38 protein-coding genes and 2 pseudogenes (1 of these 40 only partly in view) are annotated in these 50,657 nt (G+C 73.3%); 29 read left to right on the top strand and 11 right to left on the bottom strand.

The genetic code is table 11. From position 1 onward, the window contains the following. The coding region (gene cas1, locus GCL84_RS02055; protein ID WP_156753591.1) for a CRISPR-associated endonuclease Cas1 at nt 1-547 on the bottom strand (547 nt) is incomplete at its 3' end. 114 nt (nt 548-661) lie between these two features. Between cas1 and GCL84_RS02050 the strand changes: the two genes are divergently transcribed. The 7 genes from GCL84_RS02050 to GCL84_RS02030 all read left to right on the top strand — a co-directional run bounded on the left by GCL84_RS02050 (nt 662) and on the right by GCL84_RS02030 (nt 5,209). Then, nucleotides 662-1,033 (top strand): PLD nuclease N-terminal domain-containing protein, encoded by a 372-nt coding sequence (locus tag GCL84_RS02050; protein WP_156753590.1) that lies wholly within the window; start codon nt 662-664, stop codon nt 1,031-1,033. 669 nt (nt 1,034-1,702) lie between these two features. Next, the gene (locus tag GCL84_RS29750) at nt 1,703-2,332 is read left to right on the top strand and encodes an acyl-CoA dehydrogenase family protein (protein ID WP_235925933.1); all 630 of its coding nucleotides are present in this window, start codon (nt 1,703-1,705) and stop codon (nt 2,330-2,332) included. Further along, nucleotides 2,292-2,708: an acyl-CoA dehydrogenase family protein gene (locus tag GCL84_RS29745; RefSeq protein WP_235925932.1), complete on the top strand. Its 417-nt coding sequence runs from the start codon at nt 2,292-2,294 to the stop codon at nt 2,706-2,708. The genes GCL84_RS29750 and GCL84_RS29745 overlap by 41 nt, the downstream gene beginning before the upstream one ends. 41 nt (nt 2,709-2,749) lie before the next feature. After that, nucleotides 2,750-3,319 (top strand): HAD-IIIC family phosphatase, encoded by a 570-nt coding sequence (locus GCL84_RS29740; RefSeq protein ID WP_235925931.1) that lies wholly within the window; start codon nt 2,750-2,752, stop codon nt 3,317-3,319. Between the two features lie 2 nt (nt 3,320-3,321). Continuing rightward, nucleotides 3,322-3,780: a hypothetical protein gene (locus GCL84_RS29735; RefSeq protein WP_235925930.1), complete on the top strand. Its 459-nt coding sequence runs from the start codon at nt 3,322-3,324 to the stop codon at nt 3,778-3,780. Nucleotides 3,781-3,888: 108 nt separating this feature from the next. After that, on the top strand, nt 3,889-4,050 hold the full coding sequence (locus tag GCL84_RS30915; protein ID WP_407924350.1) for an IS3 family transposase: 162 nt from the start codon (nt 3,889-3,891) through the stop codon (nt 4,048-4,050). 316 nt (nt 4,051-4,366) lie between these two features. After that, the gene (locus tag GCL84_RS02030; protein WP_197522955.1) at nt 4,367-5,209 is read left to right on the top strand and encodes an alpha/beta hydrolase; all 843 of its coding nucleotides are present in this window, start codon (nt 4,367-4,369) and stop codon (nt 5,207-5,209) included. A gap of 132 nt (nt 5,210-5,341) precedes the next feature. Here the strand turns inward: GCL84_RS02030 and GCL84_RS02025 are convergent, their stop codons facing one another. Next, nucleotides 5,342-5,674: a hypothetical protein gene (locus tag GCL84_RS02025; RefSeq protein ID WP_156753587.1), complete on the bottom strand. Its 333-nt coding sequence runs from the start codon at nt 5,672-5,674 to the stop codon at nt 5,342-5,344. A 67-nt stretch (nt 5,675-5,741) separates the two neighbouring features. After that, complete coding sequence (locus tag GCL84_RS02020; protein WP_156753586.1) at nt 5,742-6,002, bottom strand: hypothetical protein; 261 nt, start codon at nt 6,000-6,002, stop codon at nt 5,742-5,744. Between the two features lie 218 nt (nt 6,003-6,220). Between GCL84_RS02020 and GCL84_RS02015 the strand changes: the two genes are divergently transcribed. The 13 genes from GCL84_RS02015 (at nt 6,221) to GCL84_RS01955 (ending at nt 25,837) form a co-directional block, all read left to right on the top strand. Continuing rightward, the gene (locus GCL84_RS02015; protein WP_156753585.1) at nt 6,221-7,210 is read left to right on the top strand and encodes an alpha/beta fold hydrolase; all 990 of its coding nucleotides are present in this window, start codon (nt 6,221-6,223) and stop codon (nt 7,208-7,210) included. Next, nucleotides 7,207-14,481 carry a type I polyketide synthase gene (locus tag GCL84_RS02010; protein WP_197522954.1) on the top strand — a complete coding sequence of 2,425 codons (7,275 nt, stop codon included), beginning with the start codon at nt 7,207-7,209 and terminating at the stop codon, nt 14,479-14,481. Before GCL84_RS02015 ends, GCL84_RS02010 begins: the two co-directional genes overlap by 4 nt. A 294-nt stretch (nt 14,482-14,775) precedes the next feature. Continuing rightward, a complete protein-coding gene (locus GCL84_RS02005; RefSeq protein ID WP_156753583.1) occupies nt 14,776-16,959 on the top strand; it encodes a helix-turn-helix domain-containing protein in 2,184 nt (727 codons plus the stop codon). Nucleotides 16,960-17,040: 81 nt separating this feature from the next. Next, entirely contained in the window at nt 17,041-19,110 is a 2,070-nt protein-coding gene (locus GCL84_RS02000; protein WP_156753582.1) for a helix-turn-helix domain-containing protein, read from the top strand. Nucleotides 19,111-19,222: 112 nt separating this feature from the next. Next, nucleotides 19,223-20,257 carry a WXG100 family type VII secretion target gene (locus GCL84_RS01995; protein WP_156753581.1) on the top strand — a complete coding sequence of 345 codons (1,035 nt, stop codon included), beginning with the start codon at nt 19,223-19,225 and terminating at the stop codon, nt 20,255-20,257. Then, nucleotides 20,254-20,598 carry a hypothetical protein gene (locus GCL84_RS01990; protein WP_156753580.1) on the top strand — a complete coding sequence of 115 codons (345 nt, stop codon included), beginning with the start codon at nt 20,254-20,256 and terminating at the stop codon, nt 20,596-20,598. Before GCL84_RS01995 ends, GCL84_RS01990 begins: the two co-directional genes overlap by 4 nt. Next, nucleotides 20,595-21,368 (top strand): ESX secretion-associated protein EspG, encoded by a 774-nt coding sequence (locus tag GCL84_RS01985; protein WP_235925929.1) that lies wholly within the window; start codon nt 20,595-20,597, stop codon nt 21,366-21,368. The genes GCL84_RS01990 and GCL84_RS01985 overlap by 4 nt, the downstream gene beginning before the upstream one ends. Before the next feature lie 26 nt (nt 21,369-21,394). Continuing rightward, the gene (locus GCL84_RS01980) at nt 21,395-21,736 is read left to right on the top strand and encodes a YbaB/EbfC family nucleoid-associated protein (protein ID WP_156753579.1); all 342 of its coding nucleotides are present in this window, start codon (nt 21,395-21,397) and stop codon (nt 21,734-21,736) included. Further along, nucleotides 21,733-22,032, top strand: coding sequence for a WXG100 family type VII secretion target (locus tag GCL84_RS01975; protein WP_156753578.1), 300 nt, complete (start codon nt 21,733-21,735; stop codon nt 22,030-22,032). Before GCL84_RS01980 ends, GCL84_RS01975 begins: the two co-directional genes overlap by 4 nt. Then, nucleotides 22,029-22,802 carry a WXG100 family type VII secretion target gene (locus GCL84_RS01970; protein WP_156753577.1) on the top strand — a complete coding sequence of 258 codons (774 nt, stop codon included), beginning with the start codon at nt 22,029-22,031 and terminating at the stop codon, nt 22,800-22,802. Before GCL84_RS01975 ends, GCL84_RS01970 begins: the two co-directional genes overlap by 4 nt. Continuing rightward, complete coding sequence (locus GCL84_RS01965) at nt 22,799-23,911, top strand: serine hydrolase domain-containing protein (RefSeq protein ID WP_156753576.1); 1,113 nt, start codon at nt 22,799-22,801, stop codon at nt 23,909-23,911. Before GCL84_RS01970 ends, GCL84_RS01965 begins: the two co-directional genes overlap by 4 nt. Next, entirely contained in the window at nt 23,911-24,966 is a 1,056-nt protein-coding gene (locus GCL84_RS01960; protein ID WP_156753575.1) for an alpha/beta hydrolase, read from the top strand. The genes GCL84_RS01965 and GCL84_RS01960 overlap by 1 nt, the downstream gene beginning before the upstream one ends. Before the next feature lie 400 nt (nt 24,967-25,366). Further along, nucleotides 25,367-25,837, top strand: coding sequence for a DUF4383 domain-containing protein (locus GCL84_RS01955; RefSeq protein ID WP_156753574.1), 471 nt, complete (start codon nt 25,367-25,369; stop codon nt 25,835-25,837). A gap of 195 nt (nt 25,838-26,032) precedes the next feature. Here the strand turns inward: GCL84_RS01955 and GCL84_RS01950 are convergent, their stop codons facing one another. Both GCL84_RS01950 and GCL84_RS01945 read right to left on the bottom strand, forming a co-directional pair. Next, a complete protein-coding gene (locus GCL84_RS01950; RefSeq protein ID WP_156753600.1) occupies nt 26,033-27,397 on the bottom strand; it encodes an aldehyde dehydrogenase family protein in 1,365 nt (454 codons plus the stop codon). A gap of 346 nt (nt 27,398-27,743) precedes the next feature. Further along, nucleotides 27,744-28,196, bottom strand: coding sequence for a DUF4383 domain-containing protein (locus tag GCL84_RS01945; RefSeq protein WP_156753573.1), 453 nt, complete (start codon nt 28,194-28,196; stop codon nt 27,744-27,746). Nucleotides 28,197-28,499: 303 nt separating this feature from the next. Between GCL84_RS01945 and GCL84_RS01940 the strand changes: the two genes are divergently transcribed. Beyond that, nucleotides 28,500-29,387, top strand: a complete 888-nt coding sequence (locus tag GCL84_RS01940; protein ID WP_156753572.1) for an SDR family NAD(P)-dependent oxidoreductase — start codon at nt 28,500-28,502, stop codon at nt 29,385-29,387. Nucleotides 29,388-29,525: 138 nt separating this feature from the next. Further along, nucleotides 29,526-30,194 carry a hypothetical protein gene (locus tag GCL84_RS01935; RefSeq protein WP_156753571.1) on the top strand — a complete coding sequence of 223 codons (669 nt, stop codon included), beginning with the start codon at nt 29,526-29,528 and terminating at the stop codon, nt 30,192-30,194. 3 nt (nt 30,195-30,197) lie between these two features. On the opposite strand, the gene GCL84_RS01930 is transcribed toward GCL84_RS01935, so the two are convergent. Next, nucleotides 30,198-31,796: an aldehyde dehydrogenase family protein gene (locus GCL84_RS01930; RefSeq protein ID WP_156753570.1), complete on the bottom strand. Its 1,599-nt coding sequence runs from the start codon at nt 31,794-31,796 to the stop codon at nt 30,198-30,200. Further along, nucleotides 31,793-39,046 (bottom strand): type I polyketide synthase, encoded by a 7,254-nt coding sequence (locus GCL84_RS01925; RefSeq protein WP_197522953.1) that lies wholly within the window; start codon nt 39,044-39,046, stop codon nt 31,793-31,795. Before GCL84_RS01925 ends, GCL84_RS01930 begins: the two co-directional genes overlap by 4 nt. Before the next feature lie 340 nt (nt 39,047-39,386). Here GCL84_RS01925 and GCL84_RS01920 point away from each other — a divergent pair, with 340 nt between their 5' ends. Further along, complete coding sequence (locus tag GCL84_RS01920; RefSeq protein ID WP_197522952.1) at nt 39,387-40,307, top strand: esterase/lipase family protein; 921 nt, start codon at nt 39,387-39,389, stop codon at nt 40,305-40,307. 480 nt (nt 40,308-40,787) lie between these two features. Here the strand turns inward: GCL84_RS01920 and GCL84_RS01915 are convergent, their stop codons facing one another. From GCL84_RS01915 to GCL84_RS01905, 3 genes and pseudogenes are all read right to left on the bottom strand, one after another. Further along, entirely contained in the window at nt 40,788-42,431 is a 1,644-nt protein-coding gene (locus GCL84_RS01915; protein WP_235925928.1) for a hypothetical protein, read from the bottom strand. Between the two features lie 106 nt (nt 42,432-42,537). Beyond that, nucleotides 42,538-43,203, bottom strand: a complete 666-nt coding sequence (locus GCL84_RS01910; RefSeq protein ID WP_156753567.1) for a cutinase family protein — start codon at nt 43,201-43,203, stop codon at nt 42,538-42,540. A gap of 243 nt (nt 43,204-43,446) precedes the next feature. Continuing rightward, nucleotides 43,447-44,417 (bottom strand): annotated as a pseudogene (locus tag GCL84_RS01905) (helix-turn-helix transcriptional regulator). Between the two features lie 14 nt (nt 44,418-44,431). Here GCL84_RS01905 and GCL84_RS01900 point away from each other — a divergent pair. Continuing rightward, nucleotides 44,432-44,728: pseudogene (locus tag GCL84_RS01900) on the top strand (RidA family protein); the annotation flags it as partial. Between the two features lie 5 nt (nt 44,729-44,733). On the opposite strand, the gene GCL84_RS01895 reads toward GCL84_RS01900, so the two are convergent. Beyond that, nucleotides 44,734-45,585 carry an adenylate/guanylate cyclase domain-containing protein gene (locus GCL84_RS01895; protein WP_156753566.1) on the bottom strand — a complete coding sequence of 284 codons (852 nt, stop codon included), beginning with the start codon at nt 45,583-45,585 and terminating at the stop codon, nt 44,734-44,736. 220 nt (nt 45,586-45,805) lie between these two features. Between GCL84_RS01895 and GCL84_RS01890 the strand changes: the two genes are divergently transcribed. The 5 genes from GCL84_RS01890 to GCL84_RS01870 all read left to right on the top strand — a co-directional run. Continuing rightward, complete coding sequence (locus tag GCL84_RS01890) at nt 45,806-47,365, top strand: anchored repeat ABC transporter, substrate-binding protein (RefSeq protein ID WP_235925927.1); 1,560 nt, start codon at nt 45,806-45,808, stop codon at nt 47,363-47,365. Between the two features lie 17 nt (nt 47,366-47,382). Further along, the gene (locus GCL84_RS01885; protein WP_156753564.1) at nt 47,383-48,264 is read left to right on the top strand and encodes a choice-of-anchor M domain-containing protein; all 882 of its coding nucleotides are present in this window, start codon (nt 47,383-47,385) and stop codon (nt 48,262-48,264) included. Next, complete coding sequence (locus tag GCL84_RS01880; protein WP_156753563.1) at nt 48,261-49,004, top strand: anchored repeat-type ABC transporter ATP-binding subunit; 744 nt, start codon at nt 48,261-48,263, stop codon at nt 49,002-49,004. The genes GCL84_RS01885 and GCL84_RS01880 overlap by 4 nt, the downstream gene beginning before the upstream one ends. Next, nucleotides 49,004-49,876, top strand: coding sequence for an anchored repeat-type ABC transporter permease subunit (locus GCL84_RS01875; RefSeq protein WP_156753562.1), 873 nt, complete (start codon nt 49,004-49,006; stop codon nt 49,874-49,876). The genes GCL84_RS01880 and GCL84_RS01875 overlap by 1 nt, the downstream gene beginning before the upstream one ends. Nucleotides 49,877-49,966: 90 nt before the next feature. Beyond that, nucleotides 49,967-50,657, top strand: partial view of a TIGR03773 family transporter-associated surface protein gene (locus tag GCL84_RS01870; RefSeq protein WP_156753561.1) — the 5' end (the start) only. 1,484 nt of this gene lie beyond the right edge of the window; 691 of the gene's 2,175 nt are visible here — the first part of the coding sequence; the start codon lies at nt 49,967-49,969; the stop codon falls past the right edge of the window.

The following is a 50,657-nucleotide window of genomic DNA, read 5'->3' as shown; positions in this document are numbered from 1 at the left end:
GGAGGTAGTCGAGGTAGGGGTCGAGGCCGACGTGTTCGAGGGCGCCGTGGACGGCGACGCGGAGCATGCCGTATCCGAAGGACAGCAGGCAGTTGACTGGGTCGGTGGGTGGTCGTCGGGAGCGGCCGGGTGCGGTGCCGGGGGCGAGGTGGTCGAGGGCTTGGAAGTACTCGCGGGTGGCGTTTCCTTCGATGCCGAGGAATTCGTCGAGGCCGCGGGTGTGTTCGAGTCGGGTGAGGGCGGTGGCGTGGTGTTCGGTGGTGTCGCGCAGGCGGGTTTGGCGTGTTCTGGTGTTGTCGCGGGCGGCGCGCAGGAGTCGTTGTCGGTAGTTGTGGAGTTTGCCCGCGACGAACGCCCGGGAGAGGCGGAGTCGATGTTCCGGGTTGTTGTTGGCGCGGTACTGGGCGAGGCGGAGGTGGGGGTTCGTTGGTGAGGGTGACGCCGTTCCAGGCGACGACGTGGTCGAGGCGGGCCAGGGGCAGCAGGTGGGGCGGCCGGGGTGCACGACGCGGATGGTGTCGCCGTCGCCGAGCAGGTAGTCGTACACGGGCGCCGGGTGTGGCCGGTGGGTGTCCGGGTTCACAACGCGGCCGATGCTGCACGTTCCGGTGTCCGCGGCGTTGCGCTATTCTGCGCTCACGAACCATGGGGGTTTTCAGCGATGCTCTACTTCGGCGGTCTCTTCGGCCTTCTCACCCTGGGCCTGTGGCTGTTCTGTCTTGTCGACGTGATTACCACCGACGACGGCGACACCCGGCACCTGCCCAAGATGGCCTGGATCCTGATTGTCCTGTTCTTCCCGCTCGCGGGCTCGATCGTCTGGTTGGTGGCGGGCAAGCCCCACCGCGGGCCCGTCCGCCCGCGCGCCTACGAGCGGACGATGCCGCACTTCCCGGAGTACGACCGACCCGGCCGCTTCGCCGCCGGTGACGCCGAGTCCGACGCGGAGTTCCTGCGCCGCTGCCGCGAGCGCGCCGAGGAGCAGCGGCTCAAGGCCCGAGAGGCGGAGGGCAGGGACGGCGAGGTGCGGTAGCGGCCCCCGGTGAACCGCTTCACGTCCTTGTTCCGGCCATGCCGCGCCGTCCGAGTACACGACTGCCGCTGAACTCTCCCGGACACAAACCCGGGGCCACGCTGACCGCGTGGAGTGTCTCGAAGTTTCCGGACAGCGCCTAGATGTACTTGGCCATCAGGTTGGTTTCAGTCGGCGGTGGCCTGCGAGTGCGTGATGGCGGTCGATGTGCGGGGGTCGGCGTCCCTCGGGTGCGGGGATGGTCCTGGGGCGACGCGTCGGCACGGGGTGGTCGCCTGGTCGGGGGTGGTTGTCGCTGATCTGGTGGATTAGGTGGGCGCTGGCGGTCGTGTCGCGCGCCGCGGCGACGAGGACATGTTCACCGGCGGCTACGTCAACTCCCTTTTCGTCATGCAGCTCGTGCTCTTGTCGAGCAGGACCTCGGCGCGCCGGTCGAGGACGACGACCTGGACCTCGCCAACTTCCGCAGCATCGACGCCATCGCGGAGTTCGTCGCCCGCAGGACCGGCGTGCCCACGGGCGCATGAGCGCCCCGACCGGGCGGAGGTAGCGGTGGAGCTCTCCGATGCCCAGCGGCAGCGGCGCGCGGCGTTCCGGCTGTTCGTCGAGAAGCGGGTCGAGCCGCATGCCGAGTAGTGGGACGCGGCCGAAGCGATCCCACGCGACTTCGTGGACTCGTTCGCCGCAGAGGGTTTCTTCGGTGCCCTCGTGCCCGACGCCCACGGCGGGCAGGGCTACGATGCGGTGAGCTTCGGGCTGCTCAACGAGGCGCTCGGGGCGGCCTGTTCGTCGGTGCGCAGCATGCTGACCGTGCACAGCATGGTGGCCCACGCGGTCACCCGTTGGGGCAGTGTCGCCGTGCGCGAGCGGTGGCTGCCCGCATTGGCGTCGGGGAAGCGGGTCGGGGCGTTCGCGCTGACCGAGGAGGGATCGGGCAGCGACGCGGGCAACCTGGACACCAGGGCCGAGCGGGTCGAGGGCGGCTACCTGCTCACCGGCGAGAAGAAGTGGATCACCTATGGGCAGCGGGCGGACGTGTTCCTCGTCTTTGCCCGCAGCGAGGGCGAAGCCGCGGCGTTCCTCGTCGAGCGCGACGCCCCCGGCCTCGAGGTCGTCCCGATCAACGGGGTGCTGGGCACCCGGGCGTCGATGCTCGCCGAGCTGCGGTTGACCGCCTGCCGGGTGCCCGATTCGGCGCTGATCGCGGCATGTCCGCAGTGGCGACGAGCGCACTGGACATCGGCCGCTACAGCGTGGCGTGGGGCTGTGTGGGCATTCTCGCCGCTGCGTTGCGACTGAGCCTCGACCACGCCAGGATCGGGTCCGGTTCGTGGCGCCGCTGGCCGACCACCAGTTGGTGCAGCGGATGATCGCCGACATCGACACGAGCCTGTCCGCGGCGCGGCTGCTGTGCCTGCGGGCGGGGCTGCTCAAGGACAAGGGCGATCCCGGCACCGTCAACGCGACCTGGGCAGCCAAGTACTTCGCGTCCTGCAAGGCGTTCTCCGCCACGGCCGACGCCGTGCAGATCCTCGGCGCGCGCGGCTGCGCGCCCGGGCACCCCGCAGGCAGGCTGCTGCGCGACGCGAAGGTCATGGAGATCATCGAGGGCAGCATCCAGCTGCAGCAAACCTACCTCGCCCAGGCCGCGTACCAACACTCCCCGCTCGACTGAAACCGCTATGGGCTCTTACTGGAAGATCGAAAGGCAGTGCCATGACCGGTGACCCCACCGCGACCAGGACGATCAAGTGCGTCGTGTGGGATCTGGACGACACCGTGTGGGAGGGGGTCCTGCTCGAGAACGGCGGCGCGGCGCTGCGCCCCGGGGTGCGCCAGACCCTCGCCGCCCTCGACGAGCGGGGCATCCTGCACTCGGTGGCCAGCCGCAACGATCCCGAGGCCGCGATGGCCAGGCTGGCCGAGCTCGGGATCGCCGAGTACCTCCTCTACCCGCAGGTCGGGCGGGGCGTGAGGTCCGCGTCGGTCACCGAGATCGCCCGCGCCCTCAACATCGGCGTCGACGCCCTGGCTTTCGTCAACGACCAGCCCTTCGAGCGCGACGAGGTCGCCCACGAGCACCCCGGCGTGCTGTGTGTGGACGCGAGCGAGGTCACGGACTTGTTGGTGCGCACCGAGTTCGTGCCACGGTTCGTCACCGAGGACTCCCATCGGCGGCGGGAGATGTACCGCTCGGACCAGGAGCGCACCATCGCGGAGGAGTCCTTCGCCGGGCCGCAGGAGGACTTCCTCGCCGCACTGGACATGCGCGTCGAGATCGCCTGACCGTGCGCACCAACCAGCTCAACACGACCGGGCGCACCTATTCCTACGACGAACTGGACGCCTACCGCACCTCACCCGACCACCTGCTGCTCGTCGCCCGGCTCACCGACCGGTACGGGCCCTACGGCAACATCGGCCTCGCCTTGGTGGAGACCGGCGAGCAGTGGCGCGTCAAGGTGCTGCTCATGTCGTGCAGGGTCATGTCGCGCGGGGTGGGGACGGTCCTGATCAACCACCTCAAGCGGCGGGCACGGGACGCGGGCGCGCCGCTGCACGCGGACTTCGTACCCACCAGCCGCAACCGGATGATGCTGGTCTCGTTCAAGTTCAACGGCTTCAAGGAAGTCGGCAGGGACGGTGACCTTCGGCGCCGATCTGGACCAGATCCCCGACGACCCCGCGCACCTGCGGGCCGTCGTCGTGCCGTGATCATCCCTTGCCTGCGCGTTGGCCGCCTCTGACAGCCGGGGTGGGGTGAGGTGCCTCGGGTCTTCCGGACAGCGGACCGGCTGGAGTCCGGGTTCCACGAATGGCGCGGACGCCCGGTATCGGCCACCACGCGCGGGGACATGCTCTCCGCCCGGATCGCGGAGGTGTTCGCCGACTCCGACGTCACTTGCGGGTACCGGCGCCTCCACGCCGGCCTGGCCGCCCACGGCGTGGTGTGCGGCCCAGAACCGGTCCGCCAGATCATGCGCGAACAGGCATCAAGTACATGTGTCAGTCGGTGAGCTGGGATGGTGCGGCTTGGCCGGTTTCCGTGCTGGGGATGGTCGCATCGCAGAGCGGTTGGTGAGGAGTCCACGGTGACCCTGTCGGCAGGTGGCGGCAACTCGGCGGACCCCGCCAAGGAGGCGGATCGCGTGCGCCGGGATGCCGGAGCCACGTGGTCCAAGCGGGTGCTGGCCGTTCTGGCGGGTGTGGTGTTCCTCGCGGTCGCCGACACGTTCCTGCCACGCCCGTCGATGTGGTCAGCGCCGTCCTGTCGTCGGTGTGGGTGTACTCCCTGCTGGTCTCGGTGGTGTTGACGGCGGGGGCGCTGTGGGCGTGGCGGTGGTCGGTGGCCAGCAGTTGGCCATGGCCGCTCGCGAGGATGTCTCCCTCGATGCGGGGGCTCTGTTCACCCTGGCCACCGGCGACGCCTCGCCCGATGAGAACGTCGACTACCTGACCTTCGAGGGGCAACCGGTGCCGCTGTCGGTGTGGCGTCCCGCCGCTGCCACGGCACAAGCGCCGGTGATCGTCATGGTGCACGGCGGCGGCTGGGTGTCGGGCTCCCGCCTGGAAGGCCCCCCATCCGGGCATGCCCGATGGTTCGCTGAGCACGGCTACCTCGTCATCAGCGCCGACCTGCTGCGGCGCGCCGCGATCCCCAATCGCCTGATCAAGGTCCCCTACGGCCAGCACGCGTTCAATTTCGCCCCCGGCGCTGTCGGCACCCAGGCCCCGTGGTCGGCGAACCAGCGCAGGGTGGCCTGTCGCCACACCTGCGCTCGGGGTGGTCGTCGCCCTGGTCGCCACGCCGCTCATCGTCAACGAGATCACCCCAGGCCCTACGCCGCCATCTTGATCACGAATCCAGCGCTCGCGGAGCGCATGGGAGTCCACATCGGACTGCCCGTCGACGACCTACGGAGCGTGATCCCGTACTCGGGGCCGTACGACTTCGACACGGTCCTGAAGGCGGGTTTCCCCGCTTTCCGGACGTACGCGTGGAGCTACCCGGGGCGGAAGGACTTCGAGAGCCACCCGCGGCTGGACGAGGTCTCCACGGTCAGGACCGCCACGGCCGACTACCCGCCCACGTACATGACGGCGGGCGACGCCGACCCGCTCGAGCCGCAGACCTACGAGCTCGACGCCGTGCTGCGGGCCGGGGTGTCGCCGTGACGAGTCGGTACTGGACCGGGAGCGGGCAGGACCTGCCCCACGACTACATCTTCGACCTGCGGACGAAGGCGGCGCAGACGCGTTCGACGACCCCCTCTCCTTCATCGGCGAGCAGTCGGGGTAGAGCCGCGATCAGGTGGCGAGGAGGCGGTCGGCGCAGTCGGACCAGAGGGCGAGGGCGGGTGTGGAGGGGTCGCGGAGCCAGAGGATCTGGAGGCCGTCGAGGTAGGCGATGAGTTGGGCCGCGGTGCGCTCCGGTTCGGGGTGCCACTGTTCGAGGCCGCGCCTGAACGCGTCGCGCACGCGGTCGAGGCGCTGTCCGAAGTACTCGTGCGCCGGGTGGTCCACCTGGAGGGCTTCGACGCTGAGGACGGCGAAGAGCCGCACGATCTCCGGCTGCTCGAAGTTGAGGTACTTCGGGAGGTCCAGGTCCGGGTGCAGGCGATCTTCAGGGGATGATCCCACTTCGGCGGGATCTCCAGCGTCTGGACAGTCGTGGTTTCGGGGGTCTCCTCTGCGCGCAGACCGATCGTCAACTGCCCGAGTGCCCATGTCCTGTGAAGCGGGTGAGCGGCACGTTGTAGTCGGTGGTGTTCGTCTGCGAGTACTCGACTGTCGCCTGACCTCTGAATGTGGCGTTCGTGGAGACGCCGTTCACCTCGACGGTGACCTGGGCGTGCCATTTCCCATCGAGGGTGTCCGAGCGCTGGGTGGCCGCGGCCGTCGCCATCACGATCAGCCCGGCCACGGCTGTGGTGATCGGCGTGCGCAGCCTGCTGATCGATGTCGACATGGCGTGTCTCTTCTGAATATGGCGATGTTCGGAGTGTTCCGGCGGCCGGACACCGGCACGTGCCGGACTGCTCGCGACGATCGCTACGCGCGGTGCTCCTCACCCGATCCGGTGGACTGTGGGCAGATCATGGGTCATCGGTGGTCCGTGTGGGTAGTAGTGGACGTCGACGGGTCGTGTCGCTCCGTCGTTCCGAGAATTTGTGAGGAGAATCCGCGATGGACGTCCCGGCCGCACCTGGTGACGAGGTGCGCACCTTCGTCGTCGACGGTGCCCGATTCTCCTGCCGGATCCTGTGGAACGACGAGAATCCCCAGACGGTGCCCGTGCTGTACATCCACGACGTGTTCGCGCGGACGTACTCCCGCGGTCTCGGCGGGTCGATCGGCGATGCGGCCACCGTCGTGCTGCTGAGCCTGCCCGGCTCGGGGGACGCGGACGAGGTCCCCCCCGACGCGGCGCCCGACTTCTTCCTCCGCGCGCTGCTCGAGGTGGTGAACGAGGTGCCACTGCCGCGGGTCAACCTTGTCGGCGGGTCCGCCACCGGGCCCCTCGCCTACCAGTTCGCCCGACGTCATCCCCAGCGGGTGCGGCGGCTGGTGCTGGTCGCCGCGGTCGCGTCCGCGCGGGACCTGCACCGGCTCCACCAGGGATCTGTGCCCGAGGCATGGTCGACGGGCGGGGAGGACGACCTCACCCAGGACGACGTGTCGGCGATCCTGCGGCTGATGGTGGACTCCACCCCCGGCAGCCCGGTGATCGGACGAGACGCGGTCCGCGATCGGCTGACCGCGATGTTCGGCAGCATGACGCGCGCGGAGACCACCCGTCTCATCCGGCGCTGGCGTGCGCTCGAGGCGCTCCCCACCGACCCCGACGGCCGGTACGACGGCCCGGTCCTGGTCTTCACCGGTGAGCACGACGTGCTGACGCCCCCCGCGGCGTGTCGCGAGTTCGCCGCCACCTTCGACCAGGCGACCTTCGCGACCATCCAGCGGGCCGACCACATGGCGCACCTGGAACGGGTCGACGAGGTCGCCGACCTCATCCTCCACTTCGTCACCGACCAACCGCTCGACGACCGGCCGTACCTCACGTCTTTGGAACGCTTCTCACGATCGCGCGCCGCCTGCGCCCCGTCGACCCGGGGCCTCCCGCGGACGACGACCCAGCCCTTGACCACGACTGCCGTGAAGGACCCGAGTTGAGCGACGACACCGCGACGTCGGCACCCCACCCCGACGACGCTGTCGCCGTTGTCGGCGTGGGGTGCCGCTTCCCCCGGGGGATATCTTCGCTCGACGATCTGTGGTCGGCGCTCATCGGTGAGCGGGACCTGGTCGGCGAGATCCCGGCGGACCGCTTCGACACCGATCAGTGGGTGGCCGAGGGGAAGCGGCAGGCGCGGAAAGCGTGCACGGCCGCCGGTGCGGTGCTCGACGACCTGCGGTCGTTCGACCCCGCCTTCTTCGAGATCTCGCCGAAGGAGGCCGCCCAGGTCGACCCGCAGCAGAGGTTGTTGCTCGAGTGCGCGGTGGAGGCGTTCGACGACGCGGGCATCGACCCCGCCGGCCTGCGGGGCGGCGACGCGGCGGTCGTCGCGGGCGCGTCCCTGCACGACTACGAGGCCCTCCAGGTGCGCCGGGTGCGGCCGACGCCGTACTCGATGAGCGGCACCGCGATGTGCAACCTCGCGAACCGCGTCTCCTACTTCTTCGACCTGCAGGGGCCCTCCTACACGGTGGACACCGCCTGCTCGTCGTCGTTGCTGGCGGTGCACCACGCCTGCGAGCTGCTGCGGTCCGGTCGCAGCTCGGTGGCGTTGGCGGGCGGTGTGAACGTCCTGCTCTCCCCGTACCCCTACCTGGGCTTCTCCCAAGCATCGATGCTGTCGCCCACCGGCCGGTGCCGCCCCTTCTCCGCGGGCGCGGACGGGTACGTGCGGGCGGAGGGGGCGGCGGTGGTGGTGCTCAAGCCGTTGGGGGCGGCGGTGCGTGACGGGGACCGGGTGCTGGGCGTGATCTTGGCCAGTGAGGCCAACGCCGACGGCCGCACCGTGGGCTTGGCGCTGCCCAACGCCCGCACGCAGGCCGCGCTGCTCGAGCGGGTGTACGCGCGGGCGGGCGTGGCCCCCGAGGAGGTGGCCTACGTCGAGGCGCACGGCACCGGCACCCGGGTGGGGGACTCCGCCGAGTGCCGGGCCCTGGGGCAGGTTCTGGGCCAGCGGCGCGGCGGGGTGCCGTTGCCGATCGGGTCGGTCAAGTCCAACCTGGGCCACCTCGAGCCCGCTTCCGGCGTGGCGGGGCTGTGCAAGGCGATCGGCGTGCTGCGGGAGGAGCGGATCCCGGCGAGCCTGCACGCCGAGCCGCTCAGCCAGGAGATCGACTTCACCGGTCTGGGTCTGGCCCCGGTCACCGCGTCGCTCCCGCTGACCGGGGAGGGCCGTCGTGTCGTCGGGGTCAGCTCCTTCGGCTTCGGTGGAGCCAACGTCCACGTCGTGCTGGCCCCGCCACCCCCGGCCGGGACGGCGGCGCGGGCGGCGGGCGGCGGGTTCGAGCAGCTTCCGGTCCTGGTCACCGCTCGTACCCGGCAGGCGCTCGACGAGACGGCGGAGCTGTGGGCCGCGCGGCTGGAGAACGCTGACAAGGAGGAGTTCTACGACCTCGCCTACACCTCGTGCCGCCGCCGCACCCGGCACGAGCGCCGCTTCGCGGTGCTCGCCGACGGCCTCAAGGAGGCCGCTGAGGGGCTGCGCTCGCTGGCCCAGGGGCAGCCGCTCCCGCGTGCCGCCTCGGCGACGGCCGTGCGGCGGGGCCGAGTCGCTTTCCTGTTCAGCGGCAACGCCTCGCAATGGGTCGGCATGGGCGCCGAGCTGCTGGCCACCGACCCGGCGTTCGCCGCCGAGGTCCGCGCGGTGGACCGGGTGTTGTCCGGACTGCTCGGCTGGTCGGTGCACGGGGAACTGGCCGAGGCCGCCGATCCGGCTCGGTGGGCGCGGACGGAGGTGGCCCAGCCGCTGTTGTTCGCGGTGCAGGCGGGGCTGGTGGCGGCTCTGGCGACCCGAGGTGTGCGGCCGTCCGCCGTCGCGGGCCACAGCGTCGGCGAGGTGGCCGCCGCCTACTGCGCGGGCGCGTTGGACCTCGAGGCGGCCTGCCAGGTGATCACCGAACGCAGCCGGGCGCAGGCGCCCACCGCGGGCGTGGGGCGCATGGCGGCGGTGGGGCTGAGCCCGGAACAAGCCCAGCGGTGGATCGTCGAGCACGGGTACCGCGACCGGATCTGGCTCGCGGGGGTCAACGCCGCGCGGGATGTGACGCTGGCCGGGGAGGCGCCCGCGCTGGCTGCCTTCGGCGAGGTGATCGAGGATCGTGGTCTGTTCTTCCGCGACCTGGACCTGGACTACGCCTTCCACAGCCCGGCGATGGACTCCTTGCGCGCGCCCCTCGCCTCCTCGTTGCGTGACCTGGCGCCCGCCTCGGGCCTGATCCCCATGGTGTCCACGGTCACCGGAGAGGTGGTCGACGGCACGGTGCTGGACGCCGAGTACTGGTGGCGCAACATCCGTGAGCCGGTCCGCTTCGCCGACGCCGTCGACACGCTGCGCCACGCGCAGGAGTGCGACGTGCTCGTGGAGATCGGCCCGCACCCGGTGCTGGCCGCCTACCTGCGCCGTAGCTGCGCGCAGTCCCAGGACCCCGTGGCGATCGTGGCGACCATGCGGCGGGAGAACAGCGGCGCGGAGGTCCTGGACACCGCCTACGCGCACCTGCTGGCCGCGGGCGCCCAGCTCGACGACCACGCGATGTTCCCCAGGCCGGGCCGGGTCGCCGCGCTGCCGAGTTACCCGTGGCAGCGCGAACGCCACTGGATCGGCGGCCCGGAGTGGTGGTCCGAGGCGGCGAACGAGCACGCCACCGGCCACCAGTTGCTGGGTGGGCGGCAGGTCGCGCCCACCCCCTCGTGGAGCCAGGAGTTCGACATCGGTCGACTGGGCTGGCCCGCCGATCACCGCATCGGCCAGGACGCCGTGCTGCCCGCCGCGGCCTTCGCGGACATGGCGCTGTCGGCCGGGCACCAGGTTCTCGGCGGGCCCGTCGAGGTCACCGGGCTGCACATCGATCGCGCTCTCGTCCTCCCCGGCGGCACGGAGGCGCGTGTTCGCGTGAGCACCACGCTGTCGCCTGACGGTGCGATCACTGTCGCCAGTCAGAACGGGGATGGCGGCGACTGGGTCGAGCACGCCCGTGGCCGGGTCCGGCGCCTGCTGCGGGACGCCCTTCCCGCGCTGGACGTCCGGCAGCCGTGCCCGCGCGAAGCCGAGCAGTTCTACTCGGCGGTCGCGGGCACCGGCCTGGAATACGGCCCCGCCTTCCAGGCCCTGACCTCGCTGCGGGCCACCCCCGGCGAGGTGCTGGCCGCCTACCGCGCCCAGATCGAGTACGGCGACGCCCATCTGGCTCATCCCGCCGTGCTGGACGCGGCGATGCAACTGCTCTACCTGCTGTGGCCCGAGCTGGTGCGGGGGCAGAGGCTGTTCCTGCCGGTCCGCGTCGAGACCATCCGTTGCTGGCACCCCATGCCCCGCAATGGATTCCTTCTCGCCCGGGCCCGTCGACAGGACCCGGCGGAAGTGGTGTGGGACGTCTCGGTCACCGATGAGCAGGGGCAGGTCGCCCTGGAGCTCCTGGGCTGCCGGGCACGTCTGCACGAGGCGGTCCGCCCGGCTGAACCCGCCCAGTTGACCGAGGTGCTGCGGGCCGCGCCCCTGCCAGGGGCACTCCCGACGACCGCGAGCCCTCTGCCCCCGCCCACCGACGTGCTCGCCGCCATGACGCGTGAGCGGGTGGCGGACCACGGTGACGCCGAGGTGCACGAACAGCTCTTGGAGCTGACCGCGCACTTCGCCGCGGCGGCGATCGCCGACCTCCTGCCTGGCAGGCAGGTGTTCGCACTCGACGACCTGTTCGCGGCAGGCGTCTCCGAGGAGCACGCCGTCCTGCTGCGGACCCTGGTCGGTGTGGCGGCCGAGCGCGAGGTCCTGGCCCCCGTGGCCGCCGGGGGCTGGCGGATGGCCGTCGAGCCGCGCGCTGGGGAACTGTTCCGGAAGGCGCTCGAGGACTTGCCGGACCAGAGCTCGGCCGTGCACATCTGGGGAGTCAGCGGCCGCAACCTGGCCGCGGTGCTGCGTGGCGAACGCGACGCCCGGGAACTGCTGTGCGCCCCGCCGGACCAACTGGCCACGCGGTTCTCCGAGAGTTTCCCCCTCCTGCGCTCACACCGGCGGCGGGCCGGGCACCTGGTGCGCGCGATGATCGCCGACTGGCCTGCCGACCGACCGCTGCGGGTGCTGGAAGTGGGCGCGGGCAGCGGCGCGACCACCGCCGCACTGCTCGCGCACATGCCGCCCCGGCTCACCCGCTACACGTTCACCGACGTCACCACGGCAGGCTTCCCCCAGGCGCAGAACCGCTTCGCCTGCCACGACTTCCTCGATTACGCCACCCTGGACCTGGACGCGGACCCCGTCGAACAGGGCTTCACCCCTGGTTCGTACGACCTGGTCATCGCCGGTCACACGCTGAGCGCCCGCCGCGACCCGGCGGCGGCCCTGCGCGCGGTGGCCGACCTGCTGGCCGATCACGGGCACCTGCTCGCCCTGGAGTTCCACGCGCCGTTGGTGCCGCCGCTGGTCGAGGTGCTCGGTTCGCGACCGCCCCTGGACCGTGCGGAGTGGGCGCCGTTGCTGCACGAGTGCGGCTTCACCGGCACGGTGCACACCGGCGACGACGCGGGCGCCCACTCGGTCCTGCTCACCGCGCGCCGCCCCCGGCAGCGCGGACCCGCTGCCGTCCCGGACACCGGTGCGGCGGGCCAGTGGTTGGTCGTCGACCTGGCGGACGGCGGCGGCGTGGCGGCCGAGGTGGGCCAGGTGCTGGGCGCCCCGGTCGTGCCCGGTCACGACGACCCGGTCCGCTGGACGGCGTCGCTGTCCCGGGATGCGCTTGGCGTCGTCCTGATCGCGGGTCCGGACGACGGGTCGCCCACTGAGCGGACGGTGCGGCAGCTCGCGGTGCTGCGCGCGGTCACCACAGCCTGCGCGGCGGGCCAAACCCTGTGGGTCGTCACCGAAGGCTCGATGGATCTGCCGCTCGCCGCATCCGGCGCCGGGCTCTGGGGCGCCGCGAGGACGCTGGGCAACGAACACCCCGAGCTGAACGTCCGCAGGGTCGCGCTCACGGGGGCCACCCCCCGTGTCCTGGCCGAGCGCTTGGCCCGCGAGCTGACGTCGGGCTCCGACGAGGACGAGCTCCTGCTGACCGGCGAGGGCCGCTTCGTGACGCGGGTGCTCCCGCGCTCCGCGCCGCGGGCGCGGTCCACAGCCGAGCCGCACACCCTCACCCTGCACAACCCCGGCCTGCGCCACCGGCTGAGCTGGCAGCGGACGCCCGCGCGTGCGCCGGGCGACGGCGAGGTGACGGTGCGCGTCGAAGCGGCCGGGCTGAACTACCGCGATGTGCTGGTCGCCAACGACCTCGTCCCGCCCGCCGACCCGGACCGGCCGCTGGGGTTGGAGTGCGCGGGCGTGGTCACCGCCGCGGGCGCGGGTGTGTCCACCCTGGCCCCCGGCGACCGGGTGGCGGTCCTGGCGGCGGGCAGCCTCGCCTCGCACGTGACCGTGCCCGCGACCCAGGTCATGCCCATCCCCGCCGACCTCGGCTTCGCCGAAGCCGCCACCATGCCGACGGTGTTCCTCACCGTGCACCACTGCCTGGGCCACCTGGCCCGGCTCACCGCCGGGGAGACGCTCCTGGTCCACGGCGCGGCGGGCGGCGTGGGACTGGCGACCCTGCAGTACGCCCAGCACGTCGGCGCCCGCGTCATCGGCACCGCGGGCACCCCGGCCAAACGCGACCTGCTGCACCTGCTCGGCGTCGACCACGTGCTGGACTCGCGGAGCCTGGACTTCCTGGAACAGGTCGAGGACATCACCGAGGGCCACGGCGTCGACGTCGTGCTGAACTCGCTGGCGGGCGAAGCCCTGACGCGTGGCCTGGAACTGGTCAAACCGCACGGCAGGTTCGTCGAACTCGGCAAGCAGGACATCCTCGCGGACCGGCCGCTGCCGCTCGGCGCCTTCGCGGCGAACCTGGCGTTCTTCGGCGTCGACGTCTCGACCCTGTTCACCGCCCCGTCGTCGCTGACCGCCACCCACCTGACCGCGATCACCGAGGCGATGCGCACCGGCCGGTACCGCCCCTTGCCCTTCCGGGCCTTCCCCGCGTCCCAGGTCGAGCAGGCATTCGACTGCCTGCAGCACTCCCGGCACATCGGCAAGGTCGTCATCACCTTCGACGAGGCCGTCCCGGTGGCCCGCCCCGCCGACCCGGCACTGGACCCCGAAGCCGCCTACCTGGTCGTGGGCGGCCTGGGCGGCTTCGGGGCGGTGACCGCCCGCCACCTGGCCGCCCACGGCGCCCGCCACCTGACCCTGATCAGCAGGCGCGGCCCCAGCACGGACGAGGCGCGCACCCTGCTCGCGGATCTGCGCGGCCTCGGCGTCACGGTGCTCGCCCGTGCCGCCGACGCCGCCGACCCGCGGGCCATGCGCGAGGTCATCGCGCAGATCGATGCGGGTGGCCGCCGCCTCGCGGGCGTCGTGCACTCAGCCATGGTCCTCGACGACGCGCCGCTGACCGAACTGACCGACGAGCGCGTCCGAGCCGTCCTGACACCGAAGACGACCGCCGCGCACCTGCTCGACGACCTGACCAGGCAGCGCCACCTCGACTTCTTCGTCGTCTACAGCTCGCTCGCGGCACTGGCCGGGAACATCAGGCAGAGCGCGTACGTCGCGGCCAACCTGGAACTCGAAGCACTCATCCGCGACCGGCGCCGCGCCGGGCTGCCCGGTCTCGCCGTCCAGTGGGGCGCCATCGACGACGCCGGGTACGTGCACCGCGCGGGCCGCGCGGACGAGATGCGCCGCCTCGGCCTCGGGCGGCTGCCCGCGCACGACGCGCTGGCGGTGCTGGACCACCTGCTCGGCGACGCCGAAGCAGGCGTTGTCGCGGTCGGCCAGGTCGACGGGGACCTGCTGGCGCGGGTGCTGCCGCGCCTGGACGCGCCACGCACGGCGCCGCTGTTGTCGTCCGGGTCGCAGGACGAGGGCCAGCACGGCGTCCGCCTCCGGGAAACGCTGGAGGGCGCGACCGCCGAGGAGGCGGCGGCCATCATGCAGGACACAGTGACCGACCTGCTCGCGAAGGTCATGCAGACCACCCCGGACCACATCGACCGCTCCCGCCGCCTGGACCAACTCGGCGTGGACTCGCTGCTGACCGTGGAGTTCGCCGCTGCGATCCGGCAGGTCACCGAATCGGAGATCTCCGCGATGGAGGTCCTGGGCTTGGGGACCCTGCCCGTCATCGCCAAGCAGGTCCTCATCCGCCTGGGACACCACGAGTCCGACGACGAGTAGGAATGCCGCCTGCGATCATTGAGGGGCCCGGTCGCCGCGTAGATCCGCGGTAGGGCGCCCACCGCGACGTCCTGTGCCTCGAGCCTGTCGCCGATCTTCATGACCAGCTTCGCCAGACCGGTCGGCGCGCATCTCAGTTGTTCAGGGAGATGTCCAAAGTGGACTTGATTGGGTGTTCGCGCGGGTTACCGCCGCGGACCCCGGCGCTTCCGGCCGTGCTGGTGGTTCGGTGGCGGACCCGCCACCCGCCGACACTACGATCGGTCCCCGGCGCGTACTGAGGGGGGACCGGGTGTGAGCGACGGCTTCGGGGATCTGCTGCGGGCATGGCGCAGGCGCGCCGGGCTGAGCCAGGACGCCCTGGCCACGCGTGCCGGGCTGGGCGTTCGGACCGTGCGCGGGCTGGAGACCGGTGAGCGCTCCGACCCCAAGGTGGGCACGGTGGCCCTGCTGGCCGAGGCGCTGGAGCTGTCCGGGGCCGAACGGTCCCGGCTGTTCGCGGCGGCGGGCAGCGCCGAGGTCGTCGCCGAGCCGCCCGTGGTCGACCCGGTGGCCGCGGCGGTCGAGACGTTGGCCCACGCGGTGCGCGTGCGGTGGCAGCGCGAGGAGGAGCACCGGCAGGTGCACGACCCGCTGCCGCTGCCGGTGCGCTGGCGGGCCGCGGCCGAGGACCTGCGGGATGGCTGGGCCAACATCGCCAAGGCCCGGCCGGGCACGTCCGCCCCGGCGATCGACCTCGCGGGCAGCCTCGACGAGGTCGTGGCCGTCCACCGCCGGGTGCCCTCCGGCAGGCTGGTCGTCCTCGGGCGGGCCGGGGCCGGGAAGACGACCTTGACCACCCGGTTCGTGCTCGACCTGCTGGCCACCCGGGCGCCGGGCGCGCTGGTTCCGGTGATCTTCGGCCTCGGCTCGTGGAACCCGGCCGAGCGCGATCTGCGCGACTGGCTGACCGAGCAGTTGGTGCGCGACCACCCCGGCCTCGCCGGGCCCGGCCCTAGCGGGTCGACGCTGGCGGCCGCGCTGGTGGAGACCAGCCGGGTGCTGCCGGTGCTCGACGGGTTCGACGAGATCGCGCCCGGTCTGCACCGGGCGGCCTTGGCGGCGGTCAACCAGACGGCGCTGCCGCTCGTGCTGACCAGCAGGCCGGACGAGTACCGCGCCGCCGTCGAGGCGACCGACGTGCTCACCGCCGCCGCGGCCGTCGAACTGGTGGACCTCACCGTCGACGACGTGGCCGACTACCTGCCCCGCACCACGCGCAAGGCCACCGGCTGGGAGCCGGTGGTCGCCGCCGTCCGCGCCGACCCCGGCAGCGCGGTCGCCACCGTGCTGACCACGCCGCTGATGATCTCGCTTGCCCGCCGGGTCTACAGCGACACCCCCGACCACGACCCGGCCGAGCTGCTCGACACCGAGCGGTTCCCCACCCCGGCGTCGATCGAGCGGCACCTGCTGGCCTCGTTCGTGCCCGCCGTCTACCAGGACCGGCCGGGCGAGTTCGGCGACCGGGCCCAGCACTGGCTCGGCTACCTCGCCGGGCACCTGTCCGCCCTCGGCACCCACGACCTGGCGTGGTGGCGGCTCGGCACGGAGCTGCCCCGGCGCACCAGGGCGCTGGTGGTCGGGGTCGTCTCGGGGATCGGCTTCGGCCTCACCGACCTGGTGGTCGAACGGGCCCTCCTGGGCGTGATCACCCTGGGCAGCCTCCTGTTCTTCCCGGCCATCACGCTCGTGACCGGCGTCGCCTTCGGCCTGATGTACGCGCGCGTGGTCCGCGCGCAGGAGCACACGCCCACCCGGGCGCGCGTCCGGCTGCGCGGCTGGTCCGGCGGTCGGTGGTCGAGAGTGCGGGCCCGGGCACGCCTCGGCCTGCTGGCGGGCGCGCTGCTCGGTGGTGTGTACGGCGTTCTCCGGACGATCGTGACCTGGTTGAACGCGGGCGTCGCGCTACCGCTGACGGCCACGCTCAACGACGTCTGCGTCTACAGCGCGGTGTTCGCGGTGGGGGCCGCGCTCGCCCTGGGCGTGACCGCGGCCGTCGAGGCGCCGCAGGACATCCGCTCGGCCGCGGGGTCGGAAGACCTGCTGCTGTCCAACCGCGGGACAGCGCTCGTGCAGCTCGCGCTGGCAGTCCCCGTCTTCGTCGGCGTGGTCAACCTGCTCATCGGGCTGGTCGTCACGGTGTCCGGCGGCGTCCTGGGCGGGGTGCCGGTCGGCTGGGGCGGGCGGGACGCGCTCGGCGTGACGCTCATCAGCGCGCTCGGCAGCGCGCTCGGCGCGCTGTTCAGCCTGTCGGCGTGGGGCCAGTGGCTCGTGTTCGGCCGCTTCTGGCTCCCGCTGACCGGCAGGCTGCCGTGGCGGGTCACCCGGTTCGTCGACGACGCCTACCGGCGCGGCGTCCTGCGGCGGGCGGGCGCCGTGCACCAGTTCCGCCACGCCCGCCTCCAGGAACACCTCCACCGCGCCCTTTCGCCCTGATCAGACCCACCGGCCACGGGTGGCCCGCCCGCGCGACGCCCTAGCATTGATCTTGACGGACCAGCGGATCGGAGACCTGGGATGGCGAGCGAGTTCGGTGAGCGGGTGAAGGTCTTCCGGAACCGGGCCGGGCTGACCCAGGAGGAGCTCGCCGTGAAGGCGGGGCTCGGGGTGCGGACGGTGCGCGGCCTGGAGACCGGTGAGCGGGACGCGCCGCGGGTCAGCACCATCGACCGCTTGGCCGACGCCTTGGGGCTCACGGCGGCCGAGCGCGCCGAACTCCTCGGCGGGACGGCGCCGAGCGCCGAGTCCGGCGTGCTCGCCGAGGCCGTGGCCCGGCTGGCCCACGAACTGCGCGCGCGGCTGGTGCGGGAGGAGGAACAGCGGCAGATCCACGACCCGGTGCCGCTGCCGGTCCGCTGGCGGGCGGCGCCCGCCGAGCTGGCGGACTCCTGGACCAACATCGGCATGGCCCGGTCGGGCGAGACCGTGGCGCCGGTGCGCCTGGACGGCGAACTGGACCAGATCGTGGCCGTCTACCGGCGGATCCGGTCGCGCAGGCTGGTCGTGCTCGGCCGCGCCGGGGCGGGCAAGACGATCATGACGACGCGGTTCGTCCTCGGCATGCTCGACACCGCCCGCCCGGGCGACCCGGTGCCGGTGGTCTTCACGGTCGGCTCGTGGAACCCGGCCACGACCGCCCTGCGGGAGTGGATGACCGACCAGCTCCTGCGGGACCACCCCGGGCTGGCCGCCCCGGGGCCGGGCGAGACGACGCTGGCCGCCGCGCTGGTCGAGTCCGGCCGGGTGCTGCCGGTGCTCGACGGGTTCGACGAGATCGCCTCCGGCCTGCACCGCTCGGCGCTGGCCGCGCTGAACACGACCACGCTGCCGATGCTGCTGACCAGCCGCCCTGACGAGTTCCGCGCCGCGGTCGAGGGCACCGACGTGCTGACCGCGGTCGCCGCGGTCGAGATCATCGATCTGACCGTCGACGACCTGGCGGGCTACCTGCCGCGCACGAGCCGCAAGCCCATCTGGGAACCGGTGCTGCGGCGCGTCCGGGAGCAACCCGACGGCGACCTCGCCGCCGTGTTCTCCACACCGTTGATGGTCGGCCTCGCCAGGGCCCTCTACAGCGACACCCCCGACCACGATCCGGCCGAGCTGCTCGACGCCGACCGGGCGACGATCGAACGGCGGCTGCTGGGCGGGGTGGTGCCCGTCGACGACCGCCCCACCCTGGGGTTCCTCGCCCGCCACCTCGCCCGCATGGGTACCCACGACCTCGCGTGGTGGCAGCTCGGCAGCGGGCTCGCGACGTGGGTGCGCATGGTGGTCAGCGGGGTGGTCGTCGGGGTGGTCGTGGGTCTGCTCGCCGCGCTGGTGATCGGGGTGGCGCACGGGCTCACCGGCGGTCTCGCCGCGGGCGTGGCAGCGGGGCTGTCGGCGGGTGTCGCGGAGGGGTTCGCGGCAGGCCTCACCGCCGGCCTGGCCCACGGCGCGATGCTGGCCTTCAGCGGAACGGTGTTCGAGCCGCTGCGGGTGCGCATCCGGCTGCGCGGCGGCAGCCGGTTCGCCTGGCGCAGGCTGCTCGTCGGACTCGCGGCGGGCGTCGGCATGGCCGCGGGTCTGGGGATCGCGGCCGAGCTCGGCGCGCCGTTCTGGGTCCTGGGCTGGCTCGGCGGGTCGACTCCCGGCGCGGTGGTGTTCGGGCTGGTGTTCGGCGTGGTGGTGGGTGTGGTGTGGGGTGCGCTGGCCCGGTTCGAGGCGCCGGTGGACATCAGCTCGGCGGTCAGCCCGATGGCGCTGCTGAACGCCAACCGGCGCGCGGTGGTGGCCCAGGCGGTCATCTTCGGCGTGCTCACCTGGGTCGCCTACAGCGCCGCCCTGCTCGCCGCGCAGGGGCCGATCGCCCTGGCGTACGGGCTGGTGCTGGGCGTGGGGGTGGGGCTCAGCGTGGCCAGCCTGACCGCGTGGGGCACGTGGGTGGTGTTCGGACGGATCTGGCTGCCGCTGACCGGGCGGCTGCCCCGCGCTCTGCCCGCGTTCCTCGAAACGGCCTACCGGCGGGGCGTCCTGCGTCGCTCGGGTGCGGTCTACCAGTTCCGCCACGCCCGGCTGCAGGACCATCTGACAACCGGCCACTGACGGCATTTCCCCTGGTCAACCGGTGCGGCCACGAATGGCCCCCGGACGGCCTTGATCCCCTGGGCGACTCGCGGCGAGCCTGGCTCGGCACGGTGAGCGAAAGGGGGCCGGGGTGGTTTCGACGGAGTCATCGCCGTGGGTGAACTGGGAGGCCTACACCCACGAAGAGCTGTACCGGATGTTGTGGGAGGGCGCTGACGTCGCTGACGTCAGCACTGTCGCCGCCGAGTGGGGACGGCACCGGGACGCGCTGACGACACACGCCCAAGCGCTGCGCGAGCAGCGGACCGCGCTGCTGGGTGACTGGCGGGGGCGGGCGACCGAGGAGGCCGTCGCCCGGTTGGCTGCGCTGGCCGAGCGGGTGGACAAGCTCGCCGAGTTCGCCCACGCCGGTCACCGGGCGGCGCAGGACGCCGCCGACGGGCTGGCCACGGCGCGGGCCATGATGCCGCCGCCCGCGCCGGACTTCACCCGTGGGTGGACGGATTTCGCGTCGGCGTTCAGCAGGCCCGCCTACTCCGAGGTCGGCACGGCGTTCGGGGCGGTGGCGGGCGGCGGGTTCAGCTTCTACCTCGGCAGCGTCGCGGGCGATCAGCAGAAGGCCCAGGCGATCCACGCCATGGAGGTCTACGAGTCGAACCTGGTCGGCGGGAGCAGGCTGATCGGCGAGGCCCGAGGCGCCATCCCGGCCGCCACCCCGGCGACGACCACCCCGGCGATGGCGGCCCCGGCGGCGACGGCCCCGGCGGCCGCGACCCCGACGGGTGCCGAACCCGATGCCAGGGTGCGGTGGGAGCGACCGGCGAGCGGTGGCCCACCCTCGGTGGCGGGCGTCGGGCACGGCGGTGGCGAGGTCGGCGGGGGGCCGGGGGCGCCCGCCAGGCAGCCCGTGCCCGGTCCGGCGCCCGGGCTGGGCGCCCGGTTCGGGGTCGTGCCGGGCGCTCCCGGCCACGCCGCCCTGGCCGCCCCGGCCGCTGAGCCCGCCGCGGCCCGCACGACGGCCCAGGGCGGGATGGTGTCGCCGGGCGCGGGCCGGGGCTCGGGCACCGAGGAGGAGCGCCACGAGAACCGGATGCCCGCGCTCGACCAGAAGCTGTTCGTCGTCGACGAGGCCACCAGCGTCCCGGTGATCGGAGCGGACCAGTGAACGACAACACGAACGGCAACACCGGCTACCAGGTCGAGCCCGACCTGCTGGGGCTGCGGATCACCGCGCTCACCGAGCTGGTCGACCTCACCGGCGAGCTCGTCGCCACGGCGAGCGGCCTGGCCGAGCGGCTGCCGCTGCTGGGCACCGCCCCGCCCGCGGCGCACCTGGCCGAGCGGCTGCGGGAAGCCGCCGGTCCGGACGGGCTGGTGGGCGAGATCCAGGCCGCCGAACGGGACGTGCGGGAGTTCCAGCGCACGCTCGCGCAGGCGAAGCACGACTACGGCGAGCAGGAGTCCGACGCCGAGTCCGCGTTCCGGTCGGTGGGTGATCGACTGTGACCGCCGCGACCGCCGCGACCGCCGCGACCGCCGCGACCGCCGCGACCGCCGCGACCAGCCGAGCCGTCGAGTTCGGCTCGGACGAGATGGACGCGCTCGCCGCGCACGCGGGCGTGCGGTGGCCGTTCCCGCTGCGGGTGCCGTCGGTGGGCAGGCTCGCGGTGGAGCGGGCCGCCCTGCTCGCCACCGCGATGCGGACGATGGCCGACCGCGGGCTGGCGACAGGGCACGGTCTGGCGGCCGAGTGCGTCGCGGCGCTGCGCCACCACCGGAGCGCGATCGACCTGGTCGTGGTCGGGCCGGGTTCCGCGCTCGGTGTCGTCGCGCTCGTCCACGGTCGCCGGGCCCTCGTCTGCCGCCAGGACGGGGGTGGGCGGACCGAGGTCGTGAGCGTGCCGGACACCGCCCTGACCGAGGAGGTCATGCGCGGTGTCCCCGAGGCGCGTCCCGCGGCGGTCATGCCGATCACCGTGCCCGCGGCTGTCCTGTCGGCCGCGCCGGGGAGTCGGTGCGCGGCGCGGGAACTGGTGACGGCGCACGGCGGCGACGGTGGTGTCGTCGACCAACTGGTCGATCTGTTCCCGGAGGTCGGGGGCAGGGGGCAACTCGGAGTCGTGCGGAACGGCCGCCCGCTGGAATTGTCCTGGGTGGACAGCCCGCTGGGCCGGGTCCGGGTGGATCGGGGTGGCGGATGGGTGAGCGTGAACCCGCTGCGGCACGAAGAGATCAGACGGGTGCTCGGCGAGATGGCGGCCATCGCCCGCGGTTGAGATCGCACGAGACAAAGGAGACCACGATGGACCCAGCGCAATGGCTGGCGGAGTACCGCGAGCGCGTCGGGGCGGCCGCGAAGGGTGCTCGGGCGGCGGGCGAGCGGCTGCGCGAACTCGAGGAGACAGCGACCTCGCCGCGCGGCGAGGTCGCCGTCACGGTGACCGCCGCGGGGGTGCTGGCGGACGTCGCGCTCACCCCGGCGGCGCGCAGGCTCGAGGTCGACGTGCTCGCCGCGCTCATCGTCGACACCGCCCGGGCCGCCCAACGGACGGCGACCGCGCGGATGACCGAGGTCATCACCGACCACCTCGGCGACGGTCCGGCGGTCGCCGCGATCACCCAGCACGCGGAGGTGCCCCGATGACGTTCACCGTCGATCCCGACCAGTTGCGCGCGCACGCCACCCGGTTGGCGGGCCACGCCGACGCGCTCGCCGCCCTCGGCGGCGGGCTGCCGGGGGACCTGGGCGGTCAGCCGCTCGGCCCGCTCGGCCAGTTCCTCGCCGCCGGGCTCGGCAACGCCATGTCGGAGACCACGGCCGCCTTCGCGCACGCCGCGGCCATCGTGGACCGGGTGGGCCTCGGGGCCCGGCGGACCGCCGACGACTACGAGCGCGCCGACTCCGGTGAGGCCGCCACGTTCACCGGGATCGCGCCATGACCGACGTGCTCACGACCACCACCCTGCTGGACCGGCTGCGTTCGACCCGCGCGGCTGTCGAGGGCGGTGACTGGGTGAGCGGGGCACTGGCCGCGTCGCCGGAAGCGCCGCTGAGCCTGCTCGCCGACCGGACCAAGCCGCTGTCGGCGCTGGACAGCGGCGGGATCGGCTTCCTGGCCCCGATGATCGCCTTCCTCGAGGAACCCCTGGAGCAGTTGCGCGGCGACCCGGGGCCGGTGTCCTCGGGGGCCGACGACTTCGGCGGCTCCGCCCGGGACACCGCCGCGGTGGCCGAGGACTACCGGGCGAGCGCGGCCCAGGAGACCGACTCGTGGTCCGGCGCGGCCGGGACCGGCTACCTGGAGCGGGGTTCCGAACTCGCCGACGGTGTGCTCTCGCTCGCCGAGACCGCGCTGACCACGGCGAAGTCGCTGATCGGCGCGGGCACGATCGTCGCCACGCTGGTCGCCGAGGTGACCGCGGAGATCGGCAAGGCGCTCGGCGAGATCGTGCCGAGGATGGCCACGGCCCTCGCCCAGGCGCCCGCGACCTTCGGCGCGAGCATCGCCGAGGCGATCCCCGAGTGCGTCGGGATCGCCGCCCGGTACGCGGCGGAGGTCGCCAAGAAGGTGGGCGACTTCCTGGCCAGCGGCGAGAACCTGGTCGAGCTCATCGACGGCGCGATCGGCGTCCTCAAGCTCGTCAAGCAGACGCTGACGCTCATCAGCGAGCAGAGCACCACCGCGACCACGACCGAGGAGACGACATGAAGTTCCATCGACGACTGGGAACCGCCTGCGCTGTGGCGCTCGTGCTGACCGCGGGCTCCGTGGCACCCGCCCACGCCCAGGGCGACCACGCCGCGACGCAGGCCCTGCTCGACCAGTACCTCATGCAGGCCGGGCCGGGAGCGGCCGTCTACGCCGGTGACAGCACCGAGGCGTGGACCCTGACGGCGGGGACGGCCGAGTTCGGCACCCACCGGCCGATCACGACGGCCGACCACTACCGCATCGGCAGCCAGACGAAGACGTTCACCGCCGCCGTCGTGCTGCAACTGTTCGACGAGGGCCGCGTGGAGTTGGACGCGCCGATCGAGCGGTACCTCCCCGGGGTGGTGACCGGCAACTACGACGGGCACGTCATCACGGTGCGGCAGTTGTTGCAGCACACCAGCGGACTCGTGCGCGACGTGCGCGACCCGCGGGCGGAGCCGGACGGCACGTTCACGCTGGCCGCGTTGGTCGCCTCGGCCATGGACGAGCCGCCGCAGGCCGCGCCCGGGGCGACCATCGCCTACTCCAACGTCGCCTACCTGGTGCTCGGCATGCTCATCGAGCGGGTCACCGGCCAGTCCGCGGGCGAGGCGATCACGAACCGGGTCATCACCCCACTGGGCCTCGAGGGGACCTCGTTCCCCGCGCCCCGGACGCGGGGCCTGCCCGACCCGTACCTGCCGGGGTACGGCGGCGGCCGGATCGGCGGGTTCTACTTCTGGTACGAGATGACCACGAGCGCCGAGCTGTCGCTGTGGAGCACAGCGGGCAACATGGCCTCCACCCTGGACGACCTCGTCGAGTTCTTCCAGGCGTTGGGCGGCGGGCGACTGTTCTCCGCCACGGCGCTCGCCGAGATGCGGCGGGTCGTGGCCGTGGGTGGGGCGGGCGCGGGACTGGGCATCGACCGCGTGCCGCTGCCCTGCGGCGGCGAGGCGTGGGCGAAGAACGGCGGGCTCTCCACCGGGCACACGTCGACGACGCTGGTCACCGACGACGGCAGGTTCGCCTCGATCGTCACCAACACGCTGGCGGGTAGCGCGGCGGCGATCCAGCTCGGGATGGACGTGGTGAAGTCCGCCGTGTGCGAAGGCGTGTCGTGATGCGGCGAGTGGCAGCGATCGCGGCGGTGCTGCTCGGCGTGGTCGGCGCCCCGCCGAGCGCGGCGGCCGCGGGCGCCCCGCCGGTGTTCGTCGACGCGCACGGGCTGACCGTGGTCAAGCAGCCGAGCTGGGTCGACGGGAACGAGCGGACCTTCGTCGTCACCGTGCGCACCGCGCAGGTGCCCGCGTACTCGGTGCTGGAGCACCAGGTCTCCGGCGAGCACGTGATCATGGTGACGCTGCCGGACGACTACGCCCCCGGCAAGCGCTACCCGGTGCAGTACCACCTGCACGGCCATCCCGACCGGCCCGACACCGTGGTCAACCAGCGCATGTTCGAGGAGTCCACGGTCGGCGTCCCGCTGATCACCGTGGCGCCCAACGGTTCTGGCCGCGGCTGGTACACCAACTGGGCCTACCCGCCCGCCGCGCTCGGCCCGCAGAACTGGGAGGCGTTCCACCTCGACCAGGTGATCCCGTTCATCGACGCCAACCTGCGCACCATCCCCACCCGGGAGGCCCGGGCGATCTCGGGGCACTCGATGGGCGGCTTCGGCGCCTTCCACTACGCCGAGCGGCGCCCGGACCTGTTCGCCTACGTCGGCAGCTTCTCCGGCGGCCTCGACCTGCTCAACCAGGAGCAGCGGGCCGCGGTCGCGGCGACGACGCAACTGCCGGGCAGCGGCACCCCCACTGTCCCGGTCGGCGCCATCTTCGGCGTCCCCGTCTGGCCGCTGGACGGGATGTGGAACGCGCGGAGCCCGGCTCAGCACGTGGGCCCGCTGCGCGGGATGGGCGTGGCGATGTACGTGGGCGACGGCGGCGACCTGCTGGACAACCCGGTCCAGGCGGTCATGGAGAACCGCGCCCTGGCCACCAACCTGGTCGCCCGGGACCACCTGGTGGCGGCGGGCATCGCGCACACGTTCGTCAACTACGGCGACGGCTCGGCGTGGGCCGAGGGCTGCACGGGCAAGCACGCGCAGCCCGCCTGCCTGATGGCCGACATGCGGCACTTCGTGCGGTTGCTGACGCGGAGCCTCACGCAGCCGTAGCCGCCGGGGGAGGGCCTGCCCGCGGGGACGGCCCTCCCCCGAGCGAGCCGGACCGCTGGGCGGCGCCGCGATGGTTGACGCGCTGGGCCGGGGGTGCCCCCAGCCCAGGAGATCGGATGCCGGGACCCAGGGACACGGTGGTCGTGGGAGCGTCCGCGGGTGGGTCCGCGCACTCCACCTCGCGCGGTCGAGGCGGCCGCTCATGTCGACCACGATGACGTCGTCCACGACATGGTGGGTCATATCCGACGGGACCGAACCCATTCCCATCCCGCCTCCTCCGGCTCACGAAGCCGTGCACCGGATCGCACACCTGAGACCGGTGGCGCGCCTGCCGCATAACCGGTCGCCCACGGGGAACCCGACCCCGACGAGTCGACCGGATCGGGAAGGAGCGGTCATGACGAGCCGCACCACTGGCACACCACACACAACGAAGCGGGGGCGGGCCGTGCGGACAGCGGCGACGATCGTCGCCGCGGTGTTCACCTTGGTCGGGGTGGCCGGATTCATCCCCGGCATCACCACCGACCACGACGGGCTGGCCTTCGCGGGGAACGGGTCGCACGCCATGCTGCTGGGCCTGTTCGCCGTCTCGGTCCTGCACAACCTGGTGCACCTGGTGTTCGGGCTGGCCGGGTTCGCCCTGGCCCGCACCGCGAACGGCGCGCGCGGGTACCTGATCGGCGGCGGCGCGGTCTACCTGGCGCTGTGCGTGTACGGCCTGCTGATCGACAAGGGCGGCGCCGCCAACTTCCTGCCCCTCAACTCGGCGGACGACTGGCTGCACCTGGGCCTCGGCGCGGGCATGATCGCCCTGGGCCTGGCCCTGCTGCCCAGGGAGCGCGACCTCATCGCCCCGCAGGCCTGACCCGCGCCCTGGCGGTGCCCTCGGGCCGTTCGCCCGGGGGCACCGCGTCTCACGCGGTCGCCGGGGTGGGCCCAGCCGGCTCCTTCGAGGGATTCGTGGACGTACTGGCTGTGGTCGGGTCCTGCTCTGAGGGAGTGGTAACGCATGGTCGCGCACCGTCCTGTTTGGAACGCACACGGTGGCGAACCGCGGCCCTCACGCGCCTGGCGCGCGCAGGTGCACCACCTTGGTGGCCGTCATCTCGTCCAGCAGCTCCGGGCCGCAGCCGAAACCCTCGCCGCCGGCCCGCCCGGGGTGCGCCGACCCGCCGGAGACGGCGTTGACCTTGACCGTGCCGACCGGCAGCTCCCGCCACGCGCGCTGGGCGTTGGCCATGGACCCGGTGAGCACCGTGGCGGCGAGGCCGTGCCGGTCGTCGGCGGCGCGCAGCCCGGTCTCGAAGTCGGGCACCGGCAGCACCGGGACGACCGGGCCGAACGTCTCCTCGGTGAGCACGACCATGGTCGGGTCGCACCCGGTCAGCACCGTGGCCGGGTACCAGGGCAGCCTGCCCTCCGGCAGGGCGGCACCGGTCAGCGCGGTCGCGCCGCTGGCGATCGCGGCCTGCACCTGGCCGTGCACCAGGGCGCGGTGCCGGTCGTCGACCAGGGGCGGCAGCAGCCGCTCGCCCTCGCCCGGCTCGGCCACCCAGCGGCGCGCCTCCTCGACGAGGGCGGCGGTGAACGCCTCGGCGATCGCCTCGTGCACGTAGACCCGTTCGACGGAGACGCGGACCTGCCCGGCGTTGGCGAACGCGCCCAGCGCCGCCTGCCGGGCGGCCCAGCCGGGGTCGACGTCGGCGTCGACGACCATCGCGTCGTTGCCCCCGTTCTCCAGCAGCGCCTTGGCCCCGGTGCGGGCGACGGCCGCGGCGATGGAGCGGCCGGTGGCCGTGCCGCCGACGTGCGCCACGACGTCGACACCGCCGTGCCCGGCCAGCGCGGTGCCGACCTCGCCGTCGCCGAACAGGGTGCGCAGCACGCCCTCGGGCAGGCAGTCCTCGGCCAGCGCGCCGAGCAGCGCCCCGGTGCGCTGGGCCCGCTCGCTGGGCTTGTGCAACGCGGTGTTGCCGGTGACGAGCGCGGCGCCGAGCAGGCCGCAGGCCACCGGCACCGGGTCGTTCCACGGCGTCAGCGCGACGACCACCCCGCGCGGCCGCGGCACCACGACGTCGAGGGCGTCCCAGCCGACCCGCTGGGACCGCCCGCGGTGGACCGGCCCCAGCTCGGCGTACTGCCGCAGGGCGCCCACGGCGGCGTCGACGGACGCGGCCGCCTCGTCGCGGGGACGGTGCGTGTCGGTCTGGTTCAGGGCCGCGAGCTCGGGCGCGTGCCGCTCGAGGGCGTCGGCGAACCGGCGCAGCACCGCGCCGCGCCCGGCGGGGTCGACCGCGGCCCAGGCGGGGAAGGCGTCCCGGGCCGCGCGGACGGCGGCGTCGACGGAGTCGGCGTCCGCGGGCGGGAAGCGTGCGCCGGTGTCGAGCACCGGGTCCAAGGCCTCCTCGGACACTGTCGGGTTCAAGGCCACGGGGCTCCTCCTCGGTGCAGACGACCATTTCGCGGATCTTGCTGTCCCTGGGCACGGTGAGCGCGTGCGGGACCTGGAGACGCGGTAGGTCCCCGGCCGGGCACAGGCCCACGGTGGAGGCGACGGTGACCGCGCGTCCGCGCGAGCGCTCCAGCGCGGGCAGCGCGGCGTGGTTCACCTCGTGGACGCCGTCACCACCGTGATGCCGGGTGCCCGTTGGGGGCCAAGCCAGGAGACGGCCCCGGGTCGGTCTTGGGCGGTCGGGGCCACCAGCGACGCGCCGAGGACGGGGGCTGACCTTCGCGGCGACGGTGACCCCTACGCGGTGCTCTTGTCGGTGTCAGGCCCGCGCGGTGTCTCGTCGCGGCGCCGCGACGAGCAGACCGAGGGCGATCATGCCGACGCCCAGGCCGAGGTGCAGCCAGTTGTCGGCGTGGTTGAGGGGCAGGAAGTTGGCGGCGCTGTCGTGGTCGATGAACAGGCCGTAGACCCACAGCAGCAGGTAGATCACGCCGCCGCCGATGAGGTAGGAGCGGGCTCCCGCGACGGTCCTGGCCAGGGCCAGGCCCGCGAGGCCGAAGAGGATGTGGACCAGGTTGTGCAGGATCGAGACCTCGAACAGGCCGAGGAGGAGGGCGCCGGAACCGTGTCCGGCGAACTGGAGCTGGTCGTAGTTGCTGGTGATCCCGGGGACGAACCCCAGGATGCCGACGAGCAGGAACACCACTCCCACGATGGTGGCGACGAGTTGGCCGGGGTGGCGGGCTGTCTTGGTGGTGGACGAGCTGGACATCGTGTCTCCTTCACGGTGAGTGTCCACGCGGGTACCCGCGTGGCCGCGTTTCAAGCAGGACGTCCGGTCACGGGACGAAGCCAGGGGTCCTCGAGGCCACGGTGGCGGGGACGGCGTTCGCGGTGGCCTGCTCGTCGCGGGCCTGGCCGCGCGCTGTTCGCCCGATCCGCCGAATCCCCTTCGGCTGGGCCCGCTCGGTCGCGGGCGTTCGTTTGCCAGCCGAGGGTGGGGGTATGCCGTCGCAGCCAGGCTGCCGGTTCGAGCAGAGTGGCTGACCATTCCCGGCACGGAGGTGCCCAACCCATGACCGGTCGTGTCATCGTCGTCGTCGGGGCCAGCAGCGGGATCGGCTTGGCCGCCGCGCTCGCTTTCGCCGCCCGGGACGACACCTTGGTCCTGGTCTCGCGCAGCGCTGATGCGCTCAAAGCCGCGGAGGTGGCGTGCCGCGGCGCGGGGGCCGGTGATGTGGACGTCCTCGTCGACGACATCGGCGACCCGGGGGCCGCCGACCGGATCGTCGCGCGAACCCTGGACAGGCACGGCCGCGTCGATGTCGTCGTCCACACCGCCACCGTGATGGGTTACGGCACCATCGAGGCGATGCCCGCGGCGGCGTTCACCGCAGTGGTCGACACATCCGTCCACGGCACCGTCCACTTGGCCAAGGCGTTCCTCCCGGTCATGCGCCGCCAGCGCACGGGCACGTTCATCGGGGTCAACTCACTGCTCGGCTCGGTCACCGTCCCGCAGATGGGCGCCTACACCGCGGCCAAGTGGGGTCAACGCGCCGTGCTCCGCACGATGCAGCAGGAGACCCGTGACGAACCCGGTGTGCACGTCTGCATCGTGAGCCCCGGGAGCATCAACACCCCCATCTACTACCAGGCCGCCAACTACACCGGTCACCACACCCGGCCACCCTGGCCGGTCCTGGCCCCAGAACGCGCGGGCAGGGCGATCGCGGACCTGGCCGACCGCCCCCGCGATCACCTGTCCGTGCCGGTCGGGCCGGTGAACCCGCTCGTCATCGCCGGGTTCAGGCTCCTTCCGCTGGTCTACGACCGACTGGTGGGCCCCCTGTTCCGGCTCGCCGGACTCACGCGCGAACCCACGGAACCCACCTCCGGCAACGTGCACCAGCCGGTGTCCGCGCACGAACGCGTGCACGGGCACTGGCCGGGGCCCCGCTGACGCCCGCGGTCCTCGGCGTCGGGGCCGACCACGACCGGCGCCTGCCCAGCCCGTGGGCAGGGGCTGTTCCTCTTGCGACCCGCCTTCTTTCGAGTTAATTGCGGTCAGGTCCTCCCCGGGGTGCGCGACACTGTGGCCATGACGGTCACCCGGCGTATTTTTGTCAGCGGTGCGATGGCGGCGCCGTTCCTCGCGCAGCTCGGGGGAGCGGCGCCCGCGAGCGCGGCCTCCGCCCTGGACACGACGTTCAGCCTGCTCGACGGCTCGTGTGAGATGCGGTTGACCGAGCTGGCGCGCACCCGGCTGGCGTCGGAGGAGATCGAGCTGCAGGCGGTCGCTCCGGCCACCGCGGTCCTGGGGGCGGATGGGACGACCGTCGAGGGCGTCTCGATGCCGCCCGAGTACGCCACCGGCACCATCAGCCCGCTCGGCAGGCCCGGTGCGGGCTCCGGGCGGATGCTGGGCGGGGTGGTGCTGCGGAACTCGAAGGCGCGGCTGGAGATCGCAGGCATCCGGGGTTCGGTGCCGGACGGCCGGATCTTCGCCTTCCTGAAGGTGGACGACGAGTGGCTCGGTGAGCAGCCGCTGTACGCCAGCGACCCCAGCGCGATGCGGCTGTCCGTGGAACCGGGGGCGCCGGGCAAGCCGACCGCGCTCAAGGGCAGCGGTATCCCGCTCACCCCGACCCAGGAGGGTGTGGACGTCTTCACGGAGGCCTTCGGCGTCGCGCTGTTCACCGTGGCGGACAGGGTGTTCACGGCGTCGGGCACCGGCCGGGCGTGGCCGGTGCCGACGCTGCCCGTCTGATCGTCAGGTCGCGCCGAGGATCGCTTCCCAGGGGTGCCTCCTGGTCGTGGCGATGGCGACCGACTGCAGGCGGCTGGCGCGCAGGAACGGGAACGAGGCCCCGCCGTGGGTGCCGCCGCTGTGGCCCGTGCCGCCGAGGCCGGGCAGCAGCGGGGCGTGTGCCATGTGCGAGTCGTTGACCTTGAGCAGCCCCCCGTTGGTCACCGTGCTGGTGAACCGCTCGATGACCTGCGGGCTCTCTGTCCACAGCGAGTTGCGCAGGCCGAACTTGTTGCCGTTGAGGAAGGCGACGCCGCGGTCGAGCAGGTCCGGGGCGTCGTCGGGGACGATGATCGTCAGCAGCGGGAAGTAGGACTCCTCGCGCACGGCGGAGAGGGTCTCGGCCAGCTCGAACCCGTTGACCCGCAGCACAGTCGGTTGCAGGAACAACCCCTGGGGGTCGGGGCCGCCGCTCAGGTTGATCTGCGCGCCGCCGCAGACCTTCGTGGCGCCCGCGCGCAGGGCCTCGTCGAGGCTGCGCCTGAACGCGGTGGCGCGCAGGACGGGGCTGAGCACCGTGTCGGAGTTCTCCGGGTCGCCCGGCCGCAGGGCGGTCGCCGCCTCGCGCAGCCGCGCCAGCAGCCGGTCGGCGATGGCGGGGTGCACGATGGCGTACTTGGGGCTGAAGCACGTCTGGCCCGAGGCGTAGAACGCCTCCAGCAACGCGGCGGTGACGTGCTGGAGGTCGGCGTCGGACCACACGAGCACCCCGTCCTTGCCGGAGAGTTCCAGGATGGCCCGCTTGCCCCGCTCGACGCACTTGCGTTCCAGGTCCATCCCGTTCTCGCTGGAGCCGAAGTAGTAGATGGTGTCGACCAGCGGGCTGTCCAGCCACTGCCGCATGGTGATCTCGTAATCGGCGCACAGCACGTTGACCGTCCCGGCGGGCGCGCCGCGTGCCTCGAGTACGGGGATGATGATGTTGTGCAGGGCGTAGCTCAGCGAGCTGGCGCAGCTTCGCGGAACGCGGATCACCACGCTGTTGCCCGCGAGCAGCACGAGCGAGGCGATCAACCCGAACAGGGGCGCGTTGGCGGGCGGGTCGATGCAGACGACCCCGTCGGGCCGGTGTTGCAGCACGATCGTGTGGTGCGGCGTGGTGATCTCCTGCCGGAGCAGGGACCGCGCCAGCTCCAGGCTCTCCGGTCGGAACAGGTCGAGCACCACGTTCAACTGCGCCTCGGCCAGCACGCGCGGGCAGCCCTCCATGCGCAGGAGCCGGGACAGCTCCTCGCGGTGCTCCTGGAAGGCGGTGAACAGCTCACCCGCGCAGGCGAGCCAGTCGGCCAAGGGCACCGCGGGCGCCCGCTGCGCGGCGTCGGCCGCCGCCCGCAGCGCGGCCCGCCCCTGGTCGGGTGTGGACAGCGCCACGGAGCAGAGGATGTGCGGGTGGGCGTGCAGTTCCTCCTCGGTGCCTTCGCGCAGCAGCCGGAACAGCGTCGCCGCGTCGGTCCCACCCGGGTCCAGGACGGTGCGGACGCTCATGCCGTACGCGCGTTCGTCTGTGTCGACCCGGTCGCCGCCGATGTAGAGCGGGAAGTGTCGGACTGCGGTCTGGGTCACTTGTCGTCCTCGGCTTTGAAGTAGGTGACGAGCGAGCGGGCCAGGTCGTCGATCCCGCCGCTGGCCACGAAACGCATGATCGAGATCTCGCTGCCGAACCGGCGCCGCATCTTCGTGACGAGTTCGGCGCCCATCAGGGAGTCCACGCCCAACTGGTCCAGCGGGCGGTCGCGGTCGACGCGCTCCGGCGCGACCCCCAGGACCTCGGCGAGCGTGGTGACGATGTTGTCGGCGACGAGGGCGACCGCCTCCTCCAGGGACGCCTCCCGGACCCGGTCGCGCAGGTCCTCGTCCTCGGCGGTGGCCGCGTGCCCGCCCGCGTTGAGCTCGCCCAGGCGCGGTGTGCTCAGGTGCGGGTACAGCCTGCTCAGGAACCCGCCGTCGTGCCGCCACACCACCGCGACCTCGGGCCCGCCGACCAGCGCGTCCAGCGCCTGCCGAACGTGGCGCAGCGACAGCAGGCCCAGGCCCGCGCGCGTGACGGTCCGGGCGGTGGCCTCGTTGCGGGCCACGTAGCCGACCTCGCCGAGGGCGCCCCAGGCGATCGCCTGCCCGACCAGCCCCCGCTCCCGCCGGGCCCGCGCGAGGGCCTCCAGGAACAGGTTCCCCGCGCAGTAGGCCGCCTGCCCGGCGTTGCCCACCACGGCCGCCGCCGAGGAGAACATCAGGAAAAGGTCGAGCTCGTGGCCGTCGGCGACGCGGTCGAGGACCATCGCCCCGGCCATCTTCGGCGCGAGCACGGTGCGGAACCGGTCGGCGGTGAGGTCGGCGGTCATCACGTCGTCGAGCACCATCGCCGCGTGCACGACTCCGCGCAGTGGCGCGTCGAGGGACTCGACGACCCCGCGCACCTCGGCCTCGTCCGTGACGTCGGCGGCGTGCACGGACACCCGCACGCCCCGCGCGCCCAGCTCGTCGACGAGGTCCCGCGCCCCCGGCACGGCCATGCCCCGCCGGTTGACCAGCGCGAGGCGCCGGGCGCCGCGCTCGGCCAGCCAGCGCGCCAGCTCCGCGCCGAGCCCGCCCGCGCCGCCGGTGACGAGGTAGGCGCCTGCCGGGTCGGGCGCGTACCGGCTCTCCGGCACGACCTGCTCGACCGGGGGCCGCTGGTCGAAGGTGAGGACCAGCTTGCCGATGTGGCGGGAGTGCTGGAGCGACCGGAACGCCTCCGCGACCCTGGTCGCCGGGAACACCCGGTGCGGGATGGGGCGCACCACCCCGGCCTCGATGTGCTCGGCGTCCCGGTCGTGCCAATCGATCATGTCCTGGCGGCGCAGGCCGCTCAACTGGTCGACGTCGACCGCGAAGTAGCTGATGTTGTCGCGCAGGGGGAGCAGGGAGATGTTGCGATCGCTGTAGAGGTCGCGTTTGCCCAGTTCGACGAACCGGCCACCGATCCGCAGCAGCTCCATGCTGCGACCGATGAACTCGCCGCCCAGCGAGTTGAGCACGACGTCGACGCCCTGCCCGCCGGTGGCGGCGAGCACGTCGGCGACGAAGCTGAGGCTGCGCGAGTCGAAGACGTGCTCGACGCCGAGCAGCCGCAGGAAGTCGCGCTTCTCCTCGGTGCCCGCGGTGGCGATCACCGTCGCGCCCGCGTGCCGCGCGCACTGGAGCGCGGCGAGGCCGACTCCCCCGGCCGCGCCGTGCACGAGCACCGTCTCGCCCTCGGCGAGTCCGGCCAGGTGCAGCAGGCCGTGGCTGGCGCTGAGCAGCGCCACCGGCATCGTCGCGGCGGCGACCAGGCCGATCGTGGACGGCACCCGGGCGACCAGGGCCTCGTGGGTGAGCACGTGCGAGGCGAACGAACCGGGGGCCGACCCGAAGACCTCGTCGCCCGGGCGGACCCGGGTCACGCCCGGGCCGACCGCGGCGACCACGCCCGCGCACTCGCCGCCCAGGTTCATGCCGGTCATCCCCGCCTCGACCACCCAGCCGGGCAGCATGCCGACCGCGAGCAGCGCGTCGCGGTAGTTGATGCCCGCCGCGCGCACCTCGATGAGCACCTCGCCCGCCGCGGGTTCGGGCATGTCCATCGCCACCCACGCCAGTTCGTAGGACGGCCCGGCGTCGCGGGCGATGAGCCGGTAGGGCGTGGAGCTGTTCTCGGCCGGGGCAGGCGGCAGGTCGCGCAGGCGGGGCACGAACCGACCGGCGCCGGTGAGCACCACCTCGTCCTCGTCGGTGGGGTCGAGGAGTTCACCGGCGACGCGGTCGACCGCCACGTCCCGCCCGACCGAGACGCGCCGGACCTGCAGCAGGCTGTCCTCGGCGGCGACCGCGCGAGTGGCGCCCCAGAGGGCGGCTGCGGCCGGGTCGCTCGCCCGTTCCGGCGCGGGGTTCACCCCCGTGGGACCGGTGATCAGCCACAGCCGGGTCGTCGAGCCCGCGGGCAGGTCGGCCGCGGCGAGCAGCAGCCCGCGCACGAACTCGAACCGCCTGGCGGCGGCCTCGACGGCGCCAAGCGGGTCCGGACCGGACTCGGCGAGCACGAGCACGACGTCTGACCGGGGTGGTGCGAACCAGGTGGCCGGGTCCGCCCCGGTCGTGGTCGCCACGGCGTCCGCGCCCAGGCCCACCAGGCTGGTGGTGAGGGCGGTGGCCAGCCCCGCCCCCGCGTCGTCCTCGGTGACGACCACGACGCGCGCGGTGGATTCGACGGCTGGGGCCTTCGGCGGCGCGGCGTCGCGCGGGGCCGCGCTCGCCGCCAGCACCGAGCACAGCTCGCCTTCGACGACGGTGCGCACGTCGTCGAAACCACACTCCCGCACCAGGTCGCGCCATCGCCGCGCGGGCAGCACCGGCGAAGCGGGGCGCAGGTCGACGTCGGTCATCGACCAGAAGCCCGGCACCAGCCCGAACGGCAGCGCGAGCAGCAGCGGGTCGTGCGCCTCGACGAGCACCAGCCGACCGCGGTCGGTCAGCGCCCCCGCCACCGCGCGCAGGGCCGAACGCAGGTCTTCGGCCTCGCGCAGGGCGTTCCCGGCGACCACGACGTCGAAGGCGCCGCGCTCGACATCGGGCTCGTCGAGGTCCAGGGTTCGGTACTCGACGAAGTCGTACCGCGCGAACCGCGCCTCGGCCGGGGCCAGGAAGACCTGCGAGACGTCGGTGAACACGTACCGGGTGCGGTCCGGGGGCAGGACGGGCAGCAGCGCCGCGGTCAGCGCACCGGTCCCGCCGCCGACCTCGAGGATCCGCAGCGGGCGGTCGACGGGCCACGCCTCGGCCAGCGACCGCAGCACCTCGGCGACCGCCTGGTTGCCCGAGAGCAGCCCCGGCGACAGGTCGTGGTAGTGGGCCAGCGTGTCGCTGCCGTGCGCGGGGGAGAGGATGTCGAGCGCGTCGCGGTCACCGCGCAGCAGCTCGACCAGGTGCACGCCGCAGCGGCCGAGCAGGGTCAGTTCCGGTGTGTGCTCGGGGAAGTCGGCGACCAGCCCGGCGAACCCGGGGTCGACGCAGGCGGCGCGCAGCCGCCAGCGGGTCCGGCCCTGGAACTCACCGAGCCACTCCAGGTGCCCGTGGTCGGCGGCCAACCCGGTGAGCAGGTCGAGCAGGCGGGAGAACCCCGGCCGCACCCCGGCGGCCAGCAAGTCGTCGGTGAAGAACACCTCCGCGCCGTCGAGCAGGGTGCTGAAGGCACGTGCCGCGAAGGCGGCCGTGGACGCCAGCCGCCGCCGCCGGAACTCCGCGTGGCAGGCGAGCGGTCGTGTGCTGACCCGGGGTGGCTCCCACGCCACCTCCGAGGCGGGCGGCAGTCCCCGGGGCGCGGCGCGCAGCTCGGTGTGCTGTCGGAGAACCGCGCGGCGACTGGGCAGCCTGACGCGCAGGAACCGGCAGTCGACGAGCTCCAGCAGCACCGCCCCGGCCTCGTCGGTGAGCACGATGTCCGCCGACGCCCAGCTCTCCGAGACCGTGCGGCAGCGGAAGTGCACCGCGCCCTTCTCGGTCGGCTCCCCCCACAGGCGCGCGGCGCCGACGGCCACGGGCATGTAGGAGTCCTCGTCGGCGACATGGCCGTTGCGGACCCGGCCGAGCTCGATCGCGACCTGCAGGGCCACATCGGTCCACGCCGGGTGCGCGTGGAACCCGGCGGTGTCCAGGTGGGCGCAGTCGTAGTCCCCGAGGACCTCCGCGCCGTCCACCCACAACCCCGTCACGACGAGGAAGTCCGCGCCGTAGCCGAGCCCCAGGCGCTCACCGTCGGCGTACAGCGCTTCGCGGTCGACGTGCTCGCCGCGCTCGGCGAACCGGGCCCGCAGCGCCGCGAGGTCCAGCGGTGGCGGGGGCGCGGCCACCCTGCGCCGCACCCTGCCCCGCGCGTGGGTCAGCCACGGCTGCCCCTCGACCGAGCGGGTGGCCACCCGGAACACACCGTCCTCCTCGGACACCGACACCTGCATCCGGGGCAGCACGGACTCGTCGTCCGGGGCGATCATCGGCTTGGTGATGTGCAGTTCGCACACCTCCGCGGGGCCGTCGAGGGCCAGTCGCCCGGCCGCCCACCCCATTTCCAGGTACCCCGCCGCGGGCATGATCGGCGTCCCGTCCGCGCGGTGCCCGGCGAGCCACGGCAACCTCGCCGGGTCCACGGTGGACTGCCACGTGGGATCGGAGACCGAGGCCCGGTCACCGAGCAGCACGTGGTCCGGCGCCGCCCCCGTCCCGCCCCAGGTGTACTGGCTGCCCAGCCAGAACCGCTCGCGCTGCCACGGGTAGGCGGGCAGCGGCACGACCGCGCCCGGCCGCGGGAAGTACCCGTCGATCCGCACCCCGGCGGCGAGCGCGGACTCCACCGTCGTCCGCAGGGCGGTCGCCCCGGGGTCGGACCTGGTCAGCGTGGGCAGCACCGCGAGCACGCCCTCCCTCGCCGCCCGCTTGAGGTAGGTCTGGAGCACCGGCTTCGGGCCGATCTCGATGAGCGTGTCGAAGCCCGCCGCCACGAGGTGGTCGGTGGCGGCGGCGAACCGCACCGGCTCGCGGACGTTGCGCCACCAGTACTCCGCGCCCAGCTCCTCACCGGCCAGCGGCCCACCGGTGACGGTGGAGACGAACTCGACCGTGGCGGGCTTGGGCGCGAGATCCGCCAACGCCGCCGACAGCGGCGCGCGCAGCGGCTCCATCGCCGAGCTGTGGAAGGGGTAGTCGAGGTCCAGCACGCGGCAGAAGACCTCGTCCTCGGCCAACCGGTCCGCGAGGTCGAGCAGATCCGGCCTGGGGCCCGCGACCGTGATGTCGCAGGCGCTGTTGACCCCGGCGACCTCGACCCGCCCGCCGTAGCGCGCCAGGACCTCCCCGGCCCGCTCCACCGGGAGGTTGACCGCCGCCATGGCGCCCGAGCCCGCGGTGCCCGCCTGCGCCGCGCTGCGCGCCACCACCAGTTCCACGGCTTGGTCCATGTCGTAGACCCCGGCGACGAACGCGGCGGCGACCTCGCCGACGCTGTGCCCGCAGACCGCCTCGGGGCGCAGACCGGACTCGGCCAGCACCGCCGCGATCCCCACCTGCACCGCGAACAGGAGCGGCTGGATCACGCTGGTGTCGTGCAGCCTCGGCGCGGGTGAGCGAAGCTCCTCGGCGACCGCCCAGCCGACGCGGGGGGCCAGGGCGGCGTCGACCTCGGCGATGACCCGCGTGAACACCGGGTCGGTGTCGAGGAGGTCGACGGCCATGCCCGGCCACTGGGCGCCGTGCCCGGAGAAGGCGAAGGCCACCCGTCCTCGATCGGTGGCGCGCTGCGGCGCCACCTGCTGGGCCAGGCGGCGCCGCGCCTGCTCCGCGGTGGCGGCGAGCACCACGCGGCGGTGGGTGTGGTGGCCGCGCCGCTGGTGGGAGGTGTAGGCGACGTCGGCGAAGTCGGGGCAGCCCGCCAGGCGCTCGTCCATCCGGGAGAGCGCTTCGGCCAGGGCCGCCTCGGTGTGCGCGGAGACGACGACGGGCACCTCGGACCCGGTGCCCGGCGCGGGCCGCGGGGCCGCGGGCGGCTTCTCCAGGACCACGTGCACGTTCGCGCCGCCGAACCCGAACGAGTTGACCCCGACCAGACGACCGGCCGCGGGCGTCGGCCGCTCCACCGGGGTCAGCGCGAGGCCGTCGAAGTCGATCCCGGTGCTGCGCGGTGCGGCGTGCGGGGTCGCCGGGACGATGCCGTGCCGCAGCACCAGGATCGCCTTGCACAGGCCCGCCATGCCCGAGGCCGGTTCGAGGTGGCCCAGGTTGCCCTTGACGGACCCGACCGGCAGCGGTCCGGCGCCGCGGCGGACAGCGAGCGCCTGCCCGATCGCCCGGCACTCCACCGGGTCGCCGACCGGGGTGCCGGTCCCGTGCGCCTCCAGGTAGGCGAGGTCGTCCGGGTCCAGCCCGAAGCCGTCGTAGACCTGGCGCAGCAGCGCCTCCTGGGCGTCACCGCTGGGCAGCACCAGCCCGCTGGTGCGCCCGTCGCTGTTCGTCCCGGACCCGGCGATCACCGCGTGCACCCGGTCGCCGTCCGCGACCGCGTCCGCCAGCCGCTTGAGCACGAGCACCCCCGCGCCCTCGGCGCGCACGTACCCGTCCGACTCGGCCGAGAACGGTCGGCAGCGGCCCGTGGGGGAGAGGAAGCCCGCCTTGGCGAACCCGACGTAGGTCATGGGGTTGAGCAGCAGGTTCACCCCCGCCGCGAACGCCACCCGCCCGCTGCCGTGGCGCAGGTGCTCGCAGGCCAGGTGCACCGCGTTCAAGGACGAGGCGCAGGCGGTGTCCACCTTCAGGCTCGGCCCGTGCACGTCCAGGTGGTAGGACAGCCGGTTCGCCGTGTTGGACAGGGCGGAACCGGAGTTGGTGTACGGGCCGATCGAGGTCCGCTGCACCATCTGCTGCGCGCCGTAGTCCAGGGCGGACACACCGACGAACACGGCGGCGTCCGTGCCCGACAGCGACCGCGGGTCGATCCCGGCGTCGTCGAGCGCCTCGACCGCCAGTTCCAGCAGCAGCCGCTGCTGCGGATCGATGCACACCGCCTCACGCGGGCTGATGCCGAAGAAGTCCGCGTCGAACCCGGCGATGTCGTCCAGGTAGCCGCCCGCGAACGTGTAGGACTTGCCCGGCCGCACCTGGTTCGGATCGTGGTACCGCTCGAGGTCGAACCGGTCCGGCGGCGGCGCCCCGACCGCCTCCCGCCCCTCGGACAGCAGCGACCACAGCCCCTCCAGGTCGTCGACCCCACCCGGGAAGCGACACGACACGCCCACGATCGCAATCTTGTCCAGCACACGGTGATCGTTCCGGACCGCGACCCCCTGAGCCACGCCGCCACAACAGCGCACCTGAATGACTAACCGATCAGGTGACGTGTGGGCTGGCGGCGTCACGGCTGGCCCCGGTGATCCCGACCGCCCGACGAACGCCGGCTCGGGACCGCCGTGCGGCGCGCGGGCCACTCGCCCGTCATCGTCGCCGCCACGGCGCAGGCGGGCCCGTTGTGCCGCCGGGCGCCGGGACGGTCGTGTTCGGACTGTCCTCTTAAGACTAGGCGGGCGCGCGCCGAGAATGTCTGTGACAATGCGCCGCACCCTCTCAGTCCGGCCAGGAAGAACAGCTCACATGCCTTCGATGCGTGCGGTACGCGCCGCCATAGCCGCCAGCGCGGCGGTCCTCGCCGCCACGGCCGCCACGGCCCCCGCGTCCGCTGACCCGGGGACCCCCAGCTTCGCTGTCGCCTTCGTCTACACGCAGCTCGCGCCCGACGCGACGCCGCCCGGCGCCAACGACTGGGGCTGCCGCCCCACCGAGCGGCGCCCCCGGCCGGTCGTCCTCGTGCACGGCACCTACGAGAACCGGTACAACAACTTCGCCCGCATGTCGCCTGCCCTGGCCGCCGACGGGTACTGCGTCTTCGCCCTCAACTACGGCGAGACCGTCGACAGCCTGCTCGGCGTGCCGCCCGCGATCAACGGCACCGGCGACATCCGATACTCGGCGGTGGAGCTCGCCGCCTTCGTCGACCGGGTCCGCCACGCGACCGGCGCGCCCCAGGTGGACATCGTGGGGCACTCGCAGGGCGGGTTGATGCCCCGGCAGTACCTCAAGTCTGGTGGCGCCGCCGCCGTGCGCAACCTCGTGACGCTGGGCGCCACCCACCACGGCACGTCCCTGAACGGCATCGCGACGCTGGTCGACATGCTGGGGCTGCTGGGGTTCACCCCGCCGGTGATCGGCAAGGCCGCCGAGCAGCAGGTCGTCGGATCGGAGTTCCTGCTCGACCTCAACGCGGGCGGCGACACCGTGCCCGGGGTGTCCTACACCGTCATCGCGACCAAGTTCGACGAGGTCACCACGCCGTACCAGTCGACCTTCCTCAGCGCGGGCCCCGGGGCCCGGGTCGACAACATCACCCTGCAGGACGGCTGCGTGCTGGACCTGTCCGACCACCTCAGCATGAGCTACTCGCCCCGGGCCATCGGCTACGTCCGCCGCGCCCTCGACCCCACCGCACCGCCACCCCCGTGCGCGCTGCACCTCCCCGTCGTGTGACAGACGTCCACGGTGGCCCGGACGCGACCGCGGCCGAGTCCCGCCCGCGCCCGTCTCCGTGCGGCTGACGCGTACTCGGCCGGCCGCTCGTCGTCGGGGTGGCGCGGTCCACAGTGGCCGTCTGGGCGGGTCGATGGCGGTCTGACCACGAAGAGTCCGCGTTGGACCCGGCGGTCGCGCCGACGCGGTGCGGCGCGCGGGGCCTGTCCCCGGTTGCCGGGAGGTGGAGCGGGTCGCAGGTCGTCGAAGCGGGCGGGTGGGGCTGTTGGCCGGGTCGGCGTTGCTGTTGGACGCGCTGTTCGGCTTCCTGGTGAAGGTGCCGAGGAAGTCCGTGGCCTCGGTGATGGCCTTCGGCAGTGGCGTGTTGCGCCGGGGCCAACGTCGTGCTCGCTCGGTGGCGGAGGTGGATCGGGTTGATCACCGTGAGCGGGTTCCTCATCGCCTTCGGCCTCTCCCCATGTGGGCTGAGCGGTCGCGGGGCTAGCCGATGGTGACGAAACGGGCGAGGTTCACCGACACCGGCTCCTGGCGGCCGCCGTTCTGCGCGGCGGCGGCGGTCAGGACGTCGAGGTGGTGGTAGCCGGGGGCGAGGACCGGCGCGGGCTGGTCCGGCTCCTGCGGGCGGTCGTAGCCCGCGCCCGCGAGGAGGGTGATGACGGGGCGCGCGGTGATGCCGCCGGGGTGCAGGGTGTGGCGGGCGATCTCGGCGGTGGGGTCGCGGGCTTCCTCGGAGAGCCTGGCCGGGAAGTACCACTCGGTGAAGTCCAGCGGGGCCTCGGCGAGGCTGCGGGCCAGTTGCCCGACGTCGGTGACCTCCTTGGCGGCGCTGGTGAAGGGCCTGCCGTCGCGGGCGCGGTGGCGGGGGTCGTCGGGGGCGTCGATGCGGTCGTAGTTGCGCCACGTGTAGGTGGGGCCGGTGCCCAGGGGGAAGCCCGCGTCGGTGGGGATGGCCTTGCGGTCGAGGCCGAGGAGGTTCCTCAGCTCGCCCAGCAGGGGCAGGTCGCCGAGTTCGTGTGCGAGGGGGAACTCCTTGTCGGCGATCTTGCCGCCGTCGAAGAAGCCGACGCTGGCCTGCAGGAAGGCCAGGGGTTGGGAATTGTTGTCCAGCAGGGCGGCCATGGCGGTCTGGTTGCTGAGGTTGAAGTCCTTCGCCGCCGGGACGCCGGTGGCGAAGTTGATCAGGTCGGATGTGCCGTGCGGGTCGGTGAGCGCGGCCAGGCCCGCGAGGCCGAGCAGGCTCATCGTCTCCGGGTTGATCACCGCGGGCAGCGACAGGATCGGCGCGGACGGGTCCTCGGCGGCCGGGAGCATCCGGTCGGCGGTGGCCGCGGGCAGGGCGGTGCGGATCGTCGAGTCGAGCGCGAACCACCCGGCGCACTGGTTGTGCCCGGCATCGTCGGTGGTGGCGGCGTCGCCGTCGAAGTCCCAGGTGGCGAAGTAGCCGGTGATCAGCCCGCCCAGGGAGTGCCCGCCGCAGAACAGCTTCTCGCGCCGCTGGGCGGGGTCGGGCAGTTCGTGGCGGATGAGGTCGTACTGGTCCCGGACGGTCTGGGCGATGCCGACCTCGCCCAGCCAGCCGACCTGCTCGTTGGTCTGGAAGCCCGCGAACGTCCTCCCGTCGACGGCCCCGCCCCGGTAGTAGTAATCGATCGCCACCTGGTGGTCGCGCGCGGCGAGCCCGGCCATGCGCCCGGTGTTGTCCTCCAGGCAGTTCGACCGCCGGTCCAGCGCCCAGAACTCCACGTGCCTGCCCAGCTCCGCGGCCTCGACGACCGTGTTGCGCGCGACGCTGTCGAACGCCCCCGCCCCCTCGATGACCCCGGGCTGGGCGACGAGCACCCTGTCGGCCGACGCCGAGTCGGCGGGCCCGTCGGCGTGGCGCCACCGCAGGTAGGACAACCGGTCGCACGCCTCGGGGTGCGGCCCGACCGAGTCCGGCAGCGGCACCCGCACCGAGACCACGGATTCCACGACCTCGCTGACCGGCGACGACGAGACGACCGGCGTCTCGGTCCGCTGCCCGTCCGCCACCGGGGCGCTCCCGGCCACCGGGGCCGACACCGCGCCCCCGACCGCCAGCGCCGCGACCGCCGCCAGCCCGCCCACCAGGCGCGAACGCCTCATCGTGCTCCTCCTCGAACTAGGTCGTGTTTCGGAAGTCGGCGCGGCTATCGCGGACAGCGGCTTTCGAAACACGACCTAGGGGAAACGTGCCCGGTGCTGACCCGGGTCAGGGGTTCGCGGCGATGAACTGCCCGCCCTTGGCGACGTCGCCGGTGAGGCCGTAGGTGAGGTGGGCGATGATGTTGATCGCCCCCTTCTCGCACACCGGGTCGCCCTCGGCGCAGAAGTCCTGCAGGCGCGGGCGCAGCGGCTCGGGGATCTGGCGGTCCACGGTCTTGAGCGGGTTGCCGTAGAGCACGACCGAGGCGATCCGCGGGTACAGCGCGGCCGGGATCTGGACCTCGGGCTTGAACCCGTTGATGGTGCCGGTGACGTCGACGCCGAGCGCGGCGTTGACGATCTGCGCGCCCTGGGAGTAGCCGACCAGGCTGTAGCGCTCGTCGGGGCACTCCGCGGAGCGGGCGTTGATGTGGTCCACGATGGACTTGTAGCCGGTGCGCGGGGAGTTGGCGTCGAAGCTGGCCGGGTACTCGACGGCCTTGGCCGTGGCGTCCGGGATGGTCTTGCGCACCTCGGGGACGATGTTGTCACCGACGATGAACCCGTACTGGCCGAACTCCGTCGTGCCCCGGGCGATGACCACCTGGAGCGAGGAGCAGTCCGCCCCCTCCGCCGCCGACGCGCTGCCCACCAGCGGGGTCACCGCCACGGCGGCGGTGACCGCGGCCGCCGCGGCGGCCCCCCAGAGAGCGGGCTTCTTCATACCGGCCATGTGCTGGCACCTCCTAAGAACCGTTGTGATCACCGGACGGTAATCACGTGCTTCCCGGGCTGTCCACGGTCTTCCCCGCTGGTGGACGAAATGACGTCAGCGGCCATCTGCTTGTTCATGCCGGCCAGGAGAATGCTCCGAAAGCGAGCCTTCCGCAGACGATATCGCTCGCCTGGGCAGTGGCGGTCCCCGCGTGGGCCGACCACCTCCCGGCAGGCCTGACCGCCGAAGCGTGGGAACGCGTCAGGGGGTGTGGCTGGTGGTGACCGCGGTGGCGCGGTCGCGCAGTGCGGTGCGCAACCACCGCGGGGCCAAGGCTTCCGCGTTCGGCGCGACTTGCCACAACGCCCATTCCGCGTGTCTTCGATCCTGGAAGGTCACCTCCAGCCGCAGCCAGCCGTCCGGGTCGGACTCCTCGGCGCGGACGGCCAGGGCGGTGCCCACCAGGTCCTCGCGCCGCGCCGGGTCGACCCGGGCCAGCACCGTGACCTGGTCGCCGCCTGCGCGGAACCTCGTGCCGCGCTCCTGCCAGGCCTGGTTCAGGTCGACCCGGTCCGGTCGCCGCGCGGGCTCGTCGAGCGCCTCGGCGGCGCGCACCCGCGACAGCCGGTAGGTGCGGTCGGCGCCGGACCTGGTGGCCAGCAGGTAGGTCTGGACGCCCGCGGTCACCAGGCCGATCGGGTCCACCGTGCGCCACTTCGGGGGCTGGTCGGCGGCCGCGTAGCGGATGCGGAGCCTGTGCCCGGCGGACACCGCGCGCCGGACCTCGCTCACCACGTCGTCGGGCGCCTCCTCGGCGACCGTCCTGCGCGTCAGGAGGTCCGTCTCCGCGATGAGCAGCCGTTGGACCGCGCCCGCCGCGCCCGCCGCGGTGGCCCGGTGGGCCTCGGGCAGCGCGTCGACCACCTTGCGCATACCGGAGGCGAGCGCCGGGCCGAGGCCGAAGGCCTGCGCCCGGGCCGCGACTCGACGACCAGCAGGGCGATCGCCTCGTCGTGGTTGAGGCCGGTGAGCTCGGTCCGGAAACCGGGCAGCAACGCGAACCCGCCGTTGCGGCCCCGTTCGGCGTAGACCGGGACACCCGCGGCGGAGAGCGCCTCGATGTCGCGCAGCACGGTCCGGGGGGAGACCTCGAGTTCGCGGGCCAGCGCGCCCGCGGACAGCCGACGGTGCCTGCGCAGCAGCACCAGCGAGACCAGCCGATCGGCGCGCATGGGAGGGAACCTGCTGCTCCGGGCAGACCTCGATGAGCGGGGACGGCGAGCCCCTGCACGACGGCGACATGGCGGCCCGGCTGGCGCTGAGCACCGACGACCTGGAGGCCGTCCTCGGCGCGGCGGGGATGGCCCTCGCCAGCCTGGTCCGCCGCACCGTCTACACGACCGACGTCGACCTGCTCCTGCGGCACTACGGCGTGCTGGCGGGCCGGTTGGGCGCCGCCCGGGTGGCGCCGAGCACCACGGTGCTCGGCGTGGTCCGGCTGGCGGTCCCCGGCCAGGTGGTCGAGCTCGAGGGAACCGCTGTCCCCGATCAGACGGGCTGGTGGGCCGTCCACTCCACGGGGTGCAGCGCGTGGTCGCCCTTGAGCCCCTTCAGCTCGGCGCGGCGGGGCTGCGCGAGGCGGAAGCGGCCCGGGTCCGGGAGGCCCTCGAGCGTGTCGGCGCTGACCAGGACCTCCTGGCTGCCCGCCTGGGCCGCGACCCGGGCCGCGGTGGCGACGGTGCGGCCGAAGTAGTCGCCGTCGCGGGTGATGGCGGGGCCCCGGTGGATGCCGATGCGGACGGTGATGGGGGTGGCGCGCAGGGCCTTGTGCGGACGCTCGGCCAGGATGTGCTGGATGGCGACGGCGGCGGAGATGGCCAGTTCCGCGGTGCTGAAGGCGATCATGAAGCCGTCGCCGAGGGACTTCACGACGTGGCCCTTGCGGACGGCGACCTGTCTGCGGACCACCTGGTCGTGGGCTTGCAGCAGGCGCACCCAGGCCTTGTCGCCGAGTTCGTCGTTGAGGGTCGTGGAGTCGATGATGTCGGTGAACATGAACGTGACGGTGCCGTCGGGGGCGGTGACCCGGGCCAGTTCCCCGCGGTTCTCCTCGACCCAGCGGGACAGGTCGTCGAGGGAGCTCAGCAGCAGGCCGCCGACGCCGTGGCGGCGCAGGCGGGCCGCGGTGGTGGTGGCGATCTGGACGGCGCGGTGGGTCGCCCCCAGCAGGCCGTTGGCGCGCTGGCCGGGGCCCGTGCGCGGCTGGGGGTCGCGCAGCCGGGTGGAGGCCAGCAGCCTGGCGTAGCGGCGGTTCGCCCGCCCCAGCAGGATCGAGAGCACCAGCACGGCGACCAGGGCGCACAGGGCGACCACGGACACTGCCACCAACCAGACGGTCATGACGGCGTCTCTCCTTCACGGCGGGCGGCCCAGTGACCGCATGCTACTCGCTGGTAACCGGCTGGGTGGCCGGTATCGCTGTGATCTCACCGCCGCGCGGGCTCTGTCGTGGTCGCAGGGCGAGGCGGCATCGCGAAATCGGGCGAATCCGCCACACTTGGACATTTCGGCCGGTTATGATAATCATTGTCGACTGGTTCCGTCCGACAGATTGGCACTCGTGGTGCGCCCCCTCCGCCTTCGCGCTCGACGCCTGTCGGCGGCGCTGCTGGTCCTGGCCGTCCTGGGCGGGTGCGCCGCGCCGCGGGCGTTGAGCGATCGCGACGGGCGGGTCCAGGTCGTCGCGACCACGGGGCTGATCCGGGACCTCGTGCGCAACGTCGGGGGCGACCGCGTCAACGCCACGTCCCTGGTCCCCGACGGCGGCGACCCGCACTCCTACGAGCCGAGCCTGCGCGACGTGCGCGACGTCGTCTACGCGGACGTGGCCTTCAGCAACTACGTGCTGCTGGAGCAGCACAACGTCATCAAGACGCTGGACGCCAACCTGCGCGCCGGAGCGGTCAACGTCTCGCTGGCCGAGGCCGCGGTCAAGTACGCCGCGGAGATCATCCCGCTCGTCGAGGACGTCTCGCTGGACACGGTCTGGCTGGGGCTGCGGGCCAGGGGCGACGGCGGCGGGCACGGCGCGGACCGGTCCTCGGAGGTGCTGCTGAGCATGACCGCCGCCGACGGGCCCGGCGACGTCTTCGGCTACCTCACGGGCTCCTTCGGCGACACCGAGGTCTACTTCGACTCCAGCGACGGGTTCGACGCCGGTGACGGGTACGGCGACGACACCGCGACGCTGCCCGCGGACGCGCACACGCACATGTCCTGGGCGTTCACCGAACCCGGCACCTACCGGCTGTCGCTGTCCGCGAGCCTGCGCGTGGACCAGCGGTCCCGTCCGGTCCCGCTCGGGCGGTCGACCTTCACCGTGGCGGTCGGCGTGCCGCCCCCGGACGGGGCGGTCCTGGTCGACCGCGGGCACGCCGACCTCACCGTGGACCTGGACCGGGCGGAGGTCTACGCGCTGCACGACCCGCAGGGCGGCGGCGAGCGGGCGCAGCGGGCCGTGCCCGCCGACGAGGCGGTCATCGTGGTGCCGAACAGGGCGCTGGCCGAGGTCCCCGCCGGGCCGGGGTTCGGCTTCCTCGGCCGTCCCGGCGAGCGGGTCTTCCAGCTCGCGCAGGCGGTCCTGGGCAAGCACGTGCACGGTGAGATCGACCCGCACCTGTGGCAGAACGTGCGCAACGCGATGTCCTACGCGCAGGTCATCCGGGACACGCTGATCGAGGCCGACCCGGCGGGCGCCCGGGACTACCGGCGCAACACCGAGGCCTACCTCGCCGAGCTCGACGCCGTCGACCGGCACGTGCGCGAGCGGGTGGCCGAGATCCCCGCCGCCCGCCGCCACCTCGTCACGACCCACGACGCGTTCGGCTACCTCGCGCAGGCCTACGGCCTGGAGGTGGCCGGGTTCGTCACGCCCAACCCCGCCGCCGAGCCCTCGCTGGCCGACCGCCGCAAGCTCACCGAGACGATCCGCAACCTGCGGGTGCCCGCGGTATTCCTCGAGCCCAACCTGGCCGCCCGCTCCTCGACGCTGACCGAGGTGGCCCGCGAGCAGGGTGTCCGGGTCTGCCCGATCTACGGCGACACCCTCGACGGCGCCGTCGCCTCCTACGTCCAGATGATGCGGTTCAACGCCGACTCGCTGCGCGAGTGCCTGCGCTGATGAAGAGAGAGAACTCGATGAGACGCACCCTCGCGCTCGCGGGCGCGGCACTGGCCGTGCTGCTGGCGCCCGCGACGGCGTCGGCCCAGCAGGCCGAAGACCAGACGATCGCGCCCGACCAGCCGGTCGCCACCGACCGGGCCGTGCTCTCGCGCGGGCACGTCGACCTGGGCCCGCGCCGCGTCGACGGCGCGTGGGAGCTGCTGGTCCACGACGACTCCGCGACCCCGCCCGTGTGGCGCCCGCTGGAGCGGACGGTGTTCCAGGTGTCGGACGCGGCGGTGCTGCCGGTGCCGGACGACCCCGCCTACGCCTTCATCGGCGCGCCCGGCACCCCGGTGCACGTCCTGCCCCAGGTGCAGGACCCGGACGTGGCGTGGATCGGGTGGAACACCCAGGACCCGCGCGTGATGGACGAGGTCGACCGCGGCGTCACCCTGACCCTGACCGGTGTGGACGGACCGGGGGAGCTGTTCGTCTACCTGCAGGCGGGCAACTTCGCCGGCGCGGACGTGCTGTGGGACTCCACCGAGCCCGGGCGGCAGGACATCTGGGTCGACACCAACACCCACACCCACGCCAACTGGGTCTTCACCGCCCCCGGCGTGTACCTCGTGCGGGTCGAGGTCCACGCGGACCTGGTCGACGGCAGCGCGGTCAGCGACCACGCGACCCTGCGGTTCGCGGTCGGCGACGCCACGGGCGCCGAACCCGCCTTCGCCGCCGTGGCCGAGGAGCCGGTGCCGGGCACGGCCCCGTCGAGCCCGGCCGAGGCGGTCGCCGAGGACGCGGGGCCGGGCCTGTTCGTCATCGCCGGTGTCGCCGGGGCCTTGGCGGTGGCGGTGGTCATCGTCGTCGTCCGGGGTCGTGCGGCCAAGCGGCAAGGCGGTGCGGGATGAGCGCCTTGCGGGTCACCGGGCTGACCGTGGACCTCGGCGGACGACGGGTGCTGACCGACGTCGACCTCGTCGTGGACAAGGGGGAGTTCGTCGGGCTGGTCGGGCCGAACGGGGCGGGCAAGACCACGCTGCTGCGCGCCGTCATGGGCCTGCTGCGGCCCAGCGGGGGAGAGTTCTCCGTCGACGGCGAGCCGCTGCGGCGCGGCCGGGCCGGCCTGGGGTACGTGCCGCAGCGCCACGAGTTCGCCTGGGACTTCCCCATCTCGGTCCAGGACGTGGTGATGACCGGCCGCACGGGCCACCTCGGCCTGTTCCGCGGGCCGCGCGCGGACGACTGGCGCGCGGTCGCGCGGGCGCTGGACCGGGTGCGGATGGGCGAGCTGCGGACCCGCCCGGTCGGCGAGCTGTCCGGCGGCCAGCGCCAGCGCGTCCTGCTCGCCCGCGCCCTGGCCCTGCGGCCGTCGGTGCTGCTGCTCGACGAGCCGTTCACCGGCCTCGACATGCCCACCCAGGAGCTGCTGTCGGACCTGCTGCTGGAGCTGGCCGGTGCGGGGCACGCGGTGCTGACCACGACCCACGACCTCGCGGGCGCGCTGCACACCTGCGACCGCCTGGTCCTGCTCAACCGGACGGTCGTCGGCGCGGGCGCGCCCGCGGAGCTGCGCGACGAGCGGCTGTGGATGGACACCTTCGGCGTCAGCGAGCGCAGCCCGCTGCTCAAGATCCTCAAGGCGGGCTGATGTCCCCGGTCGAGTTCCTGCACGACCTGCTCAACCCCGACCTGGCGTTCCTGCCCAAGGCCCTGCTGGTCGCCGTCATGTCCTCGGTCGTGTGCGGGGTGGTCGGCTGCTACGTGGTCCTGCGCGGCATGGCGTTCATCGGCGACGCCGTCGCCCACGCGGTGTTCCCCGGCCTGGCCGTCGCCTTCGCGGTCTCGGGCAACCTCATCCTCGGCGGCACGGTCGCGGGCGTGCTGACCGCCGTGCTCGTCGCGGTGTTCTCCCAGAACCGCAGGCTGCGCGAGGACTCGGTCATCGGCGTGTTCTTCGTGGCCGCCTTCGCCCTGGGCATCGTGGTCATCTCCCGGGCGCCGGGCTACGCGGGCTCGCTGCAGCAGTTCCTGTTCGGCTCCATCACCGGCATCCCCGACGAGGACCTGCTCACCGTCGCGGTGACCGGTGTCGTGGTCCTGGGCCTGGTCTTCCTGCTGCACAAGGAGTTCGTCGCGGTCACCCTCGACCGCGAGATGGCCCGCGCGACCGGCCTGCGGGTGTTCTGGCTCGACGTCGTGCTCTACGTCCTGGTGACCCTCGCGGTGGTGATCTCCGTGCAGACCATCGGCAACATCCTGGTCCTGGCCCTGCTGGTCACCCCGGCGGCCACCGCCCGGCTGCTGACCGACCGGCTCGGCGTCATGATGCTGCTGGCCCCGGTCGTCGGCGGGCTGTGCGCGCTGGTGGGCCTCTACGTCTCGTGGTCGTGGGACTTCCCGACCGGCGGCACCATCGTCCTCGTCCTCACCGCGGTGTTCCTCACCGCGTGGGTGCTGGCGCCCAGGCACGGGCTGCTCGCCCGCGGGCTGGTCCGCCGCCGGGTCCCGGCGGTGTGGTGACCGGCTCCACTCGGGAGAGCTCTGCCCAGTTATTGAAAATGATAATCCTTTGTTTTAGGTTGAGTCCGAAACGTTCCAGAAGGGGGAAAGATGCGGATTCGCGCACGTGACCTGCGGAATGTGGTCGCGCTGGCGGCGGTGGCGGCGCTGTCCGCGGTCATGGCCGCCCCGCTCGCCTGGGCCGCGGGCGGACCGGCTCCCGTGCCCCCGTCCCGACAGCTCGTCGCGAGTGGACACACCGACCTGGTCAGCGTGCTGTGGGCGGACGGCGGGCTTGTCGTCGCGGGCACGACCGACGCGGGCGGGTTCGACCCGGCGGCCACGACGGTCAACGTCACCGACGCCGCCCGGCGACCCGCGCCCTCGTCCCCCGCCTACGGGTTCCTCGGTGTGCCAGGGGGGACGCCGATCCACGTCGTCCCGCAGACGTCGCAGCCGGGCGTGCTCTGGGCGGGGTGGAACACCGAGGCCGTCCCGCGCGGGGCCCTCGCCGGGGACGCCCTCGACCTCACGCTGCGCTCGGCCCGCGGGCCCGGCCGGGTCGAGGTCTACACCTCCGGGACGGACGGCCCGGAGCGCGTGTTCAGCTCCCACGACACCGCCGTGCGCACGGCCCGCGTCGCCGTCCCGACCCACGCGCACGCCAACTGGGCCTTCACCGCCCCCGGCGTCTACGAGCTGGAGTTCCAGGCGTCGGCCACCTCCGCGTCCGGCGCCCCCCTGGCCTCGCCGCCGACCCGGTACACGGTCGCGGTCGGCCCCCGCGTCGCCGCGCCCACGA

The sequence above is a fragment of the Actinokineospora pegani genome (assembly GCF_009745975.1).
Classification (GTDB): domain Bacteria; phylum Actinomycetota; class Actinomycetes; order Mycobacteriales; family Pseudonocardiaceae; genus Actinokineospora; species Actinokineospora pegani.
This window is presented reverse-complemented; position numbering and strand designations above follow the sequence as displayed.

Excerpts from the sequence above, each read along its gene's own strand:
- GCL84_RS02000 (WP_156753582.1), top strand. The coding sequence starts at position 17,041 with ATGGCGAGCGAGTTCGGTGAGCGGGTGAAGGTCTTCCGGAACCGGGCC.
- GCL84_RS01935 (WP_156753571.1), top strand. The coding sequence starts at position 29,526 with ATGACGGTCACCCGGCGTATTTTTGTCAGCGGTGCGATGGCGGCGCCG.
- GCL84_RS02050 (WP_156753590.1), top strand. The coding sequence starts at position 662 with ATGCTCTACTTCGGCGGTCTCTTCGGCCTTCTCACCCTGGGCCTGTGG.
- GCL84_RS01895 (WP_156753566.1), bottom strand. The coding sequence starts at position 45,585 with ATGACCGTCTGGTTGGTGGCAGTGTCCGTGGTCGCCCTGTGCGCCCTG.
- GCL84_RS01980 (WP_156753579.1), top strand. The coding sequence starts at position 21,395 with ATGGACCCAGCGCAATGGCTGGCGGAGTACCGCGAGCGCGTCGGGGCG.
- GCL84_RS01965 (WP_156753576.1), top strand. The coding sequence starts at position 22,799 with ATGAAGTTCCATCGACGACTGGGAACCGCCTGCGCTGTGGCGCTCGTG.
- GCL84_RS01960 (WP_156753575.1), top strand. The coding sequence starts at position 23,911 with ATGCGGCGAGTGGCAGCGATCGCGGCGGTGCTGCTCGGCGTGGTCGGC.
- GCL84_RS02015 (WP_156753585.1), top strand. The coding sequence starts at position 6,221 with ATGGACGTCCCGGCCGCACCTGGTGACGAGGTGCGCACCTTCGTCGTC.
- GCL84_RS01885 (WP_156753564.1), top strand. The coding sequence starts at position 47,383 with ATGAGACGCACCCTCGCGCTCGCGGGCGCGGCACTGGCCGTGCTGCTG.
- GCL84_RS01880 (WP_156753563.1), top strand. The coding sequence starts at position 48,261 with ATGAGCGCCTTGCGGGTCACCGGGCTGACCGTGGACCTCGGCGGACGA.
- GCL84_RS01975 (WP_156753578.1), top strand. The coding sequence starts at position 21,733 with ATGACGTTCACCGTCGATCCCGACCAGTTGCGCGCGCACGCCACCCGG.
- GCL84_RS01940 (WP_156753572.1), top strand. The coding sequence starts at position 28,500 with ATGACCGGTCGTGTCATCGTCGTCGTCGGGGCCAGCAGCGGGATCGGC.
- GCL84_RS01945 (WP_156753573.1), bottom strand. The coding sequence starts at position 28,196 with ATGTCCAGCTCGTCCACCACCAAGACAGCCCGCCACCCCGGCCAACTC.
- GCL84_RS01875 (WP_156753562.1), top strand. The coding sequence starts at position 49,004 with ATGTCCCCGGTCGAGTTCCTGCACGACCTGCTCAACCCCGACCTGGCG.
- GCL84_RS01920 (WP_197522952.1), top strand. The coding sequence starts at position 39,387 with ATGCGTGCGGTACGCGCCGCCATAGCCGCCAGCGCGGCGGTCCTCGCC.
- GCL84_RS01970 (WP_156753577.1), top strand. The coding sequence starts at position 22,029 with ATGACCGACGTGCTCACGACCACCACCCTGCTGGACCGGCTGCGTTCG.
- GCL84_RS01915 (WP_235925928.1), bottom strand. The coding sequence starts at position 42,431 with ATGAGGCGTTCGCGCCTGGTGGGCGGGCTGGCGGCGGTCGCGGCGCTG.
- GCL84_RS30915 (WP_407924350.1), top strand. The coding sequence starts at position 3,889 with ATGCTCTCCGCCCGGATCGCGGAGGTGTTCGCCGACTCCGACGTCACT.
- GCL84_RS01955 (WP_156753574.1), top strand. The coding sequence starts at position 25,367 with ATGACGAGCCGCACCACTGGCACACCACACACAACGAAGCGGGGGCGG.
- GCL84_RS01910 (WP_156753567.1), bottom strand. The coding sequence starts at position 43,203 with ATGGCCGGTATGAAGAAGCCCGCTCTCTGGGGGGCCGCCGCGGCGGCC.
- GCL84_RS02020 (WP_156753586.1), bottom strand. The coding sequence starts at position 6,002 with ATGTCGACATCGATCAGCAGGCTGCGCACGCCGATCACCACAGCCGTG.
- GCL84_RS29740 (WP_235925931.1), top strand. The coding sequence starts at position 2,750 with ATGACCGGTGACCCCACCGCGACCAGGACGATCAAGTGCGTCGTGTGG.